Origin of the sequence: Kitasatospora sp. NPDC097643 (assembly GCF_040302625.1) — a bacterium.
GTDB lineage: Bacteria > Actinomycetota > Actinomycetes > Streptomycetales > Streptomycetaceae > Kitasatospora.
The window spans coordinates 1-45,919 of sequence record NZ_JBEOSA010000073.1 but is presented as its reverse complement, the minus strand read 5'-3'; the positions used below and the strand labels follow the sequence as shown (position 1 = coordinate 45,919).

Annotated in this window: 47 protein-coding genes and 5 pseudogenes; 20 read left to right on the top strand and 32 right to left on the bottom strand. The window is 70.2% G+C overall.

The genetic code is table 11. From position 1 onward, the window contains the following. From ABTY15_RS33495 to ABTY15_RS33485, 3 genes and pseudogenes are all read right to left on the bottom strand, one after another. Positions 1–1,184, bottom strand: a pseudogene (locus tag ABTY15_RS33495) (hypothetical protein); the annotation flags it as partial. A 7-nt stretch (positions 1,185–1,191) separates the two neighbouring features. Further along, positions 1,192–1,722, bottom strand: coding sequence for a DNA-binding protein (locus ABTY15_RS33490; RefSeq protein WP_350604039.1), 531 nt, complete (start codon positions 1,720–1,722; stop codon positions 1,192–1,194). A 441-nt stretch (positions 1,723–2,163) separates the two neighbouring features. Continuing rightward, entirely contained in the window at positions 2,164–3,015 is an 852-nt protein-coding gene (locus ABTY15_RS33485) for a LysR family transcriptional regulator (protein WP_350604037.1), read from the bottom strand. 95 nt (positions 3,016–3,110) lie between these two features. Here ABTY15_RS33485 and ABTY15_RS33480 point away from each other — a divergent pair, with 95 nt between their 5' ends. From ABTY15_RS33480 to ABTY15_RS33470, 3 genes are all read left to right on the top strand, one after another. Beyond that, positions 3,111–3,842 carry an SDR family NAD(P)-dependent oxidoreductase gene (locus ABTY15_RS33480; protein ID WP_350604034.1) on the top strand — a complete coding sequence of 244 codons (732 nt, stop codon included), beginning with the start codon at positions 3,111–3,113 and terminating at the stop codon, positions 3,840–3,842. A gap of 297 nt (positions 3,843–4,139) precedes the next feature. Further along, positions 4,140–4,538, top strand: coding sequence for a hypothetical protein (locus ABTY15_RS33475; protein ID WP_350604033.1), 399 nt, complete (start codon positions 4,140–4,142; stop codon positions 4,536–4,538). Positions 4,539–4,542: 4 nt separating this feature from the next. Then, positions 4,543–5,031, top strand: coding sequence for a hypothetical protein (locus tag ABTY15_RS33470; protein WP_350604030.1), 489 nt, complete (start codon positions 4,543–4,545; stop codon positions 5,029–5,031). A 137-nt stretch (positions 5,032–5,168) separates the two neighbouring features. Here the strand turns inward: ABTY15_RS33470 and ABTY15_RS33465 are convergent, their stop codons facing one another. The 3 genes from ABTY15_RS33465 to ABTY15_RS33455 form a co-directional block, all read right to left on the bottom strand. Next, positions 5,169–6,332: a DNA gyrase subunit B gene (locus tag ABTY15_RS33465; protein ID WP_350604026.1), complete on the bottom strand. Its 1,164-nt coding sequence runs from the start codon at positions 6,330–6,332 to the stop codon at positions 5,169–5,171. A 409-nt stretch (positions 6,333–6,741) separates the two neighbouring features. Then, positions 6,742–7,047 (bottom strand): hypothetical protein, encoded by a 306-nt coding sequence (locus ABTY15_RS33460; protein WP_350604023.1) that lies wholly within the window; start codon positions 7,045–7,047, stop codon positions 6,742–6,744. A 634-nt stretch (positions 7,048–7,681) separates the two neighbouring features. Further along, positions 7,682–8,149 carry a ricin-type beta-trefoil lectin domain protein gene (locus tag ABTY15_RS33455; RefSeq protein WP_350604021.1) on the bottom strand — a complete coding sequence of 156 codons (468 nt, stop codon included), beginning with the start codon at positions 8,147–8,149 and terminating at the stop codon, positions 7,682–7,684. A 490-nt stretch (positions 8,150–8,639) separates the two neighbouring features. On the opposite strand from ABTY15_RS33455, the gene ABTY15_RS33450 reads away from it, so the two are divergent. Together ABTY15_RS33450 and ABTY15_RS33445 are read left to right on the top strand one after the other, a co-directional pair. Continuing rightward, a complete protein-coding gene (locus tag ABTY15_RS33450) occupies positions 8,640–9,146 on the top strand; it encodes a fascin domain-containing protein (protein ID WP_350604017.1) in 507 nt (168 codons plus the stop codon). 556 nt (positions 9,147–9,702) lie between these two features. Next, positions 9,703–10,782, top strand: coding sequence for an MFS transporter (locus ABTY15_RS33445; RefSeq protein ID WP_350604016.1), 1,080 nt, complete (start codon positions 9,703–9,705; stop codon positions 10,780–10,782). A gap of 68 nt (positions 10,783–10,850) precedes the next feature. Here the strand turns inward: ABTY15_RS33445 and ABTY15_RS33440 are convergent, their stop codons facing one another. The 7 genes from ABTY15_RS33440 to ABTY15_RS33410 all read right to left on the bottom strand — a co-directional run bounded on the left by ABTY15_RS33440 (position 10,851) and on the right by ABTY15_RS33410 (position 14,716). Next, positions 10,851–11,276 carry a hypothetical protein gene (locus tag ABTY15_RS33440; protein ID WP_350604013.1) on the bottom strand — a complete coding sequence of 142 codons (426 nt, stop codon included), beginning with the start codon at positions 11,274–11,276 and terminating at the stop codon, positions 10,851–10,853. A 34-nt stretch (positions 11,277–11,310) separates the two neighbouring features. Next, positions 11,311–11,991 (bottom strand): phytanoyl-CoA dioxygenase family protein, encoded by a 681-nt coding sequence (locus ABTY15_RS33435; RefSeq protein ID WP_350604009.1) that lies wholly within the window; start codon positions 11,989–11,991, stop codon positions 11,311–11,313. After that, positions 11,975–12,187 (bottom strand): hypothetical protein, encoded by a 213-nt coding sequence (locus ABTY15_RS33430; RefSeq protein ID WP_350604004.1) that lies wholly within the window; start codon positions 12,185–12,187, stop codon positions 11,975–11,977. The genes ABTY15_RS33435 and ABTY15_RS33430 overlap by 17 nt, the downstream gene beginning before the upstream one ends. Then, the gene (locus ABTY15_RS33425; protein ID WP_350604002.1) at positions 12,184–12,336 is read right to left on the bottom strand and encodes a hypothetical protein; all 153 of its coding nucleotides are present in this window, start codon (positions 12,334–12,336) and stop codon (positions 12,184–12,186) included. Before ABTY15_RS33425 ends, ABTY15_RS33430 begins: the two co-directional genes overlap by 4 nt. Before the next feature lie 150 nt (positions 12,337–12,486). Next, positions 12,487–13,338: a helix-turn-helix domain-containing protein gene (locus ABTY15_RS33420; protein WP_350603998.1), complete on the bottom strand. Its 852-nt coding sequence runs from the start codon at positions 13,336–13,338 to the stop codon at positions 12,487–12,489. Between the two features lie 30 nt (positions 13,339–13,368). Then, positions 13,369–13,488 (bottom strand): DUF6879 family protein, encoded by a 120-nt coding sequence (locus tag ABTY15_RS33415; protein ID WP_350603995.1) that lies wholly within the window; start codon positions 13,486–13,488, stop codon positions 13,369–13,371. 301 nt (positions 13,489–13,789) lie between these two features. Continuing rightward, positions 13,790–14,716 carry a ParB N-terminal domain-containing protein gene (locus ABTY15_RS33410; protein WP_350603993.1) on the bottom strand — a complete coding sequence of 309 codons (927 nt, stop codon included), beginning with the start codon at positions 14,714–14,716 and terminating at the stop codon, positions 13,790–13,792. Between the two features lie 113 nt (positions 14,717–14,829). Between ABTY15_RS33410 and ABTY15_RS33405 the strand changes: the two genes are divergently transcribed. Beyond that, a complete protein-coding gene (locus ABTY15_RS33405; RefSeq protein WP_350603988.1) occupies positions 14,830–15,444 on the top strand; it encodes a TnsA-like heteromeric transposase endonuclease subunit in 615 nt (204 codons plus the stop codon). An 86-nt stretch (positions 15,445–15,530) separates the two neighbouring features. Here the strand turns inward: ABTY15_RS33405 and ABTY15_RS33400 are convergent, their stop codons facing one another. From ABTY15_RS33400 to ABTY15_RS33390, 3 genes and pseudogenes are all read right to left on the bottom strand, one after another. Further along, the gene (locus ABTY15_RS33400; RefSeq protein WP_350603984.1) at positions 15,531–16,574 is read right to left on the bottom strand and encodes a PLL family lectin; all 1,044 of its coding nucleotides are present in this window, start codon (positions 16,572–16,574) and stop codon (positions 15,531–15,533) included. Positions 16,575–16,769: 195 nt separating this feature from the next. Beyond that, positions 16,770–17,577 (bottom strand): annotated as a pseudogene (locus ABTY15_RS33395) (IS5 family transposase). A gap of 197 nt (positions 17,578–17,774) precedes the next feature. After that, entirely contained in the window at positions 17,775–18,851 is a 1,077-nt protein-coding gene (locus ABTY15_RS33390; RefSeq protein ID WP_350603983.1) for a hypothetical protein, read from the bottom strand. Between the two features lie 247 nt (positions 18,852–19,098). On the opposite strand from ABTY15_RS33390, the gene ABTY15_RS33385 reads away from it, so the two are divergent. Further along, positions 19,099–19,749, top strand: a complete 651-nt coding sequence (locus ABTY15_RS33385) for a CHAP domain-containing protein (RefSeq protein WP_350603981.1) — start codon at positions 19,099–19,101, stop codon at positions 19,747–19,749. A gap of 153 nt (positions 19,750–19,902) precedes the next feature. Here the strand turns inward: ABTY15_RS33385 and ABTY15_RS33380 are convergent, their stop codons facing one another. Together ABTY15_RS33380 and ABTY15_RS33375 are read right to left on the bottom strand one after the other, a co-directional pair. Then, positions 19,903–20,511, bottom strand: a complete 609-nt coding sequence (locus ABTY15_RS33380) for an ester cyclase (protein ID WP_350603976.1) — start codon at positions 20,509–20,511, stop codon at positions 19,903–19,905. Between the two features lie 50 nt (positions 20,512–20,561). Then, complete coding sequence (locus ABTY15_RS33375; RefSeq protein WP_350603974.1) at positions 20,562–20,936, bottom strand: DoxX family protein; 375 nt, start codon at positions 20,934–20,936, stop codon at positions 20,562–20,564. A 116-nt stretch (positions 20,937–21,052) separates the two neighbouring features. Between ABTY15_RS33375 and ABTY15_RS33370 the strand changes: the two genes are divergently transcribed. Beyond that, entirely contained in the window at positions 21,053–21,532 is a 480-nt protein-coding gene (locus ABTY15_RS33370) for a MarR family winged helix-turn-helix transcriptional regulator (RefSeq protein WP_350603970.1), read from the top strand. Positions 21,533–21,802: 270 nt separating this feature from the next. Beyond that, entirely contained in the window at positions 21,803–22,132 is a 330-nt protein-coding gene (locus ABTY15_RS33360) for a hypothetical protein (protein WP_350603966.1), read from the top strand. 159 nt (positions 22,133–22,291) lie between these two features. Here ABTY15_RS33360 and ABTY15_RS33355 read toward each other — a convergent pair whose 3' ends face one another. Continuing rightward, positions 22,292–22,849 (bottom strand): hypothetical protein, encoded by a 558-nt coding sequence (locus tag ABTY15_RS33355; RefSeq protein ID WP_350603964.1) that lies wholly within the window; start codon positions 22,847–22,849, stop codon positions 22,292–22,294. Here ABTY15_RS33355 and ABTY15_RS33350 point away from each other — a divergent pair. Next, positions 22,793–23,566 (top strand): annotated as a pseudogene (locus ABTY15_RS33350) (transposase); the annotation flags it as partial. The gene ABTY15_RS33355 and the pseudogene ABTY15_RS33350 sit on opposite strands and share 57 nt — an antisense overlap. A 207-nt stretch (positions 23,567–23,773) precedes the next feature. Here ABTY15_RS33350 and ABTY15_RS33345 read toward each other — a convergent pair. The 3 genes from ABTY15_RS33345 to ABTY15_RS33335 form a co-directional block, all read right to left on the bottom strand. Further along, a complete protein-coding gene (locus ABTY15_RS33345) occupies positions 23,774–24,433 on the bottom strand; it encodes a DinB family protein (RefSeq protein WP_350603960.1) in 660 nt (219 codons plus the stop codon). A 176-nt stretch (positions 24,434–24,609) separates the two neighbouring features. Further along, the gene (locus tag ABTY15_RS33340) at positions 24,610–24,762 is read right to left on the bottom strand and encodes a hypothetical protein (RefSeq protein WP_350603957.1); all 153 of its coding nucleotides are present in this window, start codon (positions 24,760–24,762) and stop codon (positions 24,610–24,612) included. A 158-nt stretch (positions 24,763–24,920) separates the two neighbouring features. Beyond that, complete coding sequence (locus tag ABTY15_RS33335) at positions 24,921–25,865, bottom strand: LysR family transcriptional regulator (protein WP_350603954.1); 945 nt, start codon at positions 25,863–25,865, stop codon at positions 24,921–24,923. 80 nt (positions 25,866–25,945) lie between these two features. Here ABTY15_RS33335 and ABTY15_RS33330 point away from each other — a divergent pair, with 80 nt between their 5' ends. Together ABTY15_RS33330 and ABTY15_RS33325 are read left to right on the top strand one after the other, a co-directional pair. Further along, positions 25,946–26,884, top strand: a complete 939-nt coding sequence (locus ABTY15_RS33330; protein ID WP_350603951.1) for a DMT family transporter — start codon at positions 25,946–25,948, stop codon at positions 26,882–26,884. Next, positions 26,854–27,375 (top strand): YbaK/EbsC family protein, encoded by a 522-nt coding sequence (locus ABTY15_RS33325; protein ID WP_350603947.1) that lies wholly within the window; start codon positions 26,854–26,856, stop codon positions 27,373–27,375. The genes ABTY15_RS33330 and ABTY15_RS33325 overlap by 31 nt, the downstream gene beginning before the upstream one ends. A 281-nt stretch (positions 27,376–27,656) precedes the next feature. On the opposite strand, the gene ABTY15_RS33320 is transcribed toward ABTY15_RS33325, so the two are convergent. Beyond that, a complete protein-coding gene (locus tag ABTY15_RS33320; RefSeq protein ID WP_350603943.1) occupies positions 27,657–27,866 on the bottom strand; it encodes a hypothetical protein in 210 nt (69 codons plus the stop codon). Between the two features lie 162 nt (positions 27,867–28,028). Here ABTY15_RS33320 and ABTY15_RS33315 point away from each other — a divergent pair, with 162 nt between their 5' ends. Continuing rightward, complete coding sequence (locus ABTY15_RS33315; protein WP_350603941.1) at positions 28,029–28,721, top strand: CatB-related O-acetyltransferase; 693 nt, start codon at positions 28,029–28,031, stop codon at positions 28,719–28,721. 320 nt (positions 28,722–29,041) lie between these two features. On the opposite strand, the gene ABTY15_RS33310 is transcribed toward ABTY15_RS33315, so the two are convergent. Then, positions 29,042–29,623 carry a TetR/AcrR family transcriptional regulator gene (locus ABTY15_RS33310; protein WP_350603938.1) on the bottom strand — a complete coding sequence of 194 codons (582 nt, stop codon included), beginning with the start codon at positions 29,621–29,623 and terminating at the stop codon, positions 29,042–29,044. Between the two features lie 93 nt (positions 29,624–29,716). On the opposite strand from ABTY15_RS33310, the pseudogene ABTY15_RS33305 reads away from it, so the two are divergent. Further along, positions 29,717–30,546, top strand: a pseudogene (locus ABTY15_RS33305) (oxidoreductase). A 165-nt stretch (positions 30,547–30,711) separates the two neighbouring features. Here the strand turns inward: ABTY15_RS33305 and ABTY15_RS33300 are convergent. From ABTY15_RS33300 to ABTY15_RS33290, 3 genes are all read right to left on the bottom strand, one after another. Then, positions 30,712–31,242: a Tn3 family transposase gene (locus tag ABTY15_RS33300; protein WP_350604044.1), complete on the bottom strand. Its 531-nt coding sequence runs from the start codon at positions 31,240–31,242 to the stop codon at positions 30,712–30,714. A 128-nt stretch (positions 31,243–31,370) separates the two neighbouring features. Beyond that, positions 31,371–32,507 carry a hypothetical protein gene (locus tag ABTY15_RS33295; RefSeq protein ID WP_350603934.1) on the bottom strand — a complete coding sequence of 379 codons (1,137 nt, stop codon included), beginning with the start codon at positions 32,505–32,507 and terminating at the stop codon, positions 31,371–31,373. 149 nt (positions 32,508–32,656) lie between these two features. Then, positions 32,657–33,130 carry a hypothetical protein gene (locus tag ABTY15_RS33290; protein ID WP_350603930.1) on the bottom strand — a complete coding sequence of 158 codons (474 nt, stop codon included), beginning with the start codon at positions 33,128–33,130 and terminating at the stop codon, positions 32,657–32,659. A 30-nt stretch (positions 33,131–33,160) separates the two neighbouring features. Between ABTY15_RS33290 and ABTY15_RS33285 the strand changes: the two genes are divergently transcribed. Beyond that, on the top strand, positions 33,161–33,580 hold the full coding sequence (locus ABTY15_RS33285) for an erythromycin esterase family protein (RefSeq protein WP_350603928.1): 420 nt from the start codon (positions 33,161–33,163) through the stop codon (positions 33,578–33,580). Positions 33,581–33,771: 191 nt separating this feature from the next. On the opposite strand, the gene ABTY15_RS33275 is transcribed toward ABTY15_RS33285, so the two are convergent. Together ABTY15_RS33275 and ABTY15_RS33270 are read right to left on the bottom strand one after the other, a co-directional pair. Next, complete coding sequence (locus tag ABTY15_RS33275; protein WP_350604041.1) at positions 33,772–35,214, bottom strand: serine/threonine-protein kinase; 1,443 nt, start codon at positions 35,212–35,214, stop codon at positions 33,772–33,774. A 294-nt stretch (positions 35,215–35,508) separates the two neighbouring features. Continuing rightward, positions 35,509–36,180: a hypothetical protein gene (locus ABTY15_RS33270; RefSeq protein ID WP_350603925.1), complete on the bottom strand. Its 672-nt coding sequence runs from the start codon at positions 36,178–36,180 to the stop codon at positions 35,509–35,511. Between the two features lie 390 nt (positions 36,181–36,570). Between ABTY15_RS33270 and ABTY15_RS33265 the strand changes: the two genes are divergently transcribed. Continuing rightward, the gene (locus tag ABTY15_RS33265) at positions 36,571–38,733 is read left to right on the top strand and encodes a HEAT repeat domain-containing protein (RefSeq protein WP_350603922.1); all 2,163 of its coding nucleotides are present in this window, start codon (positions 36,571–36,573) and stop codon (positions 38,731–38,733) included. 118 nt (positions 38,734–38,851) lie between these two features. Here the strand turns inward: ABTY15_RS33265 and ABTY15_RS33260 are convergent, their stop codons facing one another. After that, a complete protein-coding gene (locus tag ABTY15_RS33260) occupies positions 38,852–39,586 on the bottom strand; it encodes an SDR family oxidoreductase (protein WP_350603920.1) in 735 nt (244 codons plus the stop codon). A 71-nt stretch (positions 39,587–39,657) separates the two neighbouring features. Here ABTY15_RS33260 and ABTY15_RS33255 point away from each other — a divergent pair, with 71 nt between their 5' ends. Next, positions 39,658–40,605 carry a LysR family transcriptional regulator gene (locus tag ABTY15_RS33255; RefSeq protein ID WP_350603917.1) on the top strand — a complete coding sequence of 316 codons (948 nt, stop codon included), beginning with the start codon at positions 39,658–39,660 and terminating at the stop codon, positions 40,603–40,605. A gap of 950 nt (positions 40,606–41,555) precedes the next feature. On the opposite strand, the gene ABTY15_RS33250 is transcribed toward ABTY15_RS33255, so the two are convergent. Both ABTY15_RS33250 and ABTY15_RS33245 read right to left on the bottom strand, forming a co-directional pair. Beyond that, positions 41,556–41,849: a DUF1330 domain-containing protein gene (locus ABTY15_RS33250; protein WP_350603913.1), complete on the bottom strand. Its 294-nt coding sequence runs from the start codon at positions 41,847–41,849 to the stop codon at positions 41,556–41,558. A gap of 625 nt (positions 41,850–42,474) precedes the next feature. Then, positions 42,475–44,046, bottom strand: a complete 1,572-nt coding sequence (locus ABTY15_RS33245) for an FAD-dependent monooxygenase (protein ID WP_350603911.1) — start codon at positions 44,044–44,046, stop codon at positions 42,475–42,477. Positions 44,047–44,138: 92 nt separating this feature from the next. Between ABTY15_RS33245 and ABTY15_RS33240 the strand changes: the two genes are divergently transcribed. The 3 genes and pseudogenes from ABTY15_RS33240 to ABTY15_RS33230 form a co-directional block, all read left to right on the top strand. Continuing rightward, positions 44,139–44,678 (top strand): CGNR zinc finger domain-containing protein, encoded by a 540-nt coding sequence (locus tag ABTY15_RS33240; RefSeq protein WP_350603908.1) that lies wholly within the window; start codon positions 44,139–44,141, stop codon positions 44,676–44,678. Positions 44,679–44,863: 185 nt separating this feature from the next. Next, a complete protein-coding gene (locus tag ABTY15_RS33235; RefSeq protein ID WP_350603904.1) occupies positions 44,864–45,448 on the top strand; it encodes a DinB family protein in 585 nt (194 codons plus the stop codon). A 189-nt stretch (positions 45,449–45,637) separates the two neighbouring features. Beyond that, positions 45,638–45,766: pseudogene (locus tag ABTY15_RS33230) on the top strand (Hsp20/alpha crystallin family protein); the annotation flags it as partial. Between the last annotated feature and the right edge of the window lie 153 nt (positions 45,767–45,919).

The following is a 45,919-nucleotide window of genomic DNA, read 5'->3' as shown; positions in this document are numbered from 1 at the left end:
AGCACCGGGTAGCCGCCGGCCCATTTGCCCTTGGTGGGGATGGTGCGCGACCACAGGTCCCGGCCGGTCTGCGACGGCGAGCCCATCAGCACCGCATCGTCCCAGTGCCGGCGCAGCGCCTGCCACAACAGCCGGAAGGCATCCCGGCAGGTGACAACATCGGCGCCGTCCGGATCGAACCACTCCCCCATGCTCCGGATCTCGGTCGTTCCGCTGTTCGGGGCGGCGACGGGAGCGTAGCGGCCGACCGGCTGGCGCTGGTGCACGAAGTGCCCGGCCAGCTTGTCCCGGCCCGAGCCGACCGCGGTGGTCCACCGCTCGGACGGAGTGTTCAGCCACGCGGCGACCGCATCCTTGAGCATGGAGTAGCGCTCGGCACCGTCGTGCCAGGGGGCGCCGGCGGTGACGTAGATCCGCTCCGTACCCGGCGCGGTGGCCAGGACGGCGTCCAGGATCTCCCCGGGGGTGCGGGCGCCGAGGTCGAGCCGCACCACGCGGTCGCGCACGGCCAGGTCGCCGGTCGCGGCGTCCAGGAACACCGTGCTGCAGGCCTGCTGGGTGAAGTTCGGACGCTTGGAGAGCAGGCCCGTCGTCACCGCCTCGAACTGGGCACCGGCCGGGCCCTCGGGGAGGGTGGGCAGCTCACGCGGACCGGACTCGACCACCGGACGCGGCGCGGCAGCGACCGGAGCGACCGAAGCCGCCGGGACGACCGGCGCAGCGGCGGCGGGCTCGGCCGGGGTCGGCTGCTCGGCGACGGCCTGGTCCTCGACCTCGACCGACGCCGCCGGGGCCGGCCGCTCGAGTACGGCGCCGGGGCGGGTCAGTGCCGGGGCGACCGCGGCGGCGGGCTCGGCGACCGGCACGGACTCGGCCACGGCAACCGGGGCTGGCGCAGCGGCGGCGGCCTGGTCGTCGGTCTTGGCGGCGCGGACGGCGGCCGGGGTCGGGTCCAGCAGCGGGGCGATCCGCACGACGTCACCGACCGACAGACCCGCGGCCTTCGCGATGGCGTCGGCCTTCGCGCCCTCGTACCCCGCGAGCCCGGTCACCCGGCGCACCCGCTGGGCGGCGAGCCTGTCCAGCTCCTTCTGCGCGGCCGCGACCTGCTTCTCGGCGGCCGTGATCTCGGCGCGCAGCTCCCGCAGCGAGGCGAGCTCGGCGGTGTACGTCTTGCGGTCCATCAGCGGGTCACTCCCCCTCGGCGGTGGTGGTGGCGGTGATCGGGCAGGTGCGGACGTAGGCGATCGGACCGCTGGAGCGGGAGTCCAGGCGGGTGCCGAGCAGCAGGTCGGCCAGACGGCGGTCGTCGGTGCCGGCCGGGGCCGTGGTGATGCGGTTGACCGGGGTGGTGAGGTCGGTGAGGTATCCGGCGAGGCGGGCGCTGGTGAAGTGGTAGCGGAGGGAGGTGCCGGAGCCGCCGTCGGCGGTCCACTCGTCCAGTCCGGTCAGCACGGCGACGACGAAGCCCGCCACGGTGACGGGCATGACTCCGGCGGCCGCCACTCGGGCCGGGTCGCAGCGCCACCAGCCGGACAGTGCGGCCAGCAGATCCTTCTCGGAGTGGGTGACGTGGAATCCAGTCCAGGCCCGGGCCGGGTCGCCTTCGGTGCGCTCAGGTCCGCCGGTGCGCAGCACCGCGATCTCGGGTCGTCCCAGTGTGGCCAGGTCGGGGTGTTCCCGTTCCTGGAGTACTTCGACCGCGCCGCTGGGCACGATCATGCGGCCAGTGGCCAGGGCGCCGGGGACTGCGCCTGTGGCCAGCAGCTTTCTGACGGTCGGTCCCGTACATCCCAGGGCCGATCCCGCCTGGCCGGTCGTCAGGTACACCGACACCCTTCATAGTCTTTTATGTCTAGTGGAAAACACTAAGAAATTCCCTAAGTGACAGCGCAGTCACTTGTCCACTGCGCTTTTTGCTAGCGGAAAGGACATATAAGTGGGGCGCTCACCTTCGACCCGCTGACCGCCCGTGTGACCGTCAGGGGTAGTTGGCGGTTGGCAGCGATAGTTGGCGATCGAGGCGCTTCGGCCGTGCGACCAGCTGTGACTCAGCACGCTAACTGTCGGGTCAGCACCGGATCTGTCGTCCACCTACAGCCCCACCGAAGCGCGACGTTGAGCCGGGACACGATGGGTGGAACCTGGCCAGGCGTATTGGAACTACCGGAGACGGGTCGCAGTCCGGACAAGGTCGGCGACGGCTCTGGACCGACTGTGCGGCGGCCAGGCGATCACGGTGGTGACTTTCGGCGCGTCCAGCACGGGCACGGCGGCGAGGTCACCGTGCAGTTGAGCTCGGCACGACTCCGGTGAGACCGCGCAAGCACGGCCGAGCGCAACGAGCTGCAACAACTGCGCGTGGTCGCGGACCTGCGGGCCGGGGCCGGGCGGGTAGGTGCCGTCGGGGTCGGGCCAGCGTGGCAGGGGCAGGCCGGGCAGGCCGGTGATGTCGGCCATGTGCACACGGGTCCGGGCGGTGAGCGGATGCCCGGCCGGCAGGACCACAACCTGGCCCTCCGTGCTGAGTTCTTCGGTGTGGAACCCGGCCGTCGAGTCGAACGGCCGGTGCAGTAGCGCCACGTCGGCCCGGCCCTCGCGCAGAAGTCGTTCCTGCTCGGCCGGGCCGCACAGGATGACGTCGACAGGGACCGCGCCGGGTTCGGCGGCGTACGCGTCCAGCAGTTTCGCCAGCAGTTCGCGGGACGCGCTGGCCTTCGTGACCAGGACCAGGCCGGGACGGCCGGTCGAGCGAAGGGCAGCGCGGCGGGTCCGGCGCTCGGCCGCTTCGACCGCGTCGAGGGCCGCCCGGCCCTCGGCCAGCAGCACCGAGCCGGCTTCGGTCAACGTGACGGTGCGGCTGGTCCGATCCAACAGCGCTGCCCCGAGTCGGCGTTCGAGCTGCTGGATCGCCCGTGACAGAGGCGGCTGTGCGATCCCGAGCCGCTGCGCGGCGCGCCCGAAGTGCAGCTCTTCGGCGACAGCGACGAAGTAGCGCAGTTCCCTGGTCTCCATGCGGCCACGGTACTCCGGATCAATACCTGGAAGGTATCGTTGCCCACCCAATCGGTCTTGGACCCTCGCCGGGGTCCGAGAGCAGCATGGTCCCCATGAGCGAACGAACGATTGCGCTGGTCACCGGCGCAAACAAGGGAATCGGCTACGAGATCGCCGCAGGCCTGGGCGCCCTCGGCTGGAGCGTCGGCGTCGGCGCCCGCGACGATCAGCGTCGCAAGGCCGCAGTGGAGAGACTGCGCGCGGCTGGCGTCGACGCGTTCGGCGTACCGCTGGACGTGACCGACGACGCGAGCGCGACAGCCGCCGCACGGCTGATCGAGGAACAGGCCGGGCGCCTCGACGTGCTCGTCAACAACGCCGCCATCACCGGCGGCACGCCCCAGGAGCCCACCCGCGTCGACCCCGCCACCATCCGCACGGTCGTGGAGACCAACGTCATCGGCGTCATCCGCGTCACCAACGCGATGATGCCGCTGCTGCGCCGCTCCGCCTCACCGCGAATCGTGAACATGTCCAGCAGTGTCGGCTCCCTCACCCGGCAGTCAGGGACCGCTGGTGAACTGACCACCGGTCCAGTGGCCGTGGCGTACTCGCCGTCGAAGACGTTCCTGAATGCCGTCACCCTCCAGTACGCCCGGGAGCTGAGCGGCACGAACATCCTGATCAACGCCGCCTGCCCCGGCTACGTCGCGACCGACCTCAACGGCTTCCGGGGCGTGCGCACCCCCGAACAGGGCGCGTCCATCGCCATCAAACTCGCGACCCTGCCCGACGACGGCCCGACGGGCCAGTTCTTCGAGGACGCCGGTGTAGTGCCCTGGTGAAGTGCACGGCGGTCATCACCCGCGCAGCGACCAGGGTGAGACCGCTTCGCCCGCACGTCTCGAACAGGTTCATCGACTGCTCCGGCCGCCCCGGCCGACGCTCCGGTGCTTGGGGCAACGCTCCGCACCACTACTGGCTCCAACATGGATGGCAATTCACCGCAGGTTGCAAGCAGCGTGACCATTTCGTTCCAACAATCGTGACCCGGGGATCCGCATCGCAAGATCACCACACCCCCATGGTTCCAACTACCGCGTCCCGTCACAGACGTCACCCTCGGCCTCTAGGCTTCCCAGGTGCGCTACCTAGTCGAGTCCTTCGCTGTCAGTGCTCTGACCCGCGGTCGATCGGTCGAACAGTTCCTCGGCCCCGCTGGTGATGCTCACGCTTCCGGCGTCCGCTGGGTCGAGGTTGTTCCGACCTGCTCCCAGTTCAAGGTCGTTCTCCACACGTCGGCGGACGTCGGGAGCGAGAACTTCTGCGACCTCGTCGCGTTCCCGCCGCTGGACCCCGAGAGCGAGGACGACGAGTTCGGCCTGGAGATCGCTATGGCAACGGACGCACATGACGCCCTCGCCCTTGCGGAGCACCGGACTGGAGCCGTTCGAGGCCGCTGGGTCAATCAGGGGATGGCTCAGGACGAGTACCGCGACTTCGTGCTCGCCGGCCGGCGAGCATCAGCGATCCAGAGGTAGGCGGATGAGTGTGCGTGGGGAGCGGGAGCAATGGGAGCTACGGCCCGACATCGGCGTGGGGCCGTTGCTCTACGGGATGACTCCAGCGGAAGTTGCTGAGGCGCTGCTGGTTTCCGAGCCGGAGTCACGGGTTGGTGGCCCGTACGGTCAGGAGGACTTCTCGGACGGGGTGAAGGCGTTCTACGACGCCGGCCGGCTTGCATGCGTGTCGCTGGACGCCGTCATCGGTCCGCAGGTCTGGCTGGCCGGGTTTCCCTTGGCAGGGAGCGATCCGGGAGAGGGCCAGCAGTTTCTTCTGGACCACGCTGCGGAGCACGGGAACTGGATCCTGTTCACCCCGGACGCATCGCTCGCCCTGACCGACCTCGGGATCCTTCTGCGTGACCAGCGGGTCGGGGAAGCGCGGCTTACACGACCACTCTTCGTGAAGGAGGAGTGGCTGGAGTCGGAGTACTACCGGGACCGCCTTCCGCTGGAGGGTGTCATGGAGTGAGCTATCAGCGGCACACCAGGTGTGACATGTCGATGGATCGGACCCACTGGACGGTTTCGAGCCCCGGGTCGACCGCCGTGTGCAGGCCGCCCTGCCGGCCCCGATTCCCGGGGACAGGCAGGGCGGCCTGTTCCTGGTCAGTCTCGGCGGGCGCCCTGGATGATCCGGTCGATGACGGCTGCGGCCTGCTCCGGGTGTCCTCCCAGCCACTTGCCGAGGTGTTCCTGGACGGCCTGTTCGACGCAGGCGCGCACTGCGGCGTTACCCAGCCAGTCGCGCGTGGAGCCCACGAACTCGGGATGGTCCAGCTTCACCGACACGACCGCTGTCAGACCTTCGCCGATCCGATCGGCGTCAAGGTCGGGATCCGTCGCAGTCAGTAGCAGCCGCTCCCGTGCGTATGCGGTGACTGCGGCCGCCACCCCGTCGCGGAAGCCGCGCTCGTGTGTGCCGCCGTCAGTGGGCCGGCTGTTGGCGAAGCTCCGGACCCGCTCGTCGTGGGAGGCACGCCAACGCAGGGCCACCTCCACCGTCCCCGCCATCCGCGGTTCCTCCCGCTCGAAGCCGATGATGTGCGGGTGAACGGGTTCCTCCTTCTGCTCGTCAAGGATGGCCACGAAGTCCCGCGCGCCGTCGGGGTACCGGAACCGCGCCGACCGAGCCTCACCCGGTCGGCGCTGATCGGTCAGAGAGATCTCCAAACCCCGGTTCAGCAAAGCCAGTTCCCGGAAACGCTCGGCCAGCCCGTCGAACGAGTACTCCGCGGTTCCGAAGATGTCAGCGTCGGGCCAGAAGGTGATGGTGGTCCCGCTACCGGTCGACGTGCCCGCCTCGGTGAGCGGGGTGACGGCCACGCCGCGCGCGTACTCCTGAACCCAGCGGGCTCCCCCACGCCGTACTTCGGCCGTCATCCGGCTCGACAGGGCATTGACGACGAAGGGTCCCACCCCGCCAAAGCCGAGCGTCACGTCGTGGCGGCCGCAGGGCCCTGCCCCGGTCTGCATGCGGGTCAGCAGGGCTTCGAGGCCGGAGATGCCCGTGTCCCCCGCTTCGTCGATGCGGACGCCCTGCCCATCGTCGGCGACACACACGCCGCTGTCGGATGTGAGAGTGATGGCGACGCAGCTGGCGTGGCCGGCCAGGACCTCGTTCACAGCCCGGTCGGCGACCTCGAACACCAGGTGGCGCAGGCCGCGTTCACCGGTCGAGCCGATGTACATCCCAGGCCGCTTCCGGATGGCTTCCCACCCCTCCAGCACCTGGATCTGGCCGGCGTAGTACTCGCTGGCTTCCTCGCTCATGATGTCCCCTCCGACGCTGTCCAGCAGAACTCCTCAGCCTAGGCGAATCTCTGGAAAACACCAGGTCAGGCCATGTTTGCCGAACGCGTAGACGGGCGGGTGAGAGCCTGCCTGGAGACGGTCGACCCCGAGGTCGCAAAGTGGCGCCGGATCGCCGCCACGGGCCCGGCGAAGCCGCGTACGACACCGTTTTTGGCGGCCCCGAGGGTCCCCAATTTCATCAATTCGCGCGTCAGCCCGGGATTCCATGTCTGCCGGCTTCGCCGCCGCACTGAGCCGGTCTCTGACGCCGCCAACTATCGCTGCCAGAATCCGCCAACTCCCGAGCGGCGGCGCGCGCTGATCGACATGTTGTCCGATCTGGCCGACGGGTTCGAGGCGGGGCTCTGCCTCTGGCTTGGTCCACTCGTCAGTGGCGACCAGCGCGGCCAGCGGCGGTTGCCTGGTTCAGGCGGCGGGCGAGCGCAGGCAGGTATTCCGCGGGGGCGCCGGCGTGGGTGATGGTGCGGGGCATGGCGAGGGAGACCGCCCCGATGGCGAGCAGCGCGAGGATCTCCTCGTCGGAAAGACCCCCTTGAAGTGCGACAAGTCCATCCAGCCTCTCTGTGAGGTTCTCTGGCACCCCGCCGGCTTCGTCGTCGCCGGGGTCCAGGTCATGGCCGCAAGCGAGGACAGCGACAGCGAACTCGGCCAGCGAGCGGCTGCTAACTGTCACCAAGATCGTTTCGGTGGCACGGGGGCCGCTGTCGTCCCGGCGAAACTCCCTGGGGCGACGTGACCGGTTCGGGGCCGGTGAGTTCACCGGGTATGACGTCTATGGGCCTGCCTTTGTGGAACGAGTGGACGACGCACGGCGAGACGGAGCACCAGGAGCAGGTGGATTTCGGGGGCGGGCCGGCGGCCGGCCGGAGTCTGACGGAGGAGGAGCGGCCGCGCTGGAGCGGGCGGCGGCCACCGGGGAGCGCGGGCGCTGGGCTTCTCGGGCGCTTGGTGGGCCGCCGTGCGACAGGCCTCTGCGGTGGCTTCGGCGGGCCTGGTGTCCGCAAGCTGGCGCTCGGAATCGGGGCTCGAAGAGGTCGTGCCGGTGGACGAGGGGCGCCACCAGCGGCAGGCCCGCGGGTCGCTACAGGACCCACGCGCCCGGCAGGTCAGTGCCGCGCAGTTCCGCCCCGCTATTTCACCCGCCGACATTCGCACGCGCGAAAGTGACCGCATACTCGAATTGGCGCGGTCAATTATTCCTGCCCTGAAAGCAGAGAATTTTCTTAGTGCGTGATTCCGCGTTCCCTCCGCAGTTCGCAGCCCGTTGCCCGGGACCGGACGGGCCGGCCACGGGCAGCGGGCGGGGGTCATCCCGCGTATGCCAGGCTGATCTGGTCGCCGAAGACCACCCAGTGCTGGCCGGGGTCGTTCGCGTCGCACGGCTTGGTGCCGACGTTCGGCGTGCCGTAGGCGTTGGCGAGGCAGTAAGCCGGGGCGTTGGTGAGGAAGATCTTGTCGCCCTGGAAGCTCCAGTACTGGCCCGGGTCGCGGCCGTCGCACGCCTTGGTGCCGACGCCCTGGGTGCCCCAGGGGTTGGTGAGGCAGTAGGCGCGGGCGTTGGCCAGGGCGATCTGGCTGCCCGTCACGGTCCAGTGCTGGCCCTGGTCTGCGGCGTCACACGCCTTGGTGCCGACGTTCGGCGTGCCATAGGCGTTGGCGAGGCAGTAGACGCCCGGGTGCAGCGCCGGCGCGGCCGCCGCGCTCCCGGCCGGAAGGAAGGAGGCGGTGAGCGCCAGAGCGGCGAGGGCGAGCGTCCTGCGGAGGGCGAGTGCCATGGGGAATTAATCCATTCTCGATGCAACACATGCTATTCGCGCACGACCATTACATTAATCGACCGCTCGATTCGATCGCGCAGAGAATTTCTATCACCCCTCGGCACCGCCCAAGAAGCCGAGCTTTGCGCATTCATCCGAACGGGGAGTGAGCCACCCGGGAGGGAGCTCCGACGAGGACTCCTACGGGCGGCGGGGCCGCTGAAGACCCGCGGTCCTTGACGGCGCCAGGGGGCCGGGATGCTCCGTGCGAGGCGCCTGAGGCGTCTGGGAGTCGTGGCCGGTTCCGGGTGCCGGCCCTGCAGGCACCGTCGACAGCGGCGGGTGACCACACCGATGCTACGTGTCGCTGTCATATGCGGAAGCGTGACGAATCAACGTCCGGTGCGGCGCCTTCCGAGAGCCAGGCAGCGGGCTGCCGCCCAGGCCGTCGCGGCGGCGCCAACCCGACCCCGTCCGCGCCAGGTGCGGACAGAAGGAGACAAGCCTCATGGCACTGTCAGCAGCCGACCTCGCCAAGCTCGGCAACACGCCGATCGGCATCCAGTCCACGTTCTTCCACAACATCTTCCTGCGCCTGGACGGCGCGGGCGTGACCGTCTCGACGGACAACGGCGGCGGCAAGGTCAACTGCCAGTACGGCCCCGGCCCGCTGACGGCGTTCAAGGTCCACGCCAACGCGGACGGCTCGTTCTCCTTCGAGTCGGCGGTGTCCGCGAACGTGTTCCTGCGCATGGACGGCCGCGGCGTCCCCTCCACGATGGCCGGCGGCGGCACGGTCAACTGCCAGTTCGGCCTGGGCCCCTGGGAGAAGTTCCTCCTCATCGCCCAGCCCGACGGATCGTTCTCCCTCGCCTCGCAGGCCTTCCCCGGCATCTGCCTGCGCCTGGTGACCGGCAGCGGCGTCACCACCGAGACCGGCCCCGGCGGCACCGTCAACTGCCAGACCAACGCCATCGGCGGCGAGAACGAGAAGTTCTGGCTCGACGTCGCCTGACCTTCCATGCGGGTGCTCCGGGGATCCGCCGGGGCACCTGCATGCGGGGCCGACCGCGAGCACCGCCAACCCGGTCGGCGTGGCAACCCCGGGCTCGGACACTCCCACGCCGGGCCGCAGGCCAGCGGCTGACGGCGCACACCCCCACGGCATCGCCCCCGTGAGCGGACACCGAATACCCACCGGCCCGCTGTGGCCGACCAGCATTCGACTGCGGTGCAGGTGACAGGTAGCGTGCCGAAACGGTAGACGTCCTGGCAGGCCCAAACACCGGGCGTCCCGGTGAACGAGGGTGGTTGGTCGTCATGCGGCCTGGTCTACCCGGCTTGTGTGTGCATCCGACCTGCGGTCCCCCGAACGGCCCTGTCTGTGGGGCTCCCCTGCTACGCCTACTGGGGCGGTCGGTGTTCGGTGGTCCGGCGCCGCGAGGCGGGCTCGCGGCGCCAGGCCGGGGTGGTGCGGGGTTTGGCTGGCATGTGGTGCGTCTGCGGCGAACGATCTCAACTTGCCCTAGTGTTACGGGAGTTCCCGGTGGCGATCCTGCTGCCGGGACTTCGTGCTTTCTGGACGGGTGTGGATCTTGCGATACGTGCGGCTGCTGCGGCGAGGGCCGGTTCTTCTCCTGTGGAGCGCGCAGACGGCTTCGGTGTTCGGTGGCCGTTTGTACGCGCTGGCGGTGATGTGGCTCGCCTGGCAGAGATCCGGCGGTGCGGCGATGGGCCTGGTGGCCATCGCGGAGTCGGTGCCGTACATCGTGCTCGGCACCATCGGCCGGCGGGTGAGGGAGCGGTTCACCACGCTGCACTCGCTCGCCGGGGTGGACCTGGTCCGCATGGTGCTGGTCGCGGGGCTGCCGTGGACGTGGGAGGCGTTGGGCACGCCGGGGCTGCTGGTGTCGGCCGCTCTTCTCGGGGTCGGCGGGGCGCTGTTCGACCCTAGCCTCGGGGCCCTGGTGCCGGACCTGGTGCGACCGGGAGAAGTGCAGGCCGTCAACGGGCTGATGGACTCGACCAACCGGATCGCCCGGGTCGCCGGCCCCGGCTCGGCCGGCGTGCTGCTGGCCGTGATGCCGATGGCCGGGCTGTTCTGGCTGGACGCGGGAACGTTCGCGCTCTCCGCCGTCGCCCTGGCCGTTCTCGGCGCAGGTGCCGGCCTCCGGGCATCGGCGCCCGCAGGCGCAACCGCGGCCTCGGGGGCCGGCCCGCGGGCGCGGGCCCGAGCCCTGGTGCGCACGCACCCGGAGACCGGAATGGTGCTGGCCGTCCACGGGATCGCGATCTTCGCGGGCGCGGTGTCGATCGTGATGCCCGCGCTGGTGGCGGCGCGGCTCGGCGGCGGGGTCGGCACCTACGGCGTGATGCTGGCCGCGACAGGGGCCGGGTCGATCGTCGGCAACGCAGTCGCCGGGAACGTCCGCCTCCCGAACTCTCTCCCGCTGTTCTACTGCGCCGCGTGGAGCGTCTCCGGAGCGCTGATGGCGGTGACCGGGTCGGTCAGAACGGTCACCGAGCTGGTGGCGGTGTCGGCGGCGTACGGGGCTGTCTCGCCGTTCCTGGCGGTGTCGCTGTCCACGCACCTCGCGCAGTTCCCGCCGCTGCCGGGCGGCGAGCCGGTGTTGGAGAGCGTGGGCGGCTGAGGGCAGGTGGCGGGGCCGGACTCCCTGGTGGTGCGGGAGTCCGGCCCCTTCGTGCTCTCGGTCTCAGATCACGCGATCAGGGACCAGTGGGTGATGGTGATGTCCTCCAGCGGGATGCCGAGCTTCTTGTAGATGTGCTGGTGCATCGCGCCGAACCAGGCGTCGCGCCGGTCGGCGAAGAACGTTTGGTTGTACCAGGCGACGCCGAGCAGGACGGTGCCGCCGCCGTTCGGGTTGCCCGGCTCGGGCTCCCAGTAGGTGCACTGCCAGTCCCAGAGCATCAGCTCCTCCGGGCGGCTGCGCAGGCGCTCGTCGGACTCGCGCAGGGCCTCGATGCAGCGCTCGGCGGTCGCGGCGTCGGGGCAGTAGTAGGTGCAGTCGGACTTGCCGATCGGGGTCTTGTCGGCGCGGCGGGCCGCGTCGGCGTCCTCCCCGGTCAGGACGCGCACGCGGGTCACCGCGGTCGTCAGGTCGACCGTGTCGAGGATGGTCACGGGTGGTGCTCTCCTCTCCCTTGGTCCTGGCGGACTACCAGCCCGTGCCTCTGATCGGCACGACGCTGGGGCTCGTGGGGTCGCGCCGGATGATGCCGTCCGGCGCGGTGTAGCGGACGTTCAGCCCGACGCGGGCGCCGCTGCTGGTGTTGGTGCCGGAGCGGTGCACCAGGCGGCTGTCCATGAGGACGGCGCAGCCGGCGCGCAGCGGCACGGGGATGGTGGTCTCGGGGGTGAAGCCGTGGGCCTGGTCGGCCCGACCGCGCTCCGCGCCGGTGGCGGCCTCCTTTTCGACTGGCAGGTAGCCGGCGGACTGGGAGCCCGGGGCTACCTCGAGGCAGCCGTTGGCCACGGTGGCCTCGGTGACGGCCAGCCACGCGGACACCGAGCGCTCGGGGTGCAGCTCCAGGTAGGCGCCGGTGCCGTCCTGGTGCCAGGGAATCTCGAACGAGCGGCCCGGCCACTTCACGACGAGGAACGTGTTCTCCACCGCGATGTCCGGGCCGAGGACGGCCTGGACGGCCGCCAGCAGATGCGGGGAGCGGACGGCGAACTCGGTCCAGTCCTCCGACAGGTGCGGGTTCCTGACAATCTCCTGGCCGCGGTGCTCGGCGACCAGAAGCGCGGCACGGTAGCGTGCTGCGCCGGGCATCGACCAGTCGATGGGCGAGCTCATGCCGCGCCGGCCGAGGATGCCGTCAACCTGAGTGAGCACGGTCGCCTCCGTGGATGGGGCAGGGGCAGATCGGCCAGGTGGCCGCCGGGTGGTGGGCGTCGGGGCTCACGTCGTCGGGGTCGATGGTGACCACGCCGGTGTCGTCGGACCGGGTGCCGTCGGGTGCGATGCGGTAGGAGCGGATGGTCAGGCCCCGCCGGCGCTGCTCCAGCGGAACGAAATCGGAACTGGTCACCGCAGCGGCGCCCGTAGGTGCGGCCGACGCAGCAGTCGGGCCCGGCGGTAGGCGCTGCTGCGGTTGGCGATGCGGACCACCGTCCTGCCGCCGGCCGTCACCACCAGGTCGCCGCCGGGTTGTCGAAGCTGCGGTCTGCTCGCGGGCATGGCGGTACTCCACGGCGTCGAGGGTGGGGCGCCGCCCGGGGCGTCCACGGTGCCGAGGGGGATCGGTCAGGTCCTCGCACCGGGCGGCATCAACGACGGTAGGGAGTAACGGAAGACTCACTCAACGAAGTTGCACGGGATTACACGGATTCATCCGAGCGCGTCGATCGCCGCCGTGATCAGCGCCCGCGCCTGCGCGCCGCGCACCGCCAGGTCGGACAGCTCGGCGAACACCTTCTCGTACATGGCGATTTCGCTGGGCTGGGTGATCGTCAGGTACCCGGACACCAGCTCCACGTTGACCTGGGCCTGGTCGTAGATCCAGAACCCCTCCACCGGCCAGCCGTTGTCCCGGTCCGGCCGCATGTGGACCACGCCCATGCTGACGTTGGGCAGCCGGCCGATGGTGAGCAGGTGGCGCAGCTGCTCGAGCATCACCGGGCGGCCGCCGAGGCCGTTGCGCAGGACGCTCTCCTCGATGAGCAGGGCGAAGCGGTGCCGGCCTTCGTGGAGGATGTGTTGGCGGTCCATCCGCTCGTCGACGGCGGCTTCGACGTCGTCGGCCAGGCCGCGGCGGTCGCGGATCGCGGTGAGGACCCTGGTGGTGTAGGCGCGGGTCTGGAGGAGGCCGGGCAGGACCCACGGGGCGTAGGCGCGGAAGTGCGGGGTGCACTCGTACAGGGGCCGGACAGACTGCTGGGCCTGGCGCAGGCCGGCGCGTTCCATGCGGCGCCACTCCAGGAACATGGCGTCGGCCTGGCGGCTGCGGGCGATCAGGTCGGCGGCCTGGTCGTCGGCGCCGCACGCCACGCACCAGGCCCGGATGTCGGCGTCGGAGGGCGGCGTCTTGGCGTTGATGATGCGGGAGGTCTTGGCGGGGATCCACCCGCACCGGGCGGCCAGCTGCTTGCCGTTCAGGCCAGCGTCCAGCATGAGCTCGCGCAGGCGCTCCGCCACAGCTTTGCGGGCGGCCTGGGCGCTGGACGACGGGGAGGCGGGCATCAGGGCTGGCTGCCGGTGCGGGTGATCGGGTCAGACCGAGTACTGCTCGTGCGGGACTGCGCGCTCCCACACTGCCTCGAACGCCGTCGCGCAGTGCTTGGCCAGCGCGGGGTCGTGGAGGATCTCCTCGCCCATCTCCGAGGACGTCAAGTTCCAGGAGCAGCTGGGCTACCGGACGCCCGCCGAGAACGCGCTGCTCGACCTGGTGCCCACCGGGGGTGGCACGACACCCCGGCTGACCGCCGGCCGCCCGGCGTGGCAGGCCGCGCTCATCACGGCGAACTCCGTGCCGGACACGGCGATCCGGGTCCCGATGCAGCGGCTCCTCCGGCGCCAGGAGTGTCGCGGAGCGCGTTGGAGTATGTACAAACAGTGTCGGCGGGGCATTTTCCCCGCCGACACAGAAGACTTCTGGACAGCTGTCTCAGCTGTAGCGGTGGCGGGATGCGGGTCAGGCCGTGCCTGTCGCGCAGGCGGTTTCAAGCGCGATGAGGCGGTTGGCGAGGGTGCGGGCCGGTCCGGTGAGGCCCTTGAGGATTTCCCGAGCGTAGGGGCTCCGGGGGTGGTGGGCGAGGTCCTGCACGGCGCTCCAGAGTTCCGCGATGCCAGTGAGGCTGTGCTGGACGTGGCGGATAGCGTCGTGGCGCTGAGCCAGGTACTGCTCGGCCCTCTGATGGGCGTGGCGCCAGTCGACATCGCCCGCTTCGGCGGTCCGGGCGAAGGCTGGCGTTGTGTCGCCGTCGGCGAGGCGGATGGCGTCGATCTCCTCGACGCGCCGGCGGAGGTGTTCTTCCTCCTGTCGGGCTTCGAGGGCCGCGGTGGCATCGGTGAGAGCAAGGTGGCCAGCGATGACCTGCTCGGCGAGGTCGGGAGCGTGCTGGCGCAGTCGTGCGTGCTGGGCGAGAAGGGCCTTTGCGTCGGCCTTGCGTCTGCGGACGGCGGTGTAGGCCGCGTTGAGGGCGAGGGTGCCGGTGCGAACCTGTTCGGCGAGGTCGGGGGCATGTTCGAGCACGGTGGTGGCGATGGACAGCCGGGTAACGTTGATGCCGCAGCGGGCGGCGTCGGAGGGGAGCGCGTCCGGGGAGAGTGAGCGTGCCATCGCGGTGATCATGGCATGCTGGCCCGGGGTGGTGTTCGGCCGGTGGCGGTTGGCGGACACGATCAGGCGGACCGGATCATCGCCCTGATAAGTAATAAAACGGGGTTCGATGTCGGCCAGTTCGCAGGCGTCGAGACGGCCGCGGCCGTCCAGGAGGACACCGTCCGTGTCCAGGATGATGGGCTCGGTCAGGCCGTTGCTCTCGATGTCCTGGGCGAGGTCGAGAAGTTCGTCGGGGCCGAGCACCGGGAACAGGGCGGTAACGGGGTGGACCTTCACGGTGGGGGGAGCTCCTTGATCGGGATACGTGCCGGGGCAGAAGACGCCACAACGGGGCATATGGTTCAGCGGATGCGCTCGTCGGACTGGTCAGGGGTGCCGGTGTTCGTGGCGTGCCGGACTGCGGTGCCGGACGTCCGGGTGATGCCGCGCCACTTTGGACGGTACGGCGCTGTGTTGCTGCCGAGACGGTTCGGCCTGTTTCGTCAGCGGAGAATTGCCGCGGGGTGGCCGAACTCGTGACCGCACGCCCCGACTCGGCGCGAGGCCAGCAGGAGCGCTCCGGGCCGCTGGGGCAGTCTTCGGGCCGAACACGAGATTCCCACGTCGGGTGCGACATAGCGGGACCACGCGATGCTGCTCGACTTCGACCCGTACGTGACCGGGTTCGCTTCGCAGACGTTCTGGCTGTGCTGGCGCGTGAGACGACCCGGAGGGGACGGTCGCACGCACCGGACTATTTCGCGTGGGCCGTCGACGGGACGGGGCTGGTGGTCGACTGCCAACCGGTCGACCGGATCGACGATCGCTCCGCAGCGGCGTTCACGGTGACGCGGCAGGTCTGTGAGGCGGTGGGCTGGGCCTATCGACTCGTCGGGGCGCTTGACCCGGTCCGGGTGGCGAATCTGCGCTGGCTCGCGGGCTATCGGCATCCACGGCATGCGGCGGCGGAGCCCGGACGTTCCGCTGCCGCCCGCCCCGGTGGCGGCGCACGGGGGCGTGCGTGAACGACTGCGCCGTCCCCTCGGGCCCGGTGGACCCGAGGGGACGGCGCAGTGGGCCCCCAGGGGGAGGGGGCGGGGAAAGGGCTGGACTAGCCGTAGTAGTTGTGGATGTAGTAGATGACGTTGTTCCGGAAGTAGTGGCCCCCGACGTCGTAGAAGTTACCGCCCCGGATGGTCACGCCCACGCCGTCGGGCTCGGAGTCGAGGCGCGGGGCCGACGGGCTGGCGACGTTGTTGCCGCGGGGCACGCCCTGCGGGGCCGTCACCTCGGCGGCGTACGTCAGGGTCTCGCAGGTCAGCACCTGACCGGAGTTGGCGTCGCGCCAGCCGACCACCATCAGGTTCTCGTGGCCGTTGTAGGCGATCGACGGGGCGGCATTGGTGTTGGTGTTCCTGATCTGCTGCCAGTTGTTGTCCCACTGCCAGTACCGGTAGTACAGGCCCTGGCGGTAGATCCGGTTGTCGGTGCCGCGGTGGAGCACGGTCAGCCGGCTGTCGGGCGAGGTCGCGGCGGCGGCCGCGGACTCCGTCCGGGCGCCGCCCGGCACCTCGGACCACGGACTGAAGTTCCGGTTGACGCCCATGGTGGCCTGGTAGATGCGCTCGTTGGCGCCCACGGCGATGATGAACAGCAGGTCCGGTGAGGCCGCGATGGCCGGGCTCAGGTTGTTACGGACGGCTGAACCGGAGCCGCCGATGTTCTGGGTGCGGAACTGGATGGGCGAACTCCAGTACCAGCGGCGGTGGTTGGGCTCGTTCGGATTGGCCAGGGTCTGGGCCCAGAGGTCGCCGTTCTGCCCGGTCTGGAAGAGCCAGAGCTCACCGCGGAACACGGTGATCGCGGGCGCGGCGTAGGTGACCCCGCCGATGCGGTTGAACGGGCCGCCGTCGACGTTGAACCAAAGGGCGTTGTCCTCGCCGCGGATGGCCTCGACGTTGCTGCCCCGGTAGTACGCCATCGCCGGGGAGTCGGGGGTGCTGGCGTTGTGGTCAGCCTCCTGCCAGGGCGTTACCGCGCCGGCAGGGGCCGTACCCGCGAAGACGGCGGCGAACGCGGTGAGGAGGACGGCGACCAGGGTGGCGAGCCTGGCCGTGGCGCGGCGGTGCGGAGTGGTGTGGGGTGGAGCGGTCATGTCTGCTGCCCTTCCGGTCCGTGAGCCCCGGTGTGGAGGTGTCTCCGGAGTGATGACGTGGTGTGACTCGGGTCCGGCGACGCGCCACGCGCAGGGCACGGGCCGGCCCGGACTCGGGCGGCGCGGAGCCGCTCCCGGAAGAGGTTGGCAGCAGCAGCGACCGCGTCGCATCAGTCATCTGACTTACTGATAGTTTCAAAATGACTTTCGAAGGTGCCGGAGGCAGATGACGCTGCAGGCGAGGTCGAGTAGTCCTTGGTGGAGGTCGGCGCGTCGCTCGTAGCGGGTGCGGAGGCGCTTGAACTGGTGGAGCCAGGCGAAGGTGCGTTCTGCGACCCAGCGGACCTTGCCGAGTCCGGAGCCGTGGGCGACGCCGCGTCGGGCGGTCATCGGCTTGATGCCGCGCTTCCACAGCAAACGGCGGTACTTGTCGAAGTCGTAGCCCCGGTCGGCAAACAGCCGTCGGGGCCTGCGGCGCGGGCGTCCTCGCGGTCCTCGGATCGGCGGGATCCCGTCCAGCAGGGGCAGCAACTGGGTGACGTCGTGGCGATTGCCCCCAGTGAGCGTCACGGCGAGTGGGGTGCCGCGACGGTCCACGATCACAGGTGTCTGGAACCGGGACGGGCGCGGTCGACGGGTGAGGGGCCGACAAGGTCCCCCCTTTGAGAGCCCGGACGTGCGAGCCGTCCACGGCGCAGTCGTCCAGGTCCAGCAGGTCCGCGCGGTGCAGTTCGGTCAGCCGCGCGGCGTGCAGGCGGGGCCGGACGCCCGCCTCGGTCCAGTCCCGCAGCCGGCGCAGCGCCGCGGCGTTGAACGGTGGCTCGGGGATGTGCCCGGCGCGGGCGGCGTAGGCGTAGAAGGCGGCGAGGGCGGCCAGGCGCCGGGCGGGGTTGTGCAGGGACACGCGCGGTGCCAGCGGGCGGTGGGAGGGACGGCCCTGGTTCGGCGGCCGCAGGGCGGGGCGTACGCCCAGGTGCTGGCGGTGGACTCGGTGGCGTTCCAGGCGCCGATGCCGGTGGTCTCCTCGGTGAAGTACAGCCGGTCCCGCACGTCGGTCTCGTACCGGGTGGGCGTGGTGCCCTGCAGGGCACGGCCGTGCTTGCCGAGGCCGGCGGCGAGCCACTGGGCGAGGACGTCGTACGGGCTGGGCGTGGTAGCCAGGAAACTGTACGTGCGGGGCGGCAAGGGGCGGACCGCCCTCTAGGCGAGGAGGTCCGGTTTCCAGATGGTGGCGCGGTCCGGGTAGACGTTGGCGGTGGGGGACAGCTCGTAGGAGGCGTCGGTGGCGTCCGCCGCGACGACCCTGCCGACTCCCTGGTAGGAGGCGCGGGTGGGCTCCCGGGGGATGGTGCAGTCGCTCTGCGGCGTGATCACAGTGGCTCCCGCCCCGATGCCGACGACGTGCGCGGTGGACGCGGTGGGGCAGGGACGGAACGTGCTGGCGTGCGCGTATTCGAGGTGCACCTTGGCTGTGGTGGGCACGATCCCCCGGTTCGTCAGCTTCAGGGCGAAGGAGATCCGGTCGGCCTCGACGCGGGTGCAGACCCGCCAGGTGACGCCTTCGGGTCCCGGGAACGGGCCGCTGCAACGGCTGTCCTCGCCCAGCGTCCCCTTCTCGATGCCGGGGCGCTCCGTGGACGTCGACGCGGACGTGGACGTCGTGCTCGGCGGGGGCAGTTGTCGGCCGGCCGGGCGGGCCGTCGTCGTGGGGGCGGCGTCGCCGGACTCCTCCGCGGGGACGGGGTCGGCGCCGCCGGTCAGGTGGAGGCCGAGGAGGGCGCAGGCGGCGGCTGCGGAGACCACGCCCGCGATCCGGCCGGTCCGGCCGGTTCGGATGGTCCGGACGGTCCTGCGTGGGCTGACGGAGGGACGCTCGGCGGTGTCCCCGGAACCGGCCGGGAGCAGAGCCGGAGCCGTTCCGGTGCTTCCCGCCGTCCGCTGCCCTCGGGCGGTGCGCCCGGAGGCGTCGGCCCGGTCCAGGCAGTCGGCCGCCTTCCGCCAGGCGGCCAGCAACCGACGGCACTGCTCCTCGGTGAACCTGCCGCTGGCGATCATCAGGTCGAGCACCGGCGCCGAGGGCAGGGTGTGGCCGGACAGGATGCGGTGCCAGGTGCTCTTCCCCACCGGGTTGCCGGCCGTGGCGGCCCGGTTCTGCAGGGCCCGGCCCTGTAGGTCCAGTTCCGCCGTCAGGGCGGTGATCAGCTGCGCCCAGTCCTGGACGTCCGGCGGGTGCGGGACCGGGATGGCGCGCCCGCGCGCGGACCTGCGGTCGGTCATCGGCCTCCTTCGCGGCGGCGGGGCCCGCGCCCGTCCCAAAGTCCGCGCGTTCTTGCTGGTCACAGGCGTGTGGGACGGGACGGCAGGCCATGGGACGAGTGGGACCGCAGCAGGCTACCGACGGGCGCCGCCCCACTGGCATCGTGAATGCCGTCGGCGATCGCCGGCACCACCCCAAACCCTCGTCCCCGTCCGGGACTTCTTCGTCGTGCCCGGACGGGGGGAGAACCCGAAGGAGTGACCTGCCGTGGAGCAGAACCGCCACCAAGCCCCGTCCGCCGCGTTCAAGGCCCGCGCCGCCCGTACGGTCGCCGCCGTCCTCGTCGTCACGGGTGTCCTCGGTACGGGCGTCGCCGGCGCGACCGCCCTGCCGGCCGGCAGCCACAGTGCCTCCCAGGCCGTGGTCGACGCCCCGGCGACGCGGGCGAGCACCGCGCTGCGCGACAGGATCGTCTCGGTCGCCCGGGGCGAGATCGGTGTGCGGGAGGGCAGCGCGGAGTGCAACAAGTACTTCCCGAACAAGGAGCACACCTGCAAGACCGGCTGGTGCGCGGCCTTCGTCGAGTGGACCTGGCGCGAGGCCGGGGTGAAGGACGTCCCGTCCGACCTGACCGGCCGCGGCGTGGGCCACTGGGGCCGGCAGCACGACCTGTGGCACCCCGTCGGCTCCGCCCACCCCAAGCCCGGCGACCTGGTGGTGTACGGCGAGCCCGCCAAGGAGACCCCCGGCGGCCATGTCGGTGTCGTGGTCGCCGTGAACGGCGACGGCACCCTCGACACCGTCGAGGGCAACTACAACGACAAGGTCACGCTCCGTACCCACATCAGCCCCAAGACCGCCATCGGCGGCCGGGACGGCCTGCACGTCTCGGGCTACGTCACCCCGCCCGGCGCCTGACGGACGGCAACTGCCCGTGCCCGTGCCCGCGCCCGCGCGGTCACGGGCAGTTCGCCGTTGGCCTTCCCGCACCGGCTCCGTGGGCCTGGATCCGGCGCTTCAGGGTGTCTGTGCGTGGCCCGGCGGTCTCCGCACCGCCGGGCCGCACGCGGGTCAGGCGAGGCCGAGCTGCTGGTAGAAGGTGTTGTTGTCCCAGAAGAGGAACTCCTTCTGCATCACGCCGTCCTTGTTCCAGATGCCGACCGTGACCATGTTGATGGAGAACTTCTTGCCCGTCGGCTGGATGAAGCCGCCCTTGCCGTCCGGCATGGGCTTCGTGAAGGTGCCCTGCATGACGCCGGTCACCGAGGTCAGGTTGCCCTTGGCGATGCGGTTCGGGTGTTCGGTGATGCGCGTGTCCGGCGCCCAGACGAACTGGCTCTTCATGTCGGCGATGTGCTGGTCGAGGCCGTCCGTGTAGTGGCCGTCGGGCCAGTGGACGCGGATGTTCTGCGCGTGGCTCTCACCGATCCGGTCCCAGTGCTGACCGGAGTATTCGTTGAAGTCCAGGTCGTCGAAGGTCTCCAGGTTCTTGCGCTCCTCATGGGTCAGGTCGGTCGGCCAGGACGACTCGGCCTGCGAGGTGGCGGCCGGGTTGCCGATCGGTTCCGGGCTGCTCGTGGCCGAGGCTGCCAGGCCGGTTCCGGTGGCTACCGCGGTGAAGACGAGGGCGCCCAGGGCGACGGTGCCCGCGCCCTTCAGGACGTTGCGGCGGTTGATCATGTCGAACCCCTTATCTGCAAGATCACGCTGGGGGGAGGGGATGGGGCGGTTCAGAAGGCGTAGGGGCCGAAGCGGCCCCAGGCCACCTCGGCGGCCAGGACGAACAGGACCAGGGCGACCGGGAGGGCCGCCGCCTCCTTGCGGCGCAGGTGCAGCACGATGGCGCCGAGCATGGTCGCCGCGAGTCCGAGGGCGGCCCAGGCCGCCAGGGCCGACGCGATGCCGAGCGCGGCCGGGACGATCAGCCCCACGGCGCCGAGCACCTCGACGGCGCCGACCGTCTTGACGGCCCCCGGGGAGACGTCCGCGGTCCAAGCCATGCCGGAGGCGGCCAGCTTCTCGCGCGGCTGGCTGATCTTCATCAGCCCGGCCGCCAGAAACACGAGCGCGAGGACGCCGGCAATGACCCACAGGGTGGTGTTCATCAGGGGAATTCCCATCCTTTAGCTTGAATCTTCAAGTCCGAAGCTAACGCGCTCAACTTGAAGCGTCAAGTGTGGAGGATTGGATTTGACTTGAACAATCAAGCTAGGATGAGATCATGGACGCATCTGAACCCCGCTGGCTGAACGCCGAGGAGAGGCAGACCTGGCTCTCCCTGGCCGCCATGGTGATCAACCTGTCGAACGCGCTGGACACCCAGTTGCAGCGCGACGCCCAGATCACCCACTTCGAGTACCAGGTCCTCGCCACCCTGTCCGAGGCCGCCGAACGCACCATGCGGATGAGCGAGCTGGCGGTCCTCACCAACGGATCGCTCTCGCGCCTGTCCCACGTGGTCAAGCGCCTGGAGAAGCAGGACTGGGTGCGCCGCACCCCCGATCCGGACAACGGCCGCTACACCCTGGCCATCCTCACCGAAACGGGCTGGGAGAAGGTCGTCGCCACCGCCCCCGGCCACGTCGAGGAGGTCCGCCGCCTCGTCTTCGACCCGCTCACCCAGGCCCAGCAGCGCACCTTGCGCGCCATCGGCCAGCGCGTCAACCAGGCCATCGACCCCACCGACACCTGCCCGCAGTGACGATGCACCCCGCCCCTCACCCCGGCCCGCCCCGCGGAAGGCTCACCGTGTCCTCGTCATCCGCCCCCGTCGTGCCCGCCGGCGCCTACGACGAGTTCCTGCCCGGCGCGACTGGGCCCCCGCCGACGGCCCCCTGCCCGCCCTGTACCTCAGCCACGGCGCCCCGCCGCTGCTCGACGACGACCCCTGGCTGCGCCAGCTCCTGGACCGGGCCCAGAACCTGCCCAGACCCAAGGCGATCCTGATCACCGGGCGCTGATCGAGGTCCTGTTGCTGCACCGGCAGCTGCCCGCCGATGCGGTCGTCGCCGGGACGGAGGCCGTCCTGCGGACCGGTTCCTGCAGCGCGGAACTGGTGGCGATCGAGGCCCGCAAGGCCCAGGAGACTCCGGGAGCTCTCCAGGAGCCGGTCAAGGGTGTGGAGGAAGACCCGGTTCAGGCCGAGGCGCTGGCCCGGCTCGGCATCGCACCCGAGGCCAGGGGCAACGTGATCTCCCTGCACGCCCGCCGCCCGCTGCCGGCCGACACGCGGCCGCTGCCCTCGCTGTCGAAGTACGACCGGTTGCTCAAGCACCGGGCCACCGAGGAAGGAACGGCATGACCCTCACCACCGCGAACAGCACCGCCGGGCTGCGTGAGCTGACCCTGATCGAGACGGGCATCGAGTCCTACCGGCTGGCCGCCACCGAAGCCGAGCACCAGCCGGGCCGCTGACCAGCCGAGCCGGGAGCGGAGGACCGGCGGTCGAGGTGACGCGATGTCACGGCTGTCCGCCGAGCCCGAGCTTCGTCACCCCGAACGGGGAGAAGATCATGTGGGCAGCCCAGCCGTGGTGGATGAGAGCGATCTGGGAAGGCACTGGCGTCACCGGATAGATGGCCTGGCCCCGCGACCAGTTCGCGAGCAGGCCCTCGGTGGTGTCGACCGCGGAGACGACCATCGTCACCTGGAGCTTCCCGTCGCCCCACGTGTTCCACAGGGCCCACCCCTCGGGCCGGGCCTCGACCCCGAGACGGGCGCACGCCTCCTCATAGGTCTCCTCCATGCCCTCCGGCATCGCCCCAGGACGCAGAATCACCACGCCCGCGAGCTTCAGCTCGGGGCGATCCGCCTCATCGTCGAGGCAGCCGTCCCCGAGGAAGTGGTAGTGGCGAAGCCCCCGGGCCAGCGCGTTCACCGCCCGCTGCAGGGGCGTCGCATCCTCTGCTTCGGGCTGATACGAGAGCCAGCTCTCGGCCGAGGCGGCGCCCACAACTATGCCGGCCAGCCGTTCTATTTCTCGCAGGTGGTCGAGTTCGGAGAGTTCAGGTCGCGTCACGGCGGCCAGTCTCGCAGCGGCGCACGGCCGGGGCATCCCACTTTCCAACGCACCAAGACCTGGAAGGGGTCCCCGGACCCCGACCGCGACACCCAGCTCGACCGCATCGAGCACGTCCTGGACCGCTTCCCGGACCGGGTCTTCGCGTTCGACGAGTTCGGCCCGCTCGGCATCCGCCCCACCACCGGATCCGGCTGGGCCCCGGCCGGTCACCCCGAGCGGCACCCCGCGACCTACCACCGCACCCACGGCGTCCGCTACTTCCACGGCTGCTACTCGATCGGCGACGACACCCTCTGGGGTATCAACCGCCGCAAGAAGGGCGCCACCAACACCCTGGCCGCCCTCCGGACGATCCGATCGGCCCGCCCGGACGGCGCCCCGATCTACGTCATCTTGGACAATCTCTCCGTTCACAAGGGCGAGACGATCCGGCGCTGGGCGAAGAAGAATCGGGTCGAGCTGTGCTTCACCCCGACTTACGCGTCATGGGCCAATCCGATCGAGGCCCACTTCGGGCCGCTGCGGCAGTTCGCGATCGCTAACTCCAACCACCGCAACCACGCTGTCCAGACCCGGGCCCTGCACGCCTACCTCCGCTGGCGCAACAACAACGCCCGCCACCCCGACGTCCTCGCCGCCCAGCGGAAGGAGCGGGCTCGCATCCGCAGCGAGAAGGGCCTTCGCTGGGGCGGACATCCTCAGAGGAGGGCCGCTCGGAGCATGTGCCTTCCGGCTGGCAGTTTTCCCACGCAACCAACGCGACTCCAGGTCAGACTGAGCAGCTCGCCCAGCACCAACCGAGATCTCACAACGTAGACCTGGACCCGCTTAACCCCGAATAGCCCGCGAAGCTCGGCTCCGGCCCGACGCCCTGTTCCCAACCGCGCTCGGTCAGTCGCAGCGCATGGCCCGGGACCCGTCTCAGCGGGGTGCGCTGTGCCAGCGCCAGTCCGCCGTCAACCGCTCACGTCCGGGCAGGTCACCGCGGCCCGTGGCCCAGAGCAAGGTCTCCCAGGGGTCGGTGTCCGCCGGAGCGTCGGGGAAGAGGCGGTGCAGCGCCCGGGCGGAGAGGCCGGCCGGGGCGATCCAGTCCAGGCCGAGCCCGCAGGACAGGTCGTAACCGTGGACGAAGAGCTCGACCAGGCCCATGGCCGCCGAACCCTCGGGGTCCGTCGTCCCCATGGGGTGGAAGGCACGTGCCTCCGGCGCCGACGTCCGCACCATCGCGATGTGGAGCGCCCCGCAGGCCTCCACCACCTGCACCAGGCCCTCGACCCCGGACTCGCGCTCACTGGAGATCACGCTCCACGGCCTGCCCGGTGCGGACCGATGATTGACGAACGACAGGAAGTCCTCGACGGGCGGTGACTGCTGGGCAAGCTGCGTGCCGTAAAAGAAGAAGCAGTCAGCGAGGTGTTCGGCGGTCTCCCAGCAGTCCATGTCCAGCGTCCCGGCCGGACGGCTCCAGTCCGCAGAGAGGGCGGCCGGCTGGCGCAGCAGCGCGACCACCAGCCGCAGACCTTCGGCAAGGTCGTCCGTCGTGACCGGCCCGATGGGCGGGAGCAGATCAGTCGAGGTCATGCGCGGGCGCCACCTTCGTTACGTCGTCGAGCAGCAGAACATCCGCACCCTAGTGATCCACTCAGACGCCCGCAATGGAATTGATCTCCACGCACAAGCCGCCGGCCCCAAGGGCACCACACCCTCGGGGCCGCCACGCCAAGCAGATCTACCAGCACCCCGGCGAACCTTCCCGGTCACAGCACTAGTTGGGGCACGAGGCGGAAGCGGGCGATGTCGTACTGGATGGCCACTTTGCCCTTGCAGGTGCGGCCCGTTGAGCCCGCAGGGGCACGCAGCTGGACATCGGGCAGTCGTGCGATTTCCACCCGCTTGAAGTCATTGCTCACGGCCCCGACTGTTTCATGAGGGCGTTTCAGGGGTTCAGTGATTTGCAACAACTCATGAAACGCCGTTCGTCCTGGAGACGGCCGCCGGGCGAAGGCGTTTCGTCGGCGAACACAAATGAGACGCGGGACCGATCACGATTCCGACCGTGCTCTCGGTTTCATAGCGTTGCGGAGGTGCCGGCATCGGGGTGAGGCGCGTGGGTTTCCTGGTTTTGGATCTCCGTGGCGGCTCGATGCAGCTCGGTGAGGACGGTTCGGACGGCTCGTCGTGCGGTGCGTTCCGGTCGGTGGAGGACGTCGATGTGGCGTCGGGCGTGCACTTCGCCCAACGGCCGCAGGACGAGGTCCGGGTGCTCGCGGGCTGTCCAGCGGGGCATCAGTGCCAGGCCGCCGCCGGCGGCTACGGCCTCGGCGACCACGGCGAATTCGTTGATGCGGTGGGCGATGTCGAGGCGGCGGCCCGCGACACTGGCGATGGCTTCGATGGTGGACATGAGCGGGAAGCCGTCGTGGACGGTGATCCAGGGCTGGTCGGCCACGTCATGTGGGAAGAGCAGCGGTTTGGAGGCCAGCGGGTGGCCGACCGGAAGGGCGACATCGAGTGGCTCTCGCAGCAGAGTGCTGGCAGTGACGGTGCGAGGCCAGCGCGGGCTGTGGTCGAGGCGGTGGGCGAGAACAAGGTCGTAGTCACGGGTGAGGGCGGGGAAGCGGTCCTGGGCGACGTCTTCGTCGGCGAGGGCCAGTCGTGGGTGGCCCGGCCCGGCAAGGCTTCGCAGCAGCAGGGGGAAGAACGCGGAGGCCGCGCTGTGGAACGCCGCCAGCGAGACGTCGCCGTCGGGCTGCTCGGCGAAGTCGGTGACGGTGTGTCGTGCCCGGGCCAGGGCCGTCTCCACCTCGATGGCGGCGCGGGCCAGGGCTTGCCCGGCTTCGGTCAGCACCACCCGGCGCCCGGCGCGCTCGGTGAGCGGGACGAGGGTCGAGCGCTGCAACAGGCGCAACTGCTGGGAGATCGCGGAAGGCGTCACGTGCAGTGCCTCGGCGACCGCGCTGACACTGCCCAGTTCTCCCAGTTCCCGCAGGATCTGAAGTTGCCGCTCATCCATGCGGACAGTGTAGGACTGCTACAGCTTTGCTTTAGAAGCTGGTGATTGTCTTCAATCTGCTGGTGGTGCAGCGTGAGGGCATGCCCGTTGCACGTCGTACCGACGCAGTGCTGTTCCTGATCGCGCTGGTCTGGGGTTCCAGCTACCTGGCGGCCAAGACGGCCACCGTTGCGCTCCCCGTCGCCACCGTGCTGTTCGCCCGGTACGCGATCTCCGCGCTCGCGTGCGGAGCCCTGGTCGCCTCCCGTCGCCGGGCGCGGCGCTGGACCCGCGCGGAGGTTCGCGCCGGGTCGCTGCTGGGGGTCACGCAGGCAGCCGTTCTGGTACTGGAGACCTACGGGGTCGCGCACACCAGCGCCGCGAACGCCGGGTTGATCATCAGCCTGACCATCGTGCTGACGCCGTTGCTGGACCGGACCGCGGGAAGCCGCAGACTGCCCTGGACGTTCTTCGCCGCCGCCGGTCTGTGCGTGCTGGCCGTCGGGCTGCTCACCTCCAGCACCGGGTTGCACGCGCTACGGCTCGGCGACGCCCTGGTGCTCGCCGCCGCGGTCGTGCGGGCCGGGCACGTCGCGCTCGTCGGACGGCTCACCGCCCGCCGCTCCATGGACCCGCTCCACCTGACGACCGCCCAGACCGTGGTCGGCTCGGCGCTGTTCCTGATGCCGGCCCTCATTCACCTGTCCGACCTGGCCCACAGCAGCGCCACGACATGGTCGCAGCTGATCTATCTCGCCCTGTTCTGCAGCGTGTTTGCTTTCCTCGCCCAGACCTGGGCCGTGCAGCGCACGTCCGCCAGCCGGGCCAGCCTGCTGCTGGGCACCGAGCCGATCTGGGCCGTCGCGATCGGGATCAGCCTCGGCGGCGAACGGCTCACCGTGTGGGCCTCCCTCGGCGCCGTGCTCATGATCGCTGGAACGTACTGGGGCCAGGCCATCGAACGCACCCACCGCACCACCACCACCGAAACCGTGGAAGAGGACAGAACGTGCCCCACCCCGACACCTACCAGCGTCTGATCGCCTTGTTCGACAGCACCCGGACTCCCTACCGGCTCATCGACCACGAACCGGACGGCACCACGGAATCGGTCAGTGCCCTGCGCGGTCACCCCGTCTCCCATGCGGCCAAGTGCCTCATCCTCAGGGTCAAGACCGACCGGCGCACCACCCGCCACGTGCTCGCGGTCGTCCCCGGCGACCGGCGCGTCGACCTGGACGCCGTCCGCCAGCTGTTCGACGCCCGCTACGTCGGGTTCAGCGACGCGGCGACCGCCGAACGACTGGCCCACGCCGTCCCCGGCACCGTCCTCCCCTTCGCGTTCGATCCCGATCTCGAACTCGTCGCCGACCCTGAGCTCGTCACCCGGCCACGGCTCTACTTCAACACCGCCCGCCTCGACCGCTCCGCCGTCATCTCCGGCGCCGACTACGTCCGGCTCGCCCACCCGCGGATCGAACGCATCGCCGCCCCCGGCGACGTCGGCGCCCAAGCACCCGCACCGGTGTGAGCGCACCACCTACACGGGCGGGGAGGCTCTGGGCCAGTCGCCGGACGGGGTCCTTCTACCAGGTCGCCCCGCCCCGCCTCAGGACTTCGTCGATACCCGGGCCCGGTGGCAACGGCGCGTCTACCGTCCAGGCCGAATGCTGATCACGGGGGTGTACGGAAGGGGCCGCGCAGTGGGGCGGGATCTGGGTCTGGACGCGCTGGTCTTCACCGACCCCACCAGGGGCCGGCCAAGGTGGCTGCAAGACCCACATTGAGATGATCTTGTAAACCGATCCGCCGTCAGTTGGTCTGGAGGGCGGCGAAGTCGGCATGGGCCTGCTCGACGGCTTCGGGGTGCGCCTGAGCCTTCTCGTGCTCGGCGAGCGCCCGGTAGATGCTGGCCAGGCCGGGGTTCTGGCCCTTGCGCTTGCCGGTGGGGATGATCAGGTCGGGGCGGATCTGCTCGACGGACTCGCCGGCCGCCCGGCGCCGCAGCACGGTGTGCAGCATGTCGTCGGTGATGACGGGGGGCCGGCCGCCGTGCTTGCCCTTGCGGGCGGCGGCGTCGAGTCCTTCGAGGGTGGCTTCGCGGATGCTCTCGCAACCAAGATCATCCCATGGCCCGTTTCTGCCGTATCCGGGACACACCCCCACTGGAGAGGAACCGCCTCCATGCCGCCCATTCCCGCTGACCCCACCGTGCTCCACCCGATGCCCGAGCACCCGCGCGTGATTCTGCTCAAGCAACTGGTGAAGTCGCCGCTGATCGAGGTCGGTGACTTCACCTACTACGACGATCCGGACGACCCGACCGCGTTCGAGACGCGCAACGTCCTGTACCACTACGGGCCCGAGCGGCTCGTCATCGGCAAGTACTGCGCCCTGGGGACGGGCACCCGGTTCATCATGAACGGCGCCAACCACCGCATGGACGGTCCTTCCACCTTCCCGTTCCCCACCATGGGGGGCTCCTGGGCGGAACACTTCGACCTGATCACCGACCTGCCCGGCCGGGGCGACACGGTCGTCGGCAACGACGTGTGGTTCGGCCACGGCGCCACGGTCATGCCGGGCGTACGCATCGGGCACGGCGCGATCATCGCCGCCGGCGCCGTGGTCACCGGCGACGTCCCCGACTACGGCATCGTCGGCGGCAACCCCGCCCGGCTCATCCGCACCCGCTACGACGCTGCGGACATCGCCCGACTCCTCGCAGTGGCGTGGTGGGACTGGCCGCTCCAGCACATCACCGAACACATCCGCACGATCATGTCCGGCAGCATCGACGACCTGGAGAACGCGGCGCCCGGGCATGTGGACACGGAACGTCCGGACCCGACGACCCCCAGTGCCACGGACCGTTGAACGAACCCGGCCCAGGTGTCGTCGCGATCGGCGAAAGTTCCCACTTCATCAACGAGTTCGCATCCATGCGCGAGCCATCCTGCGGTTCCTGACCGAGCACTGCGGATTCACCGTCCTGGCCTTCGAGTACGACCTCAGCGAAGGCTTCCCCCTTGACGCATGGGCCCAGGGTGAGGGGACGGACGACGACCTGTCGGCCCCGTGGCCTTGTTCATGAGTTGCGGCAGCGAATGTACGCGACTTTGAACAGCACCATGAACCGGTCGTGTTCGATGTTCACGAGAAGCGACAGCACCGCCTGATGCGGTACCGGGGTCTCCTCAGCGTCGGTTGCCTGCCGGCCGGGCTCCGGTGGTCAGACCGGGGGTGACCAGGGCGAGCCAACGGGCCCGGGCCGCGGGCGATTGGTCGGTGGGAGCGGTGGAGAACAGCAGGTAGATGTCACCGACGGTGACGTCGGGGTGGATGTCGCCATCGGACTGGCCAGCCCGGATGAGTGCGGCAACGGCGTTGCTGCCGCGGTCCTCGTTGGCGTGGTCGCCCGGCTCCGCGCCCAGCGTCTGGGCGGCCGCCTTCACGGCGCGGTCGGTGACGGACTGCTCGACGACGCGGCCGAGGAAGGCGGTCAGCTCGTCCGCGGCCCGGGCTCCGGCGGCGACGCGGGCGAGGACGGCTTCGGCGTCGTCGGCGACGCGGGCGACGCACTCGGCGACGACGGCGGCGACCAGGTCCGTCTTGGTGGGGAAGTGCCGGTACAGGGTGCCCACGGCCACGCCCGCAGCGGCGGCTATCTCGTCCATGCCGACCTCGGGACCGTGCTGGGTGATCTGCTCACCGGCGGCGGTGAGGATCTTCCGTCGGTTGCGGACCGCGTCGGCGCGCGGCGCCCTGGCCTGGGTCACGGAACTCGCCTGCCCTTTCACTTGCATCAAGATGAACCAAGGTTCAGGATAGATGGTGAACCACAGTTCATATTACCTGTGAGGACTACCGCCATGCCCGCCAAGACCGCCCTTGTCACCGGTGCCTCCTCCGGCATCGGCGAGGCCACCGCCCTCAAGCTCCACGAGCTCGGCTACACCGTCTACGGGGCCGCCCGCCGCACCGACCGCCTGGCCAAGCTCGCCGACCGCGGCATCCGCCCACTGGCCATGGACGTCACCGACGACACCTCGATGCAGACCGGCATCGACAAGATCATCGCGAAGACCGGCCGGATCGACGTGCTGGCCAACATCGCCGGCTACGGCTCCTACGGCGCCCTCGAAGACGTGCCCCTGGACGAGGCCCGCTACCAGTTCGAGGTCAACGTCTCGGCGCGGTCCGCCTGACCCAGCTCGTGCTGCCCCACATGCGCGCCCAGCGCTGCGGCACCGTCGTCAACGTGACCTCGATGGGCGGCAAGATCTACACCCCGCTCGGCGGCTGGTACCACGGCACCAAGTTCGCCTTGGAAGCCCTCAGCGACTGCCTGCGCCTGGAGGCCAAGCCCTTCGGCATCGACGTCGTCGTCATCGAGCCGGGCGGCATCGCCACCGAATGGGGTGCCATCGCCGCCGACAAGCTGGAGAAGTCCTCCACCAGTGGCGCCTACGCCACCCAGGCCGCCGCCGTGGCTTCCTCCCTGCGCTCCGAGGCCAACGCGAAGCGCAACTCCCCGCCGGGCGTCATCGCCGACGCCATCGGCAAGGCCGTCACCGCCCGCCGCCCCAAGACCCGCTACGCCAGCGGCTTCGGCGCCCGCCCCCTCATCGCCCTGCGCCGTCTCCTGCCCGACCGCGCCTTCGACACCGTCATCTCCCGCGCCGTCGGCCTGCCGCGCTGAACCATCCGGGACAGTCGAGGTCGGCAGGGTGCTGTCGAATCTCGCGAACTGTTCGACGGCCGTCGCCGCTCAAGTGCCTCCCAAACTCGTCAACAAGTGCTGTCACAACTCGTGAACAGAGCCAGCCCCGGACTCCTATCTTTGACCCCAGCCGCAAACTAGCGGTCAGTGCTTCGTGGCCGCGGTCTTCTTGGGTTGGCGGGGCACAGTCTTCTCGCGGTCCAGGTGCCCGTACACCGTCGAGCGGGGCACGCCGAACAGGTCGGCGATCTGCTGGACAGTCTTCTCGCGTGCGTCGTAGAGCTGCTGGGCGAGCGCGGCCTGGTCCACAGTGAGCCTCGGCCGGCGTCCGCCGACCCGGCCCCTGGCGCGGGCCGAGGCCAGGCCGTCCATCGTGTTTGCCACGATCAGCTCGCGTTGGAGCTCGGCAAGTACCGACAGCATCCCGAACATCGCCCGACCCTCCATGGTGGCGGTGTCGATTTCGGCGAGGACCTGCTGCAGCAGCATGGTGTTGATGTGGACGAGGGCGGACTGGAGCAGGTGGAGGGCGAGCATCGAGGTCTCGGCGTGCTCCTTGTCCGGGCCGGTCAGGGCGCCGTCCTTGCCGTAGTGGAGCACGGTGTTCGCGCTGTTCCAGTTCTCCACGACCTGGAGCCCGCCGTGGATCTCGCGCCGTAGGCCAGGGTCGGCCAGGTAGTCGCAAGTTCTGTGGAATCTGGTTTGTCAAGTTTGTGGTCGCCGTGGACCGTGGGGTTTGGCCGGCTCCCACGCACCGCCAGCAACGAGGAACGCCACGTGCCACCTGCGCCGTCCTCCGGTACTCATGAGGTTTTGGTCGTGGCTTGGAGTGTCCCGAGCGCGGCCATGCGGCGTATGACGGGGATGGGGATGACGGGGTTGTGGGCAGCGTGCTCGGCGCTGTGGGCATCGAGCAGCAGCGTCACCAGCGCATCCGGCGGAATGGAGGGGTTGAGCCATGCTCGCCAGCGCACGCCTTGGTCGGTGTCGGCAGCCAGTCTTCGGAGCGATTCCGGCGAGAGGCGTTGGTCCTGGCCGGCGGCTCTGCGCACGATCGGATCGGGGTCGTAGCTGAGCTGCTCGACGAGTGCGCTCGTTGAGGCCGGGTCGTCGAGGGCGAGGGCTCGCAGGCGCGGGTTCGGGTCTGTCGCGTAGCGCAGCAGGCCGTCGCGGGGGAAGTTGGGGTGATTGTGCGGTCGGCCGGGGAAGGACAGGCTCCCTTCCCACCATGCGGCCACCTCCAGGAGCATCTCTGGTGGAGCGTCGTCGCATGACTCGGCGAGAAAGAGCCGCACGACGCGATCCTGGTCGCGGGCGAGCGCGGCCGCCACGTCTGTGGGCAGGCGTGGTGCTCTTGCGACGCTGCGGCGAATCAGCAGTTTCGGCGAGGCCGCGAGCTGACGCATGGCTTCGGCGTTCTCGTGCAGGGCGCCGATCCACCAAAGCGCGGTCGTCTGGCCGTCCGGGTCGATGTCCGGCACTTCGGCGGCCATCGCCGTGATCTCCTCCGGTGTCTTGGGCGGCGTGGCGTCGGGGTGCGGAGCACGGCCGATGCCACGGCCGCCGCGGGAGAGTCGCCTGGCGGCCAGCTGCTCTCCCGCGAGCTCTGCGAAGAGCTCGCGCAGCCCCGGATTCGGCGTGGCGGCGACGAGCCGGTCCCACTGTGTGGCCGAGAGGCGGCCGGACTCCGCAGCAATGACGCGCACGCGCCTGGCATCGTGGACGACCGCGGCATCCATGATCTCTGGCGGAAGGTCCTCCCGCCAGAGGAAGCCTGTCTCGTCGGCATCCAGAAGGGTAAGGAGCACGTCGACAGGCGCCGAGCGGTTGAAACCGAGCCCAGAGAGCCAGGAGAGGGCTACTCGCCGATCGAGGTCGGTAGCTGCAGTCAGCCTGGCCCAGGCCCCGTCAGGCTCATCGGCAGCGTGTATATCGGTCATTGGCCAAGGCTAGAACACTGGACTGGACCATCAGCCGACCCGAGGTCGGGCGCACTGCGACCAGAGCATCGAACTGGCATTGGCGGGAACGGACCGCGCCGCGCTGGCGCGGCGCGGGTGACAGGTCTCGCGTCCGGATCGGTGCCAGCTCAGGTGTGTCCCTGGCGGACATCGACGATCGGCAGCAGCGTTGCAGTGGCGGGGATGCCGATCTGACGGGGCGTCGGCCCCGCCGGGGTGGGCACGTCGGTCAGTCGCACCAGGAGTTGATCGAGCGCGGCCTGGCCGTCGTCGACCGCAGCCTGCTCGTCATCGGTGAGCGGGATGCTGGCCAGCATCCGCTGAAGATTGTCCTTGGCCTCCAGTAGCTGGCCCTTGGTAGAGGCCTTCGGCGTGTAGAAGTCGCACCGGGCGCAGGCCATCCGGTGCTGGCACTGCTCGAAGAACGTGTAGGTGCAGTAGCCGTGGCCCATGTCGTAGTACTGCCAGGGCTCCCCGGCCGCGGCGGCGCCGGAGGTGACGGCGTCGCGGTCGACGAGGACTTCGATGGTGCGGACGTTGCGGGCGAAGTAGCCGGCGTCGTTGTATGCCCTGGCGAGCGTGTTCGGGGTGATCGCCGGCACAACCACATCGCCTCAACACCGGTGCGCTTCATGGGCATCGGCATCCGGGCGGCCGGTAGTTCCTTGCCTCCCGCCCTGGCCCCGGTCGCCGACTACCTTCGCCGGATCGATCCCGAAACCCTGCCGGTCGTCCAGGAGGCGATGCGGATCGCCGAATCGTTCGCCGGTGGCTCTGCGGCCGTCGCCGCGCCCGCGTGGGCACGCCTGGCCACCGCCGAACAGGACGCCCTCAGCGCGACCCTGGCACGCCTGCTCATCCGGTTCCGCTCCGTCGAACCGCTGTATGTCTCCCGCGCCGACCAGCACAGCTTCGACATCGCCGTGCGCCGACTCGAAGGCGCCTGCCACGCCGACTACACCTTCCGCGCCATGGCCGACCTCTTCGCCGGCAAAGGGCTGACCGCCGACACCTCAGCCCGCGACATCTACATGGCCGAGTCGGTCCTGTGACACCTGGACCGCTTCCCACCCGGCACCCGCGTCGTGCTGGCGGCTCACAACGCCCACATCCAGAAGACACCGGTGTCCTCCCGGTCGAGCAGACGTCGCGCGGGGAAAGCACCTTGCCGGGGCCGGGGCGGCGGTGGGTGACGAACACCGGCCCGCGGGTACAGCTTCCGGTATCCGGGCAAGGCCGATGATTACGCGGCGGGGTCGAATCGGCCTCCGGAGTGCTGGATCAGGGCGCCTCTCACCTCTGAAGCGAAGAGTTCACGGTTCGTCCCTCGGGCGGGCGGAAGGGTGTAGATGACGCAGCCGCCGCTGAAGGCCGCTTGCCTGGGCATTCCAGGGGGCAGGGAGGTGCCGTCTGCCAGCCAGGCCACGACGAAGTGCCGTGAGTGGATACGAACCAGTCCGATTCGGGCGATCCGGTCCCATGTGATGGTGGCGCGGAATGCGCGCGACTGGGCCCGCACGCCGGATGGATCGACCTGAAGTCGGTCCCGCCGCGCCAGGCCGCGACGGAGTAAGAGGGCAGCACAGCCGATCAGAACGGCTCCGCCGATTGCCGGAAAGACGTGCTTGGCCAGTTGGGGCGCCGAGAACCCGAGGACCACAAGGCCGAGGGCAAGTGTGACCAGGCCCCAGAAGGCGGCCATGACACGGGGGACGGGACTTCCGGTGAAGAGGTATCCGGCGGCGCTGTCGGACACTGAGCCTGCGGCGTCGGAGCGACCGGGCCCGACCGGCGGACTCCGGTCCGGTTCGGGGGCGCGGGACTCCGGACGAGAGGGGCGTGCGGGGACCCTGATCGGCCCGGCGGTTGTGGGGACATGGGTTCGGTCGAGTTGTCGCAGTGCCTGGGAGAGGCTGGCGGCGTTCGGGTACCGCTGTGTGGGGTCTTTGTGCAGCAGGGTGAGCACGAGGTCGTCCCAGGCGGGTGGGATGTCCGTGGAGACCGAGCTGGGGGTGGGGGGTTCCTGGGTGAGATGGGCCGAGAGGTATCCCAAGGCGTCGGGGGCCTGGAAGGGCAACTGGCCTGTGATCAGCTCGAAGAGAATGCAGCCGAGTGCGTACAGGTCGCTGCGCGGTTCCGGGAGGCCACGTGCTTGTTCGGGCGCCATGTACGGAGGTGTGCCCACGATGAAGCCGGTCCGGGTGAGCCGGTCCGCGGTCGCGTAGGGGTCGGCCGCCCTCGCGACGCCGAAATCGAGGACCTTCACGACGCCGGAAGTCGTGATGAGGATGTTGGAGGGCTTGATGTCCCGGTGCATGATCCCGGCTTCGTGCGCGTCAGCAAGTGCGTCACATATCTGTACGCCCCATCGGGCAGCGTCCTGCAAGGTGACAGCGCCTTTGCGCAGCATCGCGTCCAGGCCCTCGCCTCGTACCAGCTCCATCACCAGGAACGGGACCCTGCTGTCCCCCGTGCCGGTCTCACCGAAGTCGTGGATGGTCACGATGTTGGGGTGCTGCAACTGGGCGGTGATCCGTGCCTCGCGCAGGAACCTGGCGCGTGCCTCATCGCCGCGGCTTCCGCCACCGGCGAGCAGGGAGATCAGCTTGACTGCGACGGGCCGGCCCAGCGTCTCGTCCTGCGCCTCCCACACCTGCCCCATTCCACCTTCGCCGAGCTGCCGCACCAACCGGTAACGGCCCCCGAGGAGCTGGTCCCGCGCTGTCACGCCTGCCCCGTTTCGAACATCCTGTCCTCCTGAGCGGTCTCCCACATCTGGGTCGGCGAGGTAAGCACCCCACGCTCGGCCACCGGCCCATCTGCCACGCGGAAGCCCCCTCGTCGCGCACACAGCTACGGCCAAAGCGACCGTAGCGCAGGCGACTTCGACGCGTCCGGGCATCCGCAGTTCCCCTGCACTCGGCAACGAATCCCCAGCTCACCCGTGCACGCAACTGACAGACCCGGTCTGATCTCCCGGTCAGTCCCGCTGGTAGTGCGCGAGGTACCCGGCGAGCTCGTCGTCCATGGTCTCGCCGCCGTACCCGTGCAGCGCGCACCAGAGGCGGTTCTCCACCCAGAAGCGGTACGCGAACTCCTCGAACGAGGAAGCGCACCAGGCGATGGCCCCGAACCAGTCCAGCGGCACGCCCGGTTCGTCCGGCTCGGGCGCGTCCTCGAGGTCCAGCGGGGAGGCCACCACGAAGGCTTCGCCAGTGGGACGGAGGTAGAGGTACCAGTGCACGCAGTCCTGCTGGTCGCGCAGGAAACGGACCAGGAAGGCGCCGGGCTCCACCGGGCTCGGTATCGGCGATGAAACGTCCGTCCAGCAGGCCGTGGCCGACACCGCGTCCAGGGCCCGGTGGCTCCCGGCGCCGGTCTGGAAAGCGGTGAAGTCGGCGGGCAGCACCAGCCCGGCGCCCGCCAGCCCGGCGGCAACGGCGTCGAGGTGTTCGGCGAGCTCCGGCACCACTGGGCCCGTGCCGCCGAGCCACCCGAACCCGCCGTCGAAACGAGCCGGGTCCAGCGGTGGCAGCGTGTCGGAGCCGTACCACTGGTAGGTGCCGCCGCACGGGCGGTGCGGACCGAGGTCGGTGGCGCACCAGAAGGCTTGGAAGACGGGTCGGTAGGTCGATCCGGTGCCGGCGGTCATGGTGCTCCTCGGTGCGAGCTGCTGTGTCACCACGCATCCTGTCGACCGGGACTGACAGCCCGCAGGTTCACGGCCCCGCTTCCGAGCCCTGCACGGGTCACGTTCCCCCATGGACATGGCAGGTTCGAGTGGATGCTGCCCCATGGCGGGGAGAGGTCCAGCCTCGCCTCTTCCTCTTCCTGCCGTTCACATGAACAGCGGGTCGGCCGGCTACGGCCACGGGTAGCCCACCTGCTCCGGGTTGTAGCCTCCGGGCCATGCCGGTCGGGCACGACAACGGAGGGGCCCGGAGCGACAGGCACCCCATCCAACCCCATCCAGCCCCTTCCTGATCACCACCGGATACGCGCCCCGGTGGCAGTGTCAGTGCCCCGTGGCACTGTGCGCCCCATGATCAACAACCTTGAGGGCATCGACCTCGTCGACTGGTCGTCCATGGGCCACGCCTACGGCCCGGCCGACGAAGTCCCGCTGTGGCTGGAGCAGATGGCCTCGCCCGACCCCGACGTCCGGGAGAAGGCCTTCAGCAGCTTCTACAGCGCGGCCCATCACCAGGGCGGCGTCTACTCGTGCACGGCAGCGAGCCTGCCGTTCCTGCTCGCGCTCGCCGACGACCCCCGGGTGCCCGACCGCGCGGCCGTCATCCGGCTGCTGCTCAGCATCGGCAGGGCGGCGCTGGACTGCGACCCCTACGGCGTCTACTACGGTCCGTCCGGCCATGCGTCGACGCCCCATGCGGATGTCGTGCCCCCGATGCGTGAGCGTGTCGAGGACTTCGTCCGGCACGCGGCCGACCCGGACCCGCGGGTGCGGCAGGCCGCCGTCCCGGCCCTGGGGCTGTTCCTCGACGACGCCGACCGGGCGTTCGCCCTGCTGCGCGAGCGGCTGGCGGCCGAGAGCGGCACCGCGGAGCGGCTCCTGGCCATCGACACGGCCGCGACACTGGCCCGGCGGCTGCCCGCCGCGCTCGGCCCGGTGACGACCTGGTTCGCCACCCTGGCGGCCGACACCGCGCTGGACTCCGACATCCGGCTCGCCGCCCTCGTCCACCGGGCCGCCTGCACACAGGAGGTGATCGACGCCGACCTCGTCCCGACGGCGACCGACCTGCTCCAGCAGCTCACACCCGCACCCGCACCCCAGGGCGAGGCCGAGGGCGAGGCCGACGCCCAGCCGGCCGACTGCGGGCAGTGCACCTGCCCGGACGTCGCCACCGCCGCACCGGCACCGGCACCGGCACCGGCACCGAACCAGGGTGTCCCGCCGCAGCTCGCCGCGGTCTTCGCCGACCTCGACCGGCACGACCGGGTACACGCCCCGACCACCGAACTGCTGACCACCCTTCACCAGGTCCTGGACACCCGGCTGCCCGAGCGCACGGCCCTGCTCACCGCCCAACTCCGCAGCCCGGACCGGGCCACCCGGTACGACGCCATCAAGATGGCCAAGGCCCTGATCGGCTCCTGGCGCGGCGACCACTCCGGCCTCGTCCGGCTGCTCGCCGACTGCCTGCTGCCCCACGACCCGTACACCGCCGCCGAAGCGGCCGAGACCCTCGGCCAACTCCCCACCACCCTCGCCGAACCCGCCCGCGAGGCCCTCGCCGCCCTCGTCGAAGCCCACCGCACCACCCACGGACCGAACGTGTGGGCCACACCGCACCCCCTGCTGCGCCGGGCCCACCAGGAGGCAGTCACGGCACTGGCCCGCCTCGGTGACGAGCGCGCCCTGCCCGGACTGCTGACGGCACTGGACACCGACGCCGACGCCTGGCGCGCGGTGCAGGCCGCCGGTCACCTCCCGCAGGCCGCCGCTGAGCTGCTGCCCAGGCTCTCCCGGCGCCTGGCCGACGCGGACTTCTCCCAGGACTGGTACTGGTCGGACGCCTGCGCGCTGGTCGCCGCCCTCCGCCGGCTCGGCGACCCGGCGGCCGTGCCCGCACTCACCGCAGCCGTCACCGCCTCCGTCCGGCACGAGCAGTGGCGCGGCGCAGCCGCGGCCCTCGACGCGCTGGCCCACTTCGGCACCGGCGCCGCCTCCGCCCTGGAGACGGTCCGGCCGCTCGCCGACGCCGAGGACCTGGACGTGCGCCTCGCCGCGGCCGAAGCCCTGTGGGCCCTCGAAGGCGACCCCGCGGATGCCGTGCCGCGGCTGACCGACCTGCTCGACACCCACAAGCAGCAGGAAGCGGCCGACGCCCTCGGCCGGATCGGAGCGCCGGCGGCCGCGGCCCTGCCCCACCTGCGGCAGATGCTCCGAGCCGGGAACGAGTGGACCCGGGTGCACGCCGCCGCCGCGATCCACGACATCGGCGGCCCGGCCGAGGCAGCGGTCGTCCTGCCGGTACTGCTGGAGGCCTGGGAGAAGAACGACGCGACCGCCAACCACGTACTGAAGTGCCTGCGGCGGATGGGCCCCGCCGCCGCGCCCGCTTTCCCCCGGATCCGCGCGGAACTTGCCCTGGCCCGCCGCAGCGGCGACTTCCTCAGGAGCGTCGAGAACGACGAGGCACTGCAGCGCGACGGCCTGGCCGTCATCGACCATCTGGCCTGAGGCCGCGCCCGCCAGCTGCGCCCGTGGGGAGGGGCGCCGCGCACGAAGCCGGTGATCATCACTGCGGAGGCTGGGAACACCCCCGTCAGGCTTCGGGCGGAGACGGCGCGGCACGGTCTCACCAGGGAATCGGCCCGTCCTCGGCCAGAAGGGCGCCCGTCGGGCCGTCCTCGCCCACGGTCGCCAGGTCGACCGCGATGGCCGCGCCCTCCTCCGGCGTGCGCATCCCGCTGTGGCGGTTGAGGTCGGTCGCACAGTAGCCGGGACTCACCGCGTTGACCAGGATCCCTTCGGCGCGCAGTTCGTTGGCGTAGAGCACGGTGATCGCGTTCAGCGCGCTCTTCGAGGTGCAGTACGGGAGGAGAACCGAGTAGTAGGAGGACCACGGGCTGCCCGGGTCGGCCTGGTGGGTGAGGGAGCCGAGTTCGCTGGACATGTTGACGATGCGTGCGGCGGCGGAGCGGCGGAGCAGGGGGAGCATGGCGTGGGTCACCGCGATGACGCCGAACACGTTGGTCTCGTAGACCTGCCGGACGGTGGCGGCGGGGGTTTCACTCGGTGCTTGCGGTCCGGCGGCGATCGCGGCGTTGTTGACGAGGATGTCGAGGCGGCCGAACGTGGCGTCGATGTGCTTGGCGGCGGCCTGGACCGAGATCTCGTCGGTGACGTCCAGCGGTACGAACCGTACGTCGGCGCCGTCGGCGCGAAGCTCCTCGGCCGCCGCCTCGCCACGCTCGGCGTTGCGGGCGCCGATCAGCACGGTGATGCCGAGGGCTGCGAGCCTGCGCGCCGTTTCCTTGCCGATGCCCTTGTTCGCACCGGTGATCAGAGCAGTCTTCTGCGGAGTCGTCATGGCACCCAGCCTGCCCTCGCCCACGGGCGGCAGGGAAAGACCGGAAGAGTCTGGATCTATAGTCGCTAGATATGACTGAGCTGGATGTGCGGGAGCTGAGGTACTTCATCGCGGTCGCCGAGGAACTGAACTTCAGTCGGGCCGCGCAGCGCCTGGGGATGGCGCAGCCCCCGCTGTCGAAGACGATCGCTCAGATGGAGTCCCGGCTCGGTGTGCGCCTGCTGGAACGCACCACCCGGCGGGTGAGCCTGACCACCGCCGGTCAGGTGCTGCTCGACCAGGCCCGGATCGCGGTCGACGCGGTGCACGCGGCGGCCCGGCGTGCACGCCGGGCCGGTCAGCCGACACCCCAGCTCGTCGTGGCGGTCAAGCCGGGAGGCGATGCCGGACTGCTGCGGGAGATCCTCGCCGCCTACCGGGGAACGGGTTCGCATCTGCCGCCACCTGAAGTCGTCGTCGGCGGCAGTGGAGAGCCGATCGCCATGCTGCGGGACGGCCGTGCCGATGTGGCGCTGCTGCGCAGCCCGTTCGACGGTCAAGGGCTGGATTCCCAGACGCTCGTGGTCGAGCCGCGACTGGCCGTTCTCCCCGCCGCGCACCGCCTGGCCGGACGCGAGCTACTGCGGCTGGCCGACCTCAAGAGCGAACCGATCCCACGCTGGAAGGGGGCTGCCCCCTCCACCACCGCCTACTACACGGGATGCGACGGAGCGGAGGCAGGCGACGGCCACACCGGCCCGGCGCCGGCCGACACTCCTGAGGGGCCGCTCGTGGCCAGCGTCGAGCAACTCCTGGAGGTGGTCGCGCTGGGCCAGGCGGTGGCGTTCCTGGCGCTCTCCACCACCAAGCGGCACCAGCGCCCGGACATCGCCTACCGGCCGGTCACCGGCCTCAGCCCCAGCGCGGTCGTGGTCGCCTGGCCGGAGACCTCGCGATCCGCAGCCGTCGCCGCCTTCGTCCAAGCCGCCCACGACGTCGCCGCCCACCACCCCGACCACCTGAACGCACTGGCCTACTGACCGGGGGCACTCACCCGTCCCGCTATGGCGATCACCGCAGGACCAGTGTCAGACCACCACCAGTGCGAAGAAAGGCCGGCACCCCCTCACCCGCCACCGCCATGTGCTGTTACCTCCGAGTCCGTCCGGGCCCGACGTGGTTCCAGTCCGGAGCGGGCAGGGACTGCGCAGTCATCTGAACCAGCGTCTTTGGGGGGAGAGCCGGCGATACCAAGGACCTCGAAGAGTTCTGGCGAGGTTCTCGACCACCTCGATCGTAAGCTCGCGGGAATCGTCCTCAAAGCACCTGTGAACCTCGGACAAGGCTCTTCTGGCAGGCCCGCCATCGAAGAGTCGGGCATCGGCCTCGACTCCGGATCTCCCCTTAAGGATCTCATCGCGGAGCTTGTCATCGTTCGACGCGGAATGAGCGAATTTCAGCAACAGTGCTACGTGCTCCCGGTATTGCCGCGCCAGGTAGCCTGCACGGGCACGCGACCGTTCGAAGAACGCACCAAGGACCAACCCGACAGCCGCACCGGCCACTCCGACAATGGCGACCGTGATCCGTACATCCACATCAGCAGGTTCGGGTCACAGTGCGTCATTTGCAAGGAAGCTCCCCCACGCACTCGACGGCGACAACACCGGCCCATTGCACGCTCCACCCGTGCCGCGCCACCATCCGGAATCCGGAACTCCTCGTGTAGAGGGCGGACCGCCCCCTGCCGCCCCGCACGTGCAGTACGAGACCGACGCGCGGGACTGGCATCGTCGCGGTCTTCCGGGTCTCCTCCAGGTCCCGCAGGGTGGGTGCTTCGAGCCCATCCCGTACCGGGCCAGTGCCGTCACCGGACCTCCGGCTCCGCGGCGGAGAACTCCCGGTAGCCGAACGTGCCTGCCCGGCGGTGTGGTGCTTCTTCTCCGTCGCGGTGCCCGTCGGAGCTGGCCGCCGGGCAGGTCGCCGACTGTCAGTCGATGCCTTCGATGATGCGGAAGTCGCGCTCGACGCCGTCGGAGAGCGCGACCAGCGCCTCCTGGTAGGCCTCACTCTCGTGCGCCGCGACGGCCTGTTCGAAGCTGTCGAACTCGATCAGGACGGTGCGCTCGGCGATTCCGGCGTCGTGTGCGACGACCCGACCGTCACGGGCGAGGGTCCGCCCGCCCCCGGCCCGGACGGCCGGACCGGCCAGCTTGTTGTAGGCAGCCAGCTTCTCAGGGTCTGAAATGGTGCGGTAGACACTGACCCAGTAGCCTTTTGGCACGGAACCCCCCAGTGTTCGTGTGAGCACATCTGACTTCGAATATGTAATTCAGATCGATCGTACCCAACGACGGGACGCCGGGGTGGTTCGGAGAGCACGCCGGTCAGCCGACCCGGCGGTCGCCGTGCGGAACTCGCGGTCAGCATCCTGAGTAGTAGGCAGCGTCGGCGACCGGCCGGGTCCCGTTGCGCATCGGCCGCAGGCACAGCGTCCGCGCCAAGCACGCCATGCGGTGCAGTGACAGGGGCGACGCCGAACACCGTCACGACATCCGGCTCCACCCCGCACATCCCGACCAGAACCTCACCATGTACGTACAGCGGATCGAACTGGCCGGCTGGCACCTGGTCGAACAGACCTTCAGCGACGACGGCGCCGACCGCCGGTGCTCGCTGCGCTTCGCCTGCCCCGAGGGCTGACCACGACGCGGCCCGGATTGCCGGCATACGAGCTGGAGGAAGGGGCCTGACCCCCGCCCGCCCATGGCCCGGTCCTCAACCCGACCTCCTGGGACGTGCTCCTGGAGCCGCCCGCACGAGAGTGACGAACGCCCTCCGGCGCCACTGTCCCCGATCACGGCCTCCGACAGGCTCACGGGAGCAAGGTGGCGCGGCCGAGCAGGAGGTCAGGAGGAGAGGACGCTGCGGAGGACGGCTCGAAGATCCGCCGCCGTGTCAGTGCCGCGCCAGGCCACGTGTCCGTCGGGGCGGATCAGGACTGCTGCCGCGCCGCTGTCGGTGCCGATGAGGCGTTCCCACTGCCCCGGGGTGCGTTCCCCCCGGGTGCCGGTGTTGACCGCCTGGACGTTGAGGGGGATTCCCTCCTTCTGTGCGGCTTCGGCCTGTCGCCGCCACGCCGGGCTGTCCGTCGCGGTGAGCAGGGTGAAGCCGGGGCCGACGAGATCGAGGGTGGACGTCACGCCTGCGGGCCCGTCGCTGAGGCGGACGTGCGGCATGCGCGCTCCCGGACGGGAGACGGGACGGTAGTAGCCGCCCGGATGCAACGCCGCGACCTCAGGCGCCGTGTCCGTGTCCGGGACAACCGCGGTCGAGGCGTAGGCGGCGGTCAGGAGGAGTTCGTCGTCGATGCGGTAGCCGGCACGGGCTCGGGCGTTGGCGGTGGAGATGTCGATGACCTGGCGGGCGACGGGCCTGCGTTCGGCCTCGTAGGTGTCGAGCAGGGCGTCGCCGGCGTAGCCGGCGGTGACGGCCGCGAGTTTCCAGGCGAGGTTGTCCACGTCGCCGATGCCGGTGTTCATACCGTGCCCGCCGGTCGGCGGGATGAGGTGGGCCGCGTCGCCCGCCAGCAGGACGCGGGAACGGCGGTAGGCGGTGGCGAGCTGGGCGTCCATGCGCCAGGTCATCGTGTCGCGGACCGTCACGTCCAGGTCCGGGATTCCCGCGGCAGTGCGGATGAGCTCGGTCAGGTGCCCGGGGTCGGACGGATCCACGGCCGGCTCCGCGTCCTGGGTGAGCGGGTACTGGTAGATCCAGTGCCGGTCGTTGTCGACCGCCATGAAACCGCCCCGGCCGGGGGCGGTGAGGAAGTACGAGGCGCTGGCACGGTCGGCCACCACCGGGCCGAGCGGCGCCTCGAAGCGGATACTCAGATAGCGCCCCAGACCGGTGGGCCCCTCCATGGCGATCCCCGCCCCGTTTCGGACAGGGCTCGCGGCGCCGTCGCAGCCGATCAGCCAGTCCGCGCGCACCTCGCGCCGGGCCCCGGTGGCCGCGTCCTCCACCACGGCCAGCACACCCCGGCCGTCGTCCGCGAAGGAGACCAGCCGCGTCCCGAACCGGATCCGAGGGCCGGCCAGGGCCTCGGCGCACCGCAGCAGGACGGGTTCCAGGGCGTCCTGGGAGCAGATGATTCCGGGCGAGGGCGTGCGCTCATCACCGTCGTCGGACTGCTCGGCGAGGCCGGTGCGGACGAAGCCGGGATCGACGAGGTCGTGGCCGCGGTAGAAGTAGACCTGCTCGCCCGAAAGGCCCGCGGAGCGGACAGCTTCTTCCAGGCCGATGCGCCGGAAGATCTCCATGGAACGCGCCGAGACGCCGCGGGCCTTGGGGTGGCTCGAGGTCGCCCCGCGGGCCTCGACCAGCACATGGTCCACCCCGTACCCGGACAGCAGGACCGACAGCGTCAAACCGACCGGCCCGCCCCCGACGACCAGCACCGACGTCTGCGACACAGCCATGGCAAACCCCTTCCCCCACGGGATGTAACGTCTAAATTCAATTTAGACGTTAACATAGGCGTGGGAACCTCGACCTGCCACGGGAGACACGGATGCACCAGGGATTCGACGACGACAATCCACGCGGCCTGTACTTCCTGGCCGACCTGGTCAACACCGTCCAGGACCAGGCCGAGACCACCGCGGCCGAACTGGAGGCCGTGACACAACGACACGGCGGCCCGCCCCTCCAGCTCACCGACACCGCAGCACGGGAGATGCGCGAAGCCACAGCGACCATCGCCGCCATCCTGGACATCAAGGACGAAGACCAGGCCGCCGACGCCATCAACGCCCTCCTCGACCAGTACCCCGCCAGGCCCCGACTCGTCCGCCTGCCCGAACGCCGCTGGTCGCTCCACGCCCAGGCCCCGGATGACGCGCAACCAGCTCACTGGCTCCTGTCCACCGCCGCCCTCGCACTGGCACTCTGGCTCGGCGAACGCGGCTACTGCGCCTGGGGCCGCTGCGCCGCCCCAGGATGCGACCGCTACTTCATCGACACCGGCCGACGCACCCCACAGCGCTACTGCTCCACCCGCTGCGGCACCCGGGTACGCGTCGCCACCCACAGGAACCGGAACGGGCGATGAGCCGAAGCTCCTCCCAACGCAACAAGCTTCAAGAACTCGGCCGCTCTTCGCCCCGAGGCAGTGCCGTCCGTGAGCGCGAACATCGTGAACGCCAGCGGCCACGGCCAGGCCTCGGCTCCGTCGGTCGTTGCGGACCACGTACGGGATCTTGAGACCACGAGCAGCCCATGGCAGGCTCATGCCGCATGATCGATGAATTCGCGAAGGACAACCTGCACACGAGACTGCGGCGGGACCGCGAAGCACTGCTCTGGAAACTCGACGGCTTGTCCGAGTACGACGCCCGCCGACCTCTGACAGCAACCGGGACCAACCTCCTCGGCCTGGTCAAACACGTCGCCACCGTCGAGGCCAGGTACTTCGGCGAGGTCTTCGACCGCCCTTCCCCGGAACCGCTGCCCCGGTGGCAGGACCACGACGGCAGCGACCAGTGGGCGACCGAGGACGAGACCCGCGATCAGATCATCGCCTTCTACCGGCGCACGTGGGAACACTCGGACGCGACGATCAACGAGCTGTCCCTCGACGCCCCCGGCCACGTGCCGTGGTGGCCGGAGCCCCGTCCCAACACCAACCTGTTCGCCGTCATGGTCCATGTCCTCGGCGAGTCCAACCGGCATACCGGGCACGCCGACATCCTGCGCGAGGGCCTCGACGGCCGGACCGGGGTGCGCGCCGAATACGAGAAGCAGATCGACGAGGAAGCCCGTGCGGCCCACTACGCGAAGATCGAGCAGGCCGCCAGGTCGGCCGCACCGACCAAGGCCTAGTGCAGCGCCCCCGTTGCGCGGGAGGTGCTGATACCTGGTCAGGACGGGTGCGGGTGGTTCGACGGCCACTGGTTCGACCGTCGCCTGGTCAGCGTAGTGCTTCGCCTCCTACCCGCCGGGGCTGAGCCGGCCGAGGCACCCTTGGATGCGGCGGGTGTTGTACCAGCCGTCGATGTAGCCGAACGGGGCGAGGTCGGCGTGTTCTCCCGGCAGGTCATGCTCTCCGACACGCTCGACCCCGAGGGGATCACCGCCGACTACGACGCCGGCGTGCTGACCCTGAGGATCCCGGCCGCGGAGAAGGCCAAGTCCCGCAAGTGGCTGACGCCGTCGGCGACGACCTCATGGAGAGTGTCCTGTTCCAGCTGCCGCCCGGCTACGACGTCCTGTTCGCCTGCCCTGTACCCGGCCACCGACCCCAGCGCGACCTTGCCCGCAAGGCCAAGGGCTCCAACAACCGGGCCAAGGCCC

Coding starts and splice junctions, on each gene's coding strand:
- ABTY15_RS33375 (WP_350603974.1), bottom strand. CDS start 20,936: ATGAACACCACCCTGTGGGTCATTGCCGGCGTCCTCGCGCTCGTGTTT.
- ABTY15_RS33450 (WP_350604017.1), top strand. CDS start 8,640: ATGGCACTGTCAGCAGCCGACCTCGCCAAGCTCGGCAACACGCCGATC.
- ABTY15_RS33485 (WP_350604037.1), bottom strand. CDS start 3,015: ATGGAGACCAGGGAACTGCGCTACTTCGTCGCTGTCGCCGAAGAGCTG.
- ABTY15_RS33400 (WP_350603984.1), bottom strand. CDS start 16,574: ATGACCGCTCCACCCCACACCACTCCGCACCGCCGCGCCACGGCCAGG.
- ABTY15_RS33235 (WP_350603904.1), top strand. CDS start 44,864: ATGATCGATGAATTCGCGAAGGACAACCTGCACACGAGACTGCGGCGG.
- ABTY15_RS33270 (WP_350603925.1), bottom strand. CDS start 36,180: ATGACCGCCGGCACCGGATCGACCTACCGACCCGTCTTCCAAGCCTTC.
- ABTY15_RS33240 (WP_350603908.1), top strand. CDS start 44,139: ATGCACCAGGGATTCGACGACGACAATCCACGCGGCCTGTACTTCCTG.
- ABTY15_RS33425 (WP_350604002.1), bottom strand. CDS start 12,336: ATGCCCGCGAGCAGACCGCAGCTTCGACAACCCGGCGGCGACCTGGTG.
- ABTY15_RS33455 (WP_350604021.1), bottom strand. CDS start 8,149: ATGGCACTCGCCCTCCGCAGGACGCTCGCCCTCGCCGCTCTGGCGCTC.
- ABTY15_RS33490 (WP_350604039.1), bottom strand. CDS start 1,722: ATGATCGTGCCCAGCGGCGCGGTCGAAGTACTCCAGGAACGGGAACAC.
- ABTY15_RS33370 (WP_350603970.1), top strand. CDS start 21,053: ATGGACGCATCTGAACCCCGCTGGCTGAACGCCGAGGAGAGGCAGACC.
- ABTY15_RS33465 (WP_350604026.1), bottom strand. CDS start 6,332: ATGAGCGAGGAAGCCAGCGAGTACTACGCCGGCCAGATCCAGGTGCTG.
- ABTY15_RS33315 (WP_350603941.1), top strand. CDS start 28,029: ATGCCGCCCATTCCCGCTGACCCCACCGTGCTCCACCCGATGCCCGAG.
- ABTY15_RS33265 (WP_350603922.1), top strand. CDS start 36,571: ATGATCAACAACCTTGAGGGCATCGACCTCGTCGACTGGTCGTCCATG.
- ABTY15_RS33345 (WP_350603960.1), bottom strand. CDS start 24,433: ATGACCTCGACTGATCTGCTCCCGCCCATCGGGCCGGTCACGACGGAC.
- ABTY15_RS33245 (WP_350603911.1), bottom strand. CDS start 44,046: ATGGCTGTGTCGCAGACGTCGGTGCTGGTCGTCGGGGGCGGGCCGGTC.
- ABTY15_RS33470 (WP_350604030.1), top strand. CDS start 4,543: ATGAGTGTGCGTGGGGAGCGGGAGCAATGGGAGCTACGGCCCGACATC.
- ABTY15_RS33480 (WP_350604034.1), top strand. CDS start 3,111: ATGAGCGAACGAACGATTGCGCTGGTCACCGGCGCAAACAAGGGAATC.
- ABTY15_RS33335 (WP_350603954.1), bottom strand. CDS start 25,865: ATGGATGAGCGGCAACTTCAGATCCTGCGGGAACTGGGAGAACTGGGC.
- ABTY15_RS33420 (WP_350603998.1), bottom strand. CDS start 13,338: ATGCCCGCCTCCCCGTCGTCCAGCGCCCAGGCCGCCCGCAAAGCTGTG.
- ABTY15_RS33320 (WP_350603943.1), bottom strand. CDS start 27,866: ATGCTGCACACCGTGCTGCGGCGCCGGGCGGCCGGCGAGTCCGTCGAG.
- ABTY15_RS33260 (WP_350603920.1), bottom strand. CDS start 39,586: ATGACGACTCCGCAGAAGACTGCTCTGATCACCGGTGCGAACAAGGGC.
- ABTY15_RS33330 (WP_350603951.1), top strand. CDS start 25,946: ATGCCCGTTGCACGTCGTACCGACGCAGTGCTGTTCCTGATCGCGCTG.
- ABTY15_RS33255 (WP_350603917.1), top strand. CDS start 39,658: ATGACTGAGCTGGATGTGCGGGAGCTGAGGTACTTCATCGCGGTCGCC.
- ABTY15_RS33285 (WP_350603928.1), top strand. CDS start 33,161: ATGGGCATCGGCATCCGGGCGGCCGGTAGTTCCTTGCCTCCCGCCCTG.
- ABTY15_RS33390 (WP_350603983.1), bottom strand. CDS start 18,851: ATGACCGACCGCAGGTCCGCGCGCGGGCGCGCCATCCCGGTCCCGCAC.
- ABTY15_RS33295 (WP_350603934.1), bottom strand. CDS start 32,507: ATGACCGATATACACGCTGCCGATGAGCCTGACGGGGCCTGGGCCAGG.
- ABTY15_RS33380 (WP_350603976.1), bottom strand. CDS start 20,511: ATGATCAACCGCCGCAACGTCCTGAAGGGCGCGGGCACCGTCGCCCTG.